54 protein-coding genes and 1 riboswitch (1 of these 55 only partly in view) are annotated in these 55809 nt (G+C 63.2%); of the genes, 25 read left to right on the top strand and 29 right to left on the bottom strand.

Features of this window, described 5'->3' with window-relative positions:
• Nucleotides 1-94: 94 nt before the first annotated feature.
• The gene (locus NKI70_RS23545) at nucleotides 95-1288 is read right to left on the bottom strand and encodes an aromatic ring-hydroxylating oxygenase subunit alpha (protein ID WP_352577106.1); all 1194 of its coding nucleotides are present in this window, start codon (nucleotides 1286-1288) and stop codon (nucleotides 95-97) included.
• Nucleotides 1289-1429: 141 nt separating this feature from the next.
• A riboswitch (cobalamin riboswitch) is annotated at nucleotides 1430-1626 on the top strand.
• 36 nt (nucleotides 1627-1662) lie between these two features.
• On the opposite strand from NKI70_RS23545, the gene NKI70_RS23540 reads away from it, so the two are divergent.
• From NKI70_RS23540 to cobO, 4 genes are read left to right on the top strand one after another with little or no spacing between them, the layout of a single operon-like run.
• A complete protein-coding gene (locus NKI70_RS23540; RefSeq protein ID WP_023676561.1) occupies nucleotides 1663-1842 on the top strand; it encodes a CbtB domain-containing protein in 180 nt (59 codons plus the stop codon).
• 15 nt (nucleotides 1843-1857) lie between these two features.
• Complete coding sequence (locus tag NKI70_RS23535; RefSeq protein ID WP_352624778.1) at nucleotides 1858-2640, top strand: CbtA family protein; 783 nt, start codon at nucleotides 1858-1860, stop codon at nucleotides 2638-2640.
• Entirely contained in the window at nucleotides 2633-3154 is a 522-nt protein-coding gene (cobU, locus tag NKI70_RS23530) for a bifunctional adenosylcobinamide kinase/adenosylcobinamide-phosphate guanylyltransferase (protein WP_352724946.1), read from the top strand. The genes NKI70_RS23535 and cobU overlap by 8 nt, the downstream gene beginning before the upstream one ends.
• Before the next feature lies 1 nt (nucleotide 3155).
• The gene (gene cobO, locus NKI70_RS23525) at nucleotides 3156-3773 is read left to right on the top strand and encodes a cob(I)yrinic acid a,c-diamide adenosyltransferase (RefSeq protein ID WP_352724945.1); all 618 of its coding nucleotides are present in this window, start codon (nucleotides 3156-3158) and stop codon (nucleotides 3771-3773) included.
• Between the two features lie 365 nt (nucleotides 3774-4138).
• Here cobO and cbiB read toward each other — a convergent pair whose 3' ends face one another.
• Nucleotides 4139-5110, bottom strand: a complete 972-nt coding sequence (gene cbiB, locus NKI70_RS23520; RefSeq protein WP_352724944.1) for an adenosylcobinamide-phosphate synthase CbiB — start codon at nucleotides 5108-5110, stop codon at nucleotides 4139-4141.
• On the opposite strand from cbiB, the gene cobD reads away from it, so the two are divergent.
• The 3 genes from cobD to NKI70_RS23505 are packed head-to-tail and all read left to right on the top strand — an operon-like array spanning nucleotide 5109 to nucleotide 7941.
• Entirely contained in the window at nucleotides 5109-6167 is a 1059-nt protein-coding gene (cobD, locus tag NKI70_RS23515) for a threonine-phosphate decarboxylase CobD (protein WP_352724943.1), read from the top strand. The two genes, cbiB and cobD, sit on opposite strands and share 2 nt — an antisense overlap.
• Nucleotides 6164-6667 carry a tyrosine phosphatase family protein gene (locus tag NKI70_RS23510; protein WP_352617536.1) on the top strand — a complete coding sequence of 168 codons (504 nt, stop codon included), beginning with the start codon at nucleotides 6164-6166 and terminating at the stop codon, nucleotides 6665-6667. Before cobD ends, NKI70_RS23510 begins: the two co-directional genes overlap by 4 nt.
• A 59-nt stretch (nucleotides 6668-6726) precedes the next feature.
• Nucleotides 6727-7941 (top strand): serine hydrolase domain-containing protein, encoded by a 1215-nt coding sequence (locus NKI70_RS23505; protein ID WP_352724941.1) that lies wholly within the window; start codon nucleotides 6727-6729, stop codon nucleotides 7939-7941.
• 64 nt (nucleotides 7942-8005) lie between these two features.
• Here the strand turns inward: NKI70_RS23505 and NKI70_RS23500 are convergent, their stop codons facing one another.
• Nucleotides 8006-8809: a creatininase family protein gene (locus NKI70_RS23500; RefSeq protein ID WP_352724940.1), complete on the bottom strand. Its 804-nt coding sequence runs from the start codon at nucleotides 8807-8809 to the stop codon at nucleotides 8006-8008.
• Nucleotides 8810-8866: 57 nt separating this feature from the next.
• Nucleotides 8867-9250 carry a RidA family protein gene (locus tag NKI70_RS23495; RefSeq protein ID WP_352617542.1) on the bottom strand — a complete coding sequence of 128 codons (384 nt, stop codon included), beginning with the start codon at nucleotides 9248-9250 and terminating at the stop codon, nucleotides 8867-8869.
• Nucleotides 9251-9526: 276 nt separating this feature from the next.
• Here NKI70_RS23495 and NKI70_RS23490 point away from each other — a divergent pair, with 276 nt between their 5' ends.
• The 6 genes from NKI70_RS23490 to NKI70_RS23465 all read left to right on the top strand — a co-directional run bounded on the left by NKI70_RS23490 (nucleotide 9527) and on the right by NKI70_RS23465 (nucleotide 15717).
• Nucleotides 9527-10531, top strand: a complete 1005-nt coding sequence (locus NKI70_RS23490) for an ABC transporter substrate-binding protein (RefSeq protein WP_352692730.1) — start codon at nucleotides 9527-9529, stop codon at nucleotides 10529-10531.
• A gap of 3 nt (nucleotides 10532-10534) precedes the next feature.
• A complete protein-coding gene (locus NKI70_RS23485) occupies nucleotides 10535-11377 on the top strand; it encodes an ABC transporter ATP-binding protein (protein ID WP_352617546.1) in 843 nt (280 codons plus the stop codon).
• Nucleotides 11364-12215, top strand: coding sequence for an ABC transporter permease (locus tag NKI70_RS23480; protein ID WP_352644799.1), 852 nt, complete (start codon nucleotides 11364-11366; stop codon nucleotides 12213-12215). The genes NKI70_RS23485 and NKI70_RS23480 overlap by 14 nt, the downstream gene beginning before the upstream one ends.
• Nucleotides 12216-12232: 17 nt before the next feature.
• Nucleotides 12233-13531: a cytosine deaminase gene (locus tag NKI70_RS23475; RefSeq protein WP_023676546.1), complete on the top strand. Its 1299-nt coding sequence runs from the start codon at nucleotides 12233-12235 to the stop codon at nucleotides 13529-13531.
• Nucleotides 13531-14928 (top strand): FAD-binding oxidoreductase, encoded by a 1398-nt coding sequence (locus tag NKI70_RS23470; RefSeq protein ID WP_352617684.1) that lies wholly within the window; start codon nucleotides 13531-13533, stop codon nucleotides 14926-14928. Before NKI70_RS23475 ends, NKI70_RS23470 begins: the two co-directional genes overlap by 1 nt.
• 207 nt (nucleotides 14929-15135) lie before the next feature.
• Nucleotides 15136-15717, top strand: coding sequence for an NAD(P)H-dependent oxidoreductase (locus NKI70_RS23465; RefSeq protein WP_352587613.1), 582 nt, complete (start codon nucleotides 15136-15138; stop codon nucleotides 15715-15717).
• 216 nt (nucleotides 15718-15933) lie between these two features.
• On the opposite strand, the gene NKI70_RS23460 is transcribed toward NKI70_RS23465, so the two are convergent.
• The 5 genes from NKI70_RS23460 to NKI70_RS23440 all read right to left on the bottom strand — a co-directional run bounded on the left by NKI70_RS23460 (nucleotide 15934) and on the right by NKI70_RS23440 (nucleotide 23606).
• Nucleotides 15934-18408: a GcvT family protein gene (locus tag NKI70_RS23460; protein ID WP_352724939.1), complete on the bottom strand. Its 2475-nt coding sequence runs from the start codon at nucleotides 18406-18408 to the stop codon at nucleotides 15934-15936.
• Complete coding sequence (locus NKI70_RS23455) at nucleotides 18405-19586, bottom strand: pyridoxal phosphate-dependent aminotransferase (RefSeq protein ID WP_352724938.1); 1182 nt, start codon at nucleotides 19584-19586, stop codon at nucleotides 18405-18407. Before NKI70_RS23455 ends, NKI70_RS23460 begins: the two co-directional genes overlap by 4 nt.
• A complete protein-coding gene (locus NKI70_RS23450) occupies nucleotides 19586-20485 on the bottom strand; it encodes a homocysteine S-methyltransferase family protein (protein WP_023676541.1) in 900 nt (299 codons plus the stop codon). The genes NKI70_RS23455 and NKI70_RS23450 overlap by 1 nt, the downstream gene beginning before the upstream one ends.
• Nucleotides 20482-22935: a GcvT family protein gene (locus NKI70_RS23445; protein ID WP_352568960.1), complete on the bottom strand. Its 2454-nt coding sequence runs from the start codon at nucleotides 22933-22935 to the stop codon at nucleotides 20482-20484. The genes NKI70_RS23450 and NKI70_RS23445 overlap by 4 nt, the downstream gene beginning before the upstream one ends.
• 77 nt (nucleotides 22936-23012) lie before the next feature.
• Entirely contained in the window at nucleotides 23013-23606 is a 594-nt protein-coding gene (locus NKI70_RS23440; protein WP_031211731.1) for a helix-turn-helix domain-containing protein, read from the bottom strand.
• A gap of 269 nt (nucleotides 23607-23875) precedes the next feature.
• On the opposite strand from NKI70_RS23440, the gene NKI70_RS23435 reads away from it, so the two are divergent.
• Nucleotides 23876-24574: a nitroreductase gene (locus tag NKI70_RS23435; protein ID WP_352623286.1), complete on the top strand. Its 699-nt coding sequence runs from the start codon at nucleotides 23876-23878 to the stop codon at nucleotides 24572-24574.
• A gap of 19 nt (nucleotides 24575-24593) precedes the next feature.
• Here the strand turns inward: NKI70_RS23435 and NKI70_RS23430 are convergent, their stop codons facing one another.
• From NKI70_RS23430 to NKI70_RS23415, 4 genes are read right to left on the bottom strand one after another with little or no spacing between them, the layout of a single operon-like run.
• Nucleotides 24594-25181: a sarcosine oxidase subunit gamma gene (locus NKI70_RS23430; protein ID WP_023676538.1), complete on the bottom strand. Its 588-nt coding sequence runs from the start codon at nucleotides 25179-25181 to the stop codon at nucleotides 24594-24596.
• Nucleotides 25174-28170, bottom strand: coding sequence for a sarcosine oxidase subunit alpha (locus NKI70_RS23425; RefSeq protein WP_352568958.1), 2997 nt, complete (start codon nucleotides 28168-28170; stop codon nucleotides 25174-25176). The genes NKI70_RS23430 and NKI70_RS23425 overlap by 8 nt, the downstream gene beginning before the upstream one ends.
• Nucleotides 28167-28463, bottom strand: coding sequence for a sarcosine oxidase subunit delta (locus tag NKI70_RS23420; protein WP_023676536.1), 297 nt, complete (start codon nucleotides 28461-28463; stop codon nucleotides 28167-28169). Before NKI70_RS23420 ends, NKI70_RS23425 begins: the two co-directional genes overlap by 4 nt.
• An 11-nt stretch (nucleotides 28464-28474) precedes the next feature.
• Nucleotides 28475-29734: a sarcosine oxidase subunit beta gene (locus tag NKI70_RS23415; RefSeq protein ID WP_352568999.1), complete on the bottom strand. Its 1260-nt coding sequence runs from the start codon at nucleotides 29732-29734 to the stop codon at nucleotides 28475-28477.
• A gap of 250 nt (nucleotides 29735-29984) precedes the next feature.
• Between NKI70_RS23415 and NKI70_RS23410 the strand changes: the two genes are divergently transcribed.
• The 8 genes from NKI70_RS23410 (at nucleotide 29985) to NKI70_RS23375 (ending at nucleotide 40329) form a co-directional block, all read left to right on the top strand.
• Nucleotides 29985-32474 (top strand): mechanosensitive ion channel family protein, encoded by a 2490-nt coding sequence (locus NKI70_RS23410; protein WP_352568957.1) that lies wholly within the window; start codon nucleotides 29985-29987, stop codon nucleotides 32472-32474.
• Between the two features lie 156 nt (nucleotides 32475-32630).
• Nucleotides 32631-32894: a hypothetical protein gene (locus tag NKI70_RS23405; RefSeq protein ID WP_023676533.1), complete on the top strand. Its 264-nt coding sequence runs from the start codon at nucleotides 32631-32633 to the stop codon at nucleotides 32892-32894.
• A 268-nt stretch (nucleotides 32895-33162) separates the two neighbouring features.
• Entirely contained in the window at nucleotides 33163-35724 is a 2562-nt protein-coding gene (locus NKI70_RS23400; protein WP_352635645.1) for a GcvT family protein, read from the top strand.
• 7 nt (nucleotides 35725-35731) lie between these two features.
• Nucleotides 35732-36688, top strand: a complete 957-nt coding sequence (locus NKI70_RS23395) for a site-2 protease family protein (RefSeq protein ID WP_352700446.1) — start codon at nucleotides 35732-35734, stop codon at nucleotides 36686-36688.
• Nucleotides 36689-36788: 100 nt separating this feature from the next.
• The gene (locus NKI70_RS23390) at nucleotides 36789-37637 is read left to right on the top strand and encodes a DUF1194 domain-containing protein (protein WP_023676529.1); all 849 of its coding nucleotides are present in this window, start codon (nucleotides 36789-36791) and stop codon (nucleotides 37635-37637) included.
• Nucleotides 37638-37751: 114 nt separating this feature from the next.
• Nucleotides 37752-38702: an ABC transporter substrate-binding protein gene (locus NKI70_RS23385; RefSeq protein WP_352452114.1), complete on the top strand. Its 951-nt coding sequence runs from the start codon at nucleotides 37752-37754 to the stop codon at nucleotides 38700-38702.
• A gap of 71 nt (nucleotides 38703-38773) precedes the next feature.
• On the top strand, nucleotides 38774-39550 hold the full coding sequence (locus NKI70_RS23380; protein ID WP_023676527.1) for an ABC transporter permease: 777 nt from the start codon (nucleotides 38774-38776) through the stop codon (nucleotides 39548-39550).
• Nucleotides 39547-40329 carry an ABC transporter ATP-binding protein gene (locus tag NKI70_RS23375; RefSeq protein WP_352452112.1) on the top strand — a complete coding sequence of 261 codons (783 nt, stop codon included), beginning with the start codon at nucleotides 39547-39549 and terminating at the stop codon, nucleotides 40327-40329. Before NKI70_RS23380 ends, NKI70_RS23375 begins: the two co-directional genes overlap by 4 nt.
• A 26-nt stretch (nucleotides 40330-40355) precedes the next feature.
• Here NKI70_RS23375 and NKI70_RS23370 read toward each other — a convergent pair whose 3' ends face one another.
• The 5 genes from NKI70_RS23370 to NKI70_RS23350 form a co-directional block, all read right to left on the bottom strand.
• A complete protein-coding gene (locus tag NKI70_RS23370) occupies nucleotides 40356-40847 on the bottom strand; it encodes a GNAT family N-acetyltransferase (protein WP_352635640.1) in 492 nt (163 codons plus the stop codon).
• Nucleotides 40844-41173, bottom strand: a complete 330-nt coding sequence (locus NKI70_RS23365; RefSeq protein ID WP_352700445.1) for a type II toxin-antitoxin system TacA family antitoxin — start codon at nucleotides 41171-41173, stop codon at nucleotides 40844-40846. The genes NKI70_RS23370 and NKI70_RS23365 overlap by 4 nt, the downstream gene beginning before the upstream one ends.
• A 33-nt stretch (nucleotides 41174-41206) precedes the next feature.
• Nucleotides 41207-42145, bottom strand: coding sequence for a GlxA family transcriptional regulator (locus NKI70_RS23360; protein WP_348625928.1), 939 nt, complete (start codon nucleotides 42143-42145; stop codon nucleotides 41207-41209).
• A 350-nt stretch (nucleotides 42146-42495) separates the two neighbouring features.
• Nucleotides 42496-42630, bottom strand: coding sequence for a hypothetical protein (locus NKI70_RS23355; RefSeq protein WP_013894968.1), 135 nt, complete (start codon nucleotides 42628-42630; stop codon nucleotides 42496-42498).
• A gap of 335 nt (nucleotides 42631-42965) precedes the next feature.
• Nucleotides 42966-43151, bottom strand: a complete 186-nt coding sequence (locus NKI70_RS23350; RefSeq protein ID WP_352452109.1) for a hypothetical protein — start codon at nucleotides 43149-43151, stop codon at nucleotides 42966-42968.
• Nucleotides 43152-43380: 229 nt separating this feature from the next.
• Between NKI70_RS23350 and NKI70_RS23345 the strand changes: the two genes are divergently transcribed.
• Nucleotides 43381-44280, top strand: coding sequence for a LysR substrate-binding domain-containing protein (locus tag NKI70_RS23345; protein WP_023676521.1), 900 nt, complete (start codon nucleotides 43381-43383; stop codon nucleotides 44278-44280).
• Nucleotides 44281-44286: 6 nt separating this feature from the next.
• Here the strand turns inward: NKI70_RS23345 and NKI70_RS23340 are convergent, their stop codons facing one another.
• The 10 genes from NKI70_RS23340 to NKI70_RS23295 all read right to left on the bottom strand — a co-directional run bounded on the left by NKI70_RS23340 (nucleotide 44287) and on the right by NKI70_RS23295 (nucleotide 53781).
• Nucleotides 44287-45270: an alpha/beta hydrolase gene (locus tag NKI70_RS23340; protein ID WP_352700444.1), complete on the bottom strand. Its 984-nt coding sequence runs from the start codon at nucleotides 45268-45270 to the stop codon at nucleotides 44287-44289.
• A 286-nt stretch (nucleotides 45271-45556) separates the two neighbouring features.
• Entirely contained in the window at nucleotides 45557-45721 is a 165-nt protein-coding gene (locus NKI70_RS23335; RefSeq protein ID WP_352700443.1) for a hypothetical protein, read from the bottom strand.
• Between the two features lie 186 nt (nucleotides 45722-45907).
• On the bottom strand, nucleotides 45908-47977 hold the full coding sequence (locus tag NKI70_RS23330; RefSeq protein WP_352724937.1) for an ASKHA domain-containing protein: 2070 nt from the start codon (nucleotides 47975-47977) through the stop codon (nucleotides 45908-45910).
• Nucleotides 47978-48090: 113 nt separating this feature from the next.
• Entirely contained in the window at nucleotides 48091-49065 is a 975-nt protein-coding gene (locus tag NKI70_RS23325) for a methyltetrahydrofolate cobalamin methyltransferase (RefSeq protein WP_023676516.1), read from the bottom strand.
• Between the two features lie 80 nt (nucleotides 49066-49145).
• A complete protein-coding gene (locus NKI70_RS23320) occupies nucleotides 49146-50237 on the bottom strand; it encodes a methylenetetrahydrofolate reductase (protein ID WP_023676515.1) in 1092 nt (363 codons plus the stop codon).
• Nucleotides 50234-50857 carry a methylenetetrahydrofolate reductase C-terminal domain-containing protein gene (locus NKI70_RS23315; protein ID WP_352454616.1) on the bottom strand — a complete coding sequence of 208 codons (624 nt, stop codon included), beginning with the start codon at nucleotides 50855-50857 and terminating at the stop codon, nucleotides 50234-50236. The genes NKI70_RS23320 and NKI70_RS23315 overlap by 4 nt, the downstream gene beginning before the upstream one ends.
• Nucleotides 50850-51152 (bottom strand): virulence factor, encoded by a 303-nt coding sequence (locus NKI70_RS23310; protein WP_352452105.1) that lies wholly within the window; start codon nucleotides 51150-51152, stop codon nucleotides 50850-50852. Before NKI70_RS23310 ends, NKI70_RS23315 begins: the two co-directional genes overlap by 8 nt.
• 235 nt (nucleotides 51153-51387) lie before the next feature.
• On the bottom strand, nucleotides 51388-52299 hold the full coding sequence (locus NKI70_RS23305) for a fatty acid desaturase (protein ID WP_352587653.1): 912 nt from the start codon (nucleotides 52297-52299) through the stop codon (nucleotides 51388-51390).
• 43 nt (nucleotides 52300-52342) lie between these two features.
• Nucleotides 52343-53125, bottom strand: a complete 783-nt coding sequence (locus NKI70_RS23300) for a formyl transferase (RefSeq protein ID WP_352587656.1) — start codon at nucleotides 53123-53125, stop codon at nucleotides 52343-52345.
• Between the two features lie 80 nt (nucleotides 53126-53205).
• Nucleotides 53206-53781 (bottom strand): DUF4893 domain-containing protein, encoded by a 576-nt coding sequence (locus NKI70_RS23295; RefSeq protein ID WP_023676510.1) that lies wholly within the window; start codon nucleotides 53779-53781, stop codon nucleotides 53206-53208.
• 122 nt (nucleotides 53782-53903) lie between these two features.
• On the opposite strand from NKI70_RS23295, the gene NKI70_RS23290 reads away from it, so the two are divergent.
• Nucleotides 53904-54815 (top strand): NAD-dependent epimerase/dehydratase family protein, encoded by a 912-nt coding sequence (locus NKI70_RS23290; RefSeq protein WP_031211725.1) that lies wholly within the window; start codon nucleotides 53904-53906, stop codon nucleotides 54813-54815.
• 44 nt (nucleotides 54816-54859) lie between these two features.
• Entirely contained in the window at nucleotides 54860-55390 is a 531-nt protein-coding gene (locus tag NKI70_RS23285) for a hypothetical protein (RefSeq protein ID WP_156937334.1), read from the top strand.
• A gap of 15 nt (nucleotides 55391-55405) precedes the next feature.
• Here the strand turns inward: NKI70_RS23285 and NKI70_RS23280 are convergent, their stop codons facing one another.
• Nucleotides 55406-55809, bottom strand: partial view of a DUF1638 domain-containing protein gene (locus NKI70_RS23280; RefSeq protein ID WP_023676508.1) — the 3' portion only. It continues 238 nt past the right edge of the window; the window shows 404 of its 642 coding nt (coding positions 239-642); its start codon lies beyond the right edge, outside the window; its stop codon occupies nucleotides 55406-55408.

Here is a 55809-nt window from a genome sequence, read left to right as displayed (position 1 = left end):
AGCCTTTGGCCGGCGTGCTGGCGTTTTTCGGACTGGGCGCGGTTTTCGCGACACTCGGCCTGCTGGCGGCGGCCTGAGGCTTCGTCACCTGGCGCTATCTGCCCAAATCGCTTTGATGTTCGAGCGCCGCATGGCGCTCGCGCACCCAGTTGTGGAAGCGGTGCAAGTCGTATTCCTCGGGCATCAGTACGCCGGCCTTGTGGCGCATCGAGCGCAGGCCCATCTGGTTGACCTCGCAGATATCAGCATCCTCCTCCAGCACCTGGGTACCGAAGGCGACGATGTTGTCGATATCCGCGGCCGGATCGGCGAGCGCTTCGGGCGAAAAAAGCCATTCGGCGGTAAGTTCGGTCTGCTCCGGCCCAAGCGGCACCAGCCGCACGGTCCTGACATAGTCGACATGGCCGACGACGAACATCGACGGCATGCTGGTGGCATAGGTCTGCCCGGCGGCACGCTCGCCCGGCGTCAGGCCGGAAAAGACCGAGCCGTGGACGCGCCCGTCGCGCGACCAGGTTTCGGCCCCGGCCCGCAAGCCGCCTGCAAATTCCGGCGCGTCATTGTCGGCGTGGCGCGCCCATTCGGGGTCGTCGTGCCGGCCCATCAGGCCGCGGCCATAGATCGGCACCAGCCGCGACAGGTCCTTGTGGACGCCGGGGCAGTGCAGGCACTCGTTGAAATTTTCCCAAAATACCTTCCAGTTGCAGTTTATCACCTTGCGCAGCACATGGCCGCTCAGCAGCGTTTCCAGCGGCCAGTTGGCGAGGTTACCGGATGCCGGATCGAAGGATGTTTCAGCCGAGCCGGCAGCGTCTTCCGCCAGATTGACGAAGACGAAACCGCGCCACACCGAAAGCGCGACCCGGTAGAGCGGATGATCGGCCTTGTCGAAGCCGTCCGGCAGCGATTTCGACGGCACGCGCACCAGATCGCCGTGCAGCGAATAGGACCAGGCATGGTATGGGCAGGTGATGAGCCGCGCCTTCAGCCGTCCTTCGCTCTGCTGGCAAAGCTGCGAGCCGCGATGCCGGCAGGTGTTGTGGAAGGCGCGCAACTCGCCGGTCTCGTCGCGCAGCACGACGACCTCCTGCGTGCCTATGCGGAACGTCCTGAAAGCCAGCGGCTGGGCAAGGTCGGCCTCGCGGCAGACGAGCAGCCAGTTGCGATACCAGATGGCCTCGAGATCGCGCTGATAGGCCGCGATGTCCCAATAGGCTGATGACGGCAGCGTCGGCTCGGCCCGCGTCAGGCCGTTGTAGGGACCGCGCTCATTCGGGCTGGGTTGCATGCCGGCTTCCTCCCCATCCGCCAGCCGACACCCGGCTGCGAAAATTGTCAATCGCGGCGCCGGCCGACCGGGCTTGGCGAGGCGGCGCATTCGCCACACGATCCGGCGGAATTTGGTTTGCCGGGCGCGGCGATTCTGCCTATAGTCGCTGATGTCGTCGGTTCCGTTTGGAACCAAGAGGGAATGCGGTGAGGGCAAGTTGTTTGCCCAATGCCGTGGCTGCCCCCGCAACTGTGTGCGGTAGTCCTCTCCATATGCCACTGAAGGTTCGCCTTCGGGAAGGTGGGGAAGGGCGCTGATCCGCGAGCCAGGAGACCTGCCGGCGACAGGAAACTGACTTCTATGCCCTCGGGTGGAGGGCGAAAGGACAAGACATGAATACCGCTTCCGTCTCGCTCGGCGCTTCCGCCTCCTCGCAGTCGCGTCTCATGCAGCTGGCGCTTGCTGCATTCCTCGGCATTTTCGTCATGGGCTTTGTCGGCTTCTCGCATATCGATGCGGTCCACAATGCCGCGCACGACTATCGCCACTCGATGGGCTTTCCCTGCCACTGACAAGGGGCTGACATCATGACACTGTTTCGCAACGTCGTGTTCATCGCGGCGATCGCAGGGCTTGTGGCCGGCGTGGCTCTCGCCTGCATGCAAGCCTATGCCACGGTGCCGCTCATCCTGAAGGCGGAAGTCTATGAACAGGCCGGCGGCGGCCATGACCATGCCGCGGCACCTGCGACACCGGCCGAAAACGCCGCGGGCACGACGGCTATGAGCAGCGCCGCGCCGGCAGCGGCTGAAGCGATGGCTCCGGCGGAAGACGAAGGCTGGGCGCCGGCCGACGGTTTCGAACGCTTCGGCTTCAGCGTCGTTGCCAATATCGTCACCGGCATCGGCTTTGCGCTGGTCCTGGTTGCGGTTTCGGAATTCGCCGGCGGCATCGGCAATTGGCGCCAGGGCCTGTTCTGGGGGCTTGCCGGCTTTGCCGTGTTCACGCTGGCGCCGGGCCTCGGCCTGCCGCCGGAACTGCCAGCGATGCCGGCGGCCGACCTTGTCCAACGCCAGATATGGTGGTGGGCAACAGTGGTGGCGACAGCGGCCGGTCTCGGCCTTATCGTCTTCCGCAGATCGCTGCCGCTGGTGGCTCTTGCCGTGGCGTTGATCGTTGCGCCGCATATCGTCGGCGCGCCGCAGCCCGATAGCTTCGAGACGGCGATCCCGGAAGGCCTGCACCACCAGTTCGTGGTGGCGGTGACGCTGACCAATCTGGTGTTCTGGCTGGTGCTCGGCGCGGTCGTCGGCGTGGTGCGCGGACGCTTCACGGGCACGGCGACCAGCCTGCGCGACAGCTTTGCCTGACCGCGCTGCCGGGGCACTGACCCTGGTCATCGGCGGTGCGCGCACCGGCAAGAGCGCGCATGCCGAGAGCCTGGTGACGGTCGGCCCGCCGCCTTGGAGCTATATCGCCACGGCGCAAGCCTATGACGACGAGATGCGCCAGCGCATCGCGCTGCACCGCTCGCGCCGCGGCGCCGGCTGGACGACCATCGATGCGCCGCTCGACCTTGCCGGCGCGATCGGAGCGCTGCCTGACGGCCAGCCGGTGCTGATCGACTGCCTGACGCTGTGGCTGACCAACCATATGCTGGCCGACCATGATGTCGAGGCCGAATGCCGGAGGCTGGCCGATGTGCTGTCGCGGCCGCGTGGGCCGTGGTTCGTGGTGTCCAACGAGGTCGGCCAGGGCATCGTGCCGGACAATGCGCTGGCAAGACGGTTTCGCGACGCCGCCGGCCGGCTGAACCAGGACGTCGCGGCTGTTGCCGGCACCGTGCTTTTGATGGTGGCGGGGCTGCCGCTCAAGGTGAAATGACATGGCTGATACTATCGATCCCAAGGACGAGGAACGCCACCGCGCCAAGATGGCCAAGCGCAAGGCGGTGCAGGATGCCGAGGTCGCGGCCAAGACGCTCGAGAAGGGGCTGCTGATCGTCAACACCGGATCGGGCAAGGGCAAGACCACGGCCGCCTTCGGGCTGGCGCTCAGGATGCTCGGCTATGGCAAGCGCGTCGGCGTCGTCCAGTTCATCAAGGGCAAGTGGCACACCGGCGAGAAAGACGCCTTTGCCGCCTTCGGTGACCGTGTCGTCTGGCACGCCATGGGCGAGGGCTTTACCTGGGAGACACAGGACCTGAAGCGCGACATCGCGGCGGCCGAGGCTGCCTGGGCGAAAGCGCTGGAGCTGATGGCCGAGCCGTCGATCAGCCTCGTGGTGCTCGACGAGCTGAACATCGCGCTGCGCTACGACTACCTCGATCTCGAAAAGGTGGTCGCGGCGCTGAAGGCGCGTCGCGAAGGCCTGCATGTCGTCGTCACCGGCCGCAACGCCAAACCGGTATTGGTCGAGGCGGCCGATCTGGTCACCGAGATGGGCGTGACCAAGCACCACTTCTCCGCCGGCGTGAAGGCGCAGCAAGGGATCGAGTTCTGAGGGGTGTTGCTGGCGCCTCTTCTTCCTTCTCCCCTTGTGGGAGAAGGTGGATTGGCGCGCAGCGCCAAGACGGTTGAGGGGTGCTGGCCGGGGCGCTGTTGGTGCCAAGCTGGAACACCCCTCATCCGGCCGCTTCGCGGCCACCTTCTCCCACAAAGGGAGAAGGGAAAGCCGCACGAAGCGGCTCGCCCCTGGAATGGTAAGGGTGAAGGGCGGCGCCGACCTGACGCGATTATTTGAGGCGTAGCCCTATTTTGTTCTTGCTTTGTGCCGGCATCTATGCTACTAATTTGGCTATGGTGCTAATTGGCTCCAACGACCCGCCGCATGGTGGGTTTTTTGTTTCGCCTGAGATCGGGCGAAGATCACGCCAAGATAACAACCACCGCGACCACGCCGAACAGCGCGATCAGCAGTAAGTCGGCGACGCGGTAGAGTTTCAGCGCCCGTCGGATGTCGGTGCTCTCGACATCATCGCGCCGGCCGCCTTCGCCCATCAATGCGTCTTCGACCATGACGCCGTCATAGGAACGGGGGCCGGCGAGCGCCAGGCCGAGCGCGCCGGCCATCGCTGCTTCCGGCCAGCCGGCATTGGGCGAGCGGTGCTTTTTCGCATCGCGCCGCACGGCATGCCAGGCGCCCTTGGCGTCGGCGCCCTTGACCAGAAAAGCGGCGAGTACGATCAGCAGCGCCGTCAGCCGCGACGCCGGCAGATTGATCCAATCGTCGAAGCGCGCAGCCGCCCAGCCGAAGGCTTCGTGGCGCGGGGTGCGATGGCCGATCATCGAATCGGCGGTGTTGGCGGCCTTGTAGGCGACGCCGCCGGCGAGCCCGCCGATACCGAGCCAGAAGGCCGGCGCGACGACGCCGTCGGAGAAATTCTCGGCCAGGCTTTCGATCGCGGCGCGGCAGACAGCGGCCCTGTCGAGCTTTTCCGGGTCGCGACCGACGATCCGCGAGACGGCAATGCGGCCCATATCCAGTCCGCCGCTGTCGAGTGCGTCGGCGACCGCTTCGACATGCTCGGCCAGGCTCTTCTGCGACAGCAGCGACGTCGCCAGGATTGCGGTGACCAACAAGCCGAGGGGAATGCTCCAAAGCAAGGTTTCGAGCCAGAGGGCGAGGGCGGCCGGCACCAGCACGATCACCAGCAGCGCGAAGACGCCCCAGCGGCGACGGTGGGCGTCGGAATCAGTGGCGCGGTTGAGCCTGCGGTCGAGAAAGGATATCAGCCTGCCGAACCAGGTGACGGGATGGCCAATGGCATCGAAGAGCCGGGCCGGGTAGCCGAGTACAAGTTCGATGGCCAGCGACAGGAAAGTGATCAGGATCGGCATGAAGTCTCTTGATGGAGTGACGGCGGCAGTGGACCACGGCGGAAGCCTTGGCCGGGCGAGGGCGCTTTTCCCTCACGCGCCGCTGCCTTTCGTCGACCTCTCGACCGGGATCAATCCGCACTCCTACCCGCTTTTCGATTTGCCCGCCACCGCCCTGTCGCGATTGCCGGAAACAGCGCGCAGCCGCGACTTGGCTGAACGCGCGGCAAGCGCCTATGGCGCCCCGTCGGCGGCGAATGTCGCAGCGGCGCCCGGCACGCAGATCCTGTTGCCGCGCGTCGCTTCGCTGGTCAGCCCGGGCACGGCGCTGGTGCTCGGGCCGACTTATGCCGAGCATCGGCGGGCAGCGGCGATCGCCGGCCATGCGGCGGCTGAAGTCGATGATTTCGAAGCCCTGGCGGCGGCCGACCTTGCCGTCGTCGTCAATCCCAACAACCCGGACGGGCGCGTCGTCGAGCGCGAAGGATTGCTTCGACTTGCCGGGACATTACGCGCCAGAGGTGGGCTGCTGGTGGTCGACGAGGCCTTCATGGATGTCGGCCCGCGCAGCGAAAGCCTGGCCGGCGACGTCGACCAGGGCGGCATCGTCGTGCTGCGTTCGTTCGGTAAGTTCTTCGGCCTGGCCGGCCTGCGGCTTGGCTTTGCACTGGCCGATGCGCTGACGGTCGAGCGGCTGGAGGCGCAATTCGGGCCATGGGCGGTTGCCGGGCCGTCGCTCGAATATGGCATAAGGGCGCTTGCCGATACCGGCTGGCAGGCCGGGATGCGGCGCCGTCTGGCCGAGGATGCCGCACGGCTCGATACGCTGTTCGGCCGCTTCGGCGTGCCTGTCGCCGGTGGCACCGCGTTGTTCCGCTATATCAGGCTGGCGGGCGCCGCCGGCCTGTTTTCGGTGCTCGGCCAGCGCGGCATCCTGCTTCGGCATTTCGCCGATCGTCCGGATGTGCTGCGCGCCGGCCTGCCGGGAGCCGACGAAGAATGGCGGCGGCTCGAATCGGCGCTTGCCGGCTGGGCCTCGCGGCGCGACGATGATGCCAAGGGAGAAACTACCCAATGATCCACGTCTGTTCGCTGTCCAAAGTCGAGGAAACGGTAACGAAGACCGGGGCCGGCCGGCTGCTTTCGCTGCTTGCCGCCGGAACGGAGGTGATGCGACCGGCCTCGATCACCAGGGAAAACCATCTGCATCTGGTCATGCATGACATTGCGGTGGCGCAGGAGGGCATGACCATGCCGGGCGAGGAGCATGTCCTGAACCTGCTCGATTTCGCCCGCCACTGGGATCGCTCGCGGCCGCTGGTGGTGCATTGCTATGCCGGCATCAGCCGCTCGACCGCCTCGGCCTACATCATCGCGGCAGCCTTGGCGCCGAAGCGCGACGAGGCCGAACTGGCCGAGACGCTGCGCAGGCTGTCGCCCACGGCGACACCCAATCCGCGGCTGATCGCGATCGCCGACACGCTGCTCGATCGCAGGGGCAGGATGATCGAAGCGATCCAGGCGATCGGGCGCGGCGCGGATGCTTTCGAAGGCACGCCGTTCGAATTGAAAATCTGAGCCTAAAAACAAATTCCAGGAAAAGTGCGCAGGAGTTCTAGGACACGGCCAAGGGGCGAATGATGATCGGGAGAATTTTGGCCATCGTTGTTGGCGTGGTCTGCGCGACAGGCAGCGCCATGGCCGCGTCCATGCCGGCTCTCAAGTCGATCGACCTGGCAGCGCTCCAAGCCACTGTCGAGGGTTTGGCCAAGGAACTTATGCTGCCCGGTGCCATGGTTTTGCTCAAGACTCCGCGGGGCAACCTCGTCTTCGGCTACGGTACGACTGAACTGGGTGCCACGAACCCGCCGCGCGCCGATACCCACTTCCGTGCGGCCTCGAACACCAAGACGATGACGGCCGCTGTCATCGTGCAACTGGTGCAGGAAGGGAAACTGAGCTTCGCCGATCTGATCTCGAAATACGTCCAGCGCGTTCCCAACGGCGACGAGATAACCATTCGGCAGCTCATAACAATGCGGAGCGGCCTCCCTAACTTCACCAATGCGCCGGAACTTGCCGAAAGCCTGGACAAGTATCCTTACAGGGTATGGACCGCTGATGAAGTACTCGGCATGGCGTTCAAACGGCCGCCGGACTTCGCGCCGGGTGCCGAATTCGAGTACAACAACACCAACTACTATCTGCTCGGCCTTGTTGCCGAGAAGATCGACGGCAAGCCGCTCTCGACCATCTTCCGGGACCGCCTGTTCGGGCCGCTCGGCATGAAGAACACGGCGTTGCCGCCGAGCACGTCGAACGCCATCCCCGAGCCATACTCAAACGGCTATCTCTACGGCAGTACTTCGTACGCCCTGGCTGATGCGCCCTATCCGGACGACCTCCAGGCTGCGGCCAGGGCGGGAACGCTCAAGCCCAACGACGACACATGGCAGAACCCGTCCGCCTACTTTGCGGCTGGCGGAGTCATCTCCACCGCGGATGACCTCGCTACCTGGATGCGCGCGCTGGTCGGGGGCAAGCTCTTCAATGCCGACTTCCAGCGCCAGTGGCTTGCAAGCCCTGAGGCGCCGGCGCCGGGCGAACCCGCCATGCAAAAATACGGCTATGGCATCCTAACGCTGACCTTCGGGCCTAACGAAATCTACTATCACGAAGGCGAGATGCCCGGTTACCAGTCCTTCATGGGCTACGATCCGGCCAATGACGTCACCCTGGTCATATGGACCAACCTGACTCTCGCGCTCCACGGCCAGGCGACCGCCAACACCTTGATGGTGAAGATACTGGACGAAATCTACACGGTGTCGCCGCTTCAAGAGGTGAAGTGAGGATCCTCGCGCGCGAATGGAATCGCCCCTCGTGAGCGAGGCCTGAGTTGGTGGGATCAAACACCTACGCCAGCCAATCCGCCAGCTTTGCCTTGCCCACGTCCCTCAGCAGGCCGATGAAGCCGTCGGCCTGATGCTCGGCGGTGAGCCGGCCTTTTTCAGCGGTGGCAATGCTGGCGTCGCCGACGACGCCATTCGGGTTGAGATCGCTGGCGATCCAGGCGAAGGCGTGCGTTCCGGTGTGGCGCAGCAGCGAAAATTCCTTTTCGGCGCGGGCGACCTTGGACACGAAATTGTCGGCCTTCCCCATATCGACGAGGTCGGGCCGGAAGTGCAGCATCAGCGAGGTCTCGACGTCGCCGCCATGGATGCCGTGGCGGTCTTCGAGCTCGGTGTACATGCCGGCCGGCCGGCCAAAGCGCTGCCAGCTGGTCTTTACCGCCAGCATCTTTGCCCGCACACGCAATTCGCGGGTGACGATGCCCATGATCTCCTCATTGCCGCCATGCGAGTTGACGACAATCAGTTTTCGGACGCCGGCGCGCGCGACCGACAGGCCAAGTTCGGTCCACGCCTCGACCAAGGTCGTCGCCGGCAAAGTGAGGGTGCCCGGCGCATGCAAATGCTCGTTCGACTTGCCTACCGCCTGGACCGGCAGGATGCGGATGTCGAGATCGCCGGGCAGGCGCGCGATCACCGTTTCCAGCATGCCGTTCATGATCGAGGTGTCGGTCGAGACCGGCAGATGCGGGCCGTGCTGCTCAATCGCCGCCAGCGGCAGAACGGCAATGGTCGCCTCAGGATCGACGGTCGCGTATTCGGTGGTCCGGTAGTCACCCCACCATACGCGCTTTTTTTCAGCGGTCATGTCATGCCCTCTTGAACCGACAAGCCCAGACCTAACGCGGGAACGATCGGCTGTCGATCATCCCGCCGCAATGACCTCGATCTCGACCTTGAATTCCGGCCGGGCAAAACCGGACACGATCATCAGCGTCGAGGCCGGCGCCGGGCTGGCGAACAGCCGGTCGCGAACCTCCATATAGGGGCGCAGGAAGGCGCGGTCGGTGACGTAGGTGTTGATGCGGACGATGTCGGACAGGCCGAGCCCGGCCTCGCCGAGAATCGCCGATATGTTCCGGAAACAAAGCTCGGCCTGTGCGCCGGCCTCCTCGGGGATCTGGTCGTCCGGGGTGATTGCGACCTGGCCCGAACACAGCACCAGCCGCTTGCCGGGCGGCAGTTCGACGCCATGGCTGTAGCGGGCGAAGGGCGGCTTGATCGACTTCGGCGTGAGAAATTTGAACATGGCAATCTCCGTTCACGGCAGCCTAAAGCGGGATCGATGCGGGCATCAAGATGGCGGTGCATGTCACGAGGGCGATTGTGGACAGGCGATCAAAAAATAGGCACGATGCCTTTCGTACAGCATGACCCGTCCGGCCTTCGCGCCGCCATTGCTCAGGCGGGCATTGCACAAGCGGGCGGTCCCGGCGCAACGCGCCGGTGGCATGTGTCTTGCTTCTTGAAACAATGGTGTCGAGCCCGGCGCGTGACGCGCCGGAGCGAACAAAGGGTGGTGTGGATGTACGGAAAACTCAAGATTTCGGCGGGCGTGATCGTGCTGCTTGGCGCAGGCACGCTTGCCGCGGCAGCGAACGAAAAAGTCACCTTCGGCACCAACTGGCTGGCTGAGCCGGAGCATGGCGGCTACTACCAGGCCGTGGTGGACGGCACCTATGCCGCCTGCGGCATCGACGTGACGATCATGCAGGGCGGCCCACAGGTCAGCGGCCGGCCGCTGCTGCTGGCCGGCAAGATCGATTTTTACATGGGCGGCAATCTGCTGTCGGCCTTCGATGCCGTGCAGCAAGGCATACCGATGCGCGTCGTGGCGGCCGACTTCCAGAAGGACCCGCAGGTCATCATGTCCCATCCCGGGCAGGGGCTGGACAAATGGGAAGACCTGAAGAACGCCGACCAGTACATCCTCGGCGACGAAGGTGCGCAGACCTTCTTCCAGTGGATGGTCACCGACCTCGGCTTCGACGCCGCCAAGCGCGCGCCCTACACCTTCAACCCGGCGCCGTTCATCGCCAACAAGAAGTCGATCCAGCAGGGTTACGTCACCTCGGAGCCATTCGCCGTCCAGAAGCAGGGCGGTTTCACGCCGAACCAGTTCCTGCTGGCCGACTATGGCTGGGACACATATGCAACGACGGTCGAGACCATGCAGGAGACGGTCGACAAGCGGCCCGAGGTGGTCCAGTGCTTCGTCGATGGCTCGGCCAAGGGCTGGTACAATTATCTCTACGGCGACAACAAGGCCGCCAACGAGATGATCAAGAAGGAAAATCCGGACATGACGGATGAGCAGATCGCCTTCTCGATCGAGCAGCTGAAGAAGTTCGGCGTGGTCGATTCCGGCGACAGCGAAAAGCTCGGCATCGGCGCCATGACCGATGCGCGCATCCAGAGTTTTTACGACAAGATGGTCAAGGCCAAGGTCACACCGGCGGGCATCGACATCAAGAAGGCCTACACGCTGGCCTTCGTCAACAAGAGCGTCGGGCTCGACCTGAAGAAGTAGGCCGTGAAGCTGGAGAAAGTGGCGCAACAGCCAGGAAGCGTATCGGGGCCGACGCTGTTGGCGCTGCGTGGCGTCGGCAAGGTTTTTTCCAACGGCGTCACCGCGCTCAGCAATGTCGAGCTGACGATCCGGGAGGGCGATTTCCTCAGCCTGCTCGGGCCGTCGGGCTGCGGCAAATCGACGGCGCTGCGGCTGATTGCGGGCCTGTCGACGCCGACCTCGGGCGTGCTCGACTGGCGCGGCAGCGGCGCCCTCGAGCGTTCGACTATCGGCGACCGTTCAAATATCGGCTTCGTCTTCCAGGAGCCGACGCTGCTGCCCTGGGCCGACGTCTTCGACAATGTCTGGCTGCCGCTGCGGCTGAAGGGCGTGTCGCGTGCCAAGGCGGCGCCGGCGGTGATGGAGATGCTGGCGCGGGTTCACCTGACCGGCTTCGAGAATGCCGTGCCGCGCGAACTGTCCGGCGGCATGAAGATGCGCGTCTCTATCGCCCGCGCCATGGTAACCAAGCCGCGCATTCTGTTGATGGACGAGCCGTTCGCCGCACTCGACGAGATCACCCGCTTCAAGCTCAACAACGACCTTCTCGAGCTATGGCAGGATGAGCGTTTTACCGTCGTTTTCGTCACCCACAGCGTCTTCGAAAGCGTATTCCTCTCCAACCGCATCGTCGTCATGGCGGCGCGGCCGGGCCGGGTGTTTGCCGAGCTTGCCGTCGATGCATCCTATCCGCGCGACGAGGCGTTTCGCACCTCGCCCGACTATGCCGCGCTCTGCCGCCAGGCATCCGACGTGCTGATCGGCGCCATCAACTCAACTGCCGGACCGCATCATGACGGCCATTGAAGAACCAGTCCTGGCGCTCGACCCGGAGGAGGCGCGCCGCGTCCGCCAGGAGCGCTTCGAGCGCATCGGCAGATGGCTGCTGCCGCTGGCGATCATGATCCTGGCCATCTGGCTGTGGGACCGCGTCTGTGTCTGGAACGACATTCCGAAATACATCCTGCCGCGCCCCGGCGTGGTGTTGCAGACGCTGCACGACGATGCCGGGCTGCTGTTCTCCTCGCTGCTGGTGACACTCAGGATCACCTTCTTGAGCCTGCTTCTCGCCGTGGTCGGCGGTGTCGGGCTGGCAGTGCTGTTCGCTCAGTCGAAATGGGTGGAGATGTCGTTCTTTCCGTTCGCCATCGTGCTGCAGGTGACGCCGATCGTCGCGATCTTTCCGCTGATCAATATCTATGTCGACAACCAGACGACGAAGCTTTTGCTTTGCGCCTGGATCGTCGCCTTCTTTCCGATCCTCTCCAACACCACGCTCGGCCTCAATTCCGTCGATCGCAATTTGCGCGACATGTTCAAGCTCAACGGCGCGACCCGCTGGCAGCAATTGCGCTATCTGCGGCTGCCGGCGGCGATGCCTTATTTCCTCGGCGGGCTGAAGATCGCCGGCGGCCTGTCGCTGATCGGCTCGGTGGTGGCCGAGTTCGTCGCCGGCGCCACCGGCCAGTCGTCCGGCCTCGCCTCGCGCATCATCGAGGCCGGCTACCGGCTCAACGCACCAAGACTGTTCGCGGCGCTGATCCTGATCTCGCTAACCGGCATCCTGATCTTCCTGGTGCTGTCGCTGATTTCGCATCTCATTTTGCGGCGCTGGCACGAGAGCGCGCTGAGGCAGGAGCGGTGATGGTGAGCAGCGCCGCCTTGATACCAGCTTCTGGTTCCTACCATCTTTCCAACGTCCGGCTTCACGCGTCGCTGACGCCGGGGCTTGCGGCTGCCTTTGGCGCCGACGGATTTGCGCTCGCGGACGTTGCCGTCGCCGATGGCAAGATCTCCGGGATTACGGCGCATCGATCCAACGCACCGGCGGACGCCACCGATCTCGGCGGCCGCATCGTGCTGCCGTGCTTTGTCGACTGCCACACCCATATCGACAAGGGCCATATCTGGCCCCGAAAGCCCAACCCGGACGGCACCTTCATGGCCGCTTTGAACGCCACCGGCGCCGACCGCGCGGCGCGCTGGAGCGCCGACGACGTTGCCCGCCGCATGGATTTTTCGCTGCGCTGCGCCTACGCGCACGGCACCAGGGCGCTGCGCACGCATCTCGACAGCGTCGCGCCGCAGGAAGAGATCTCCTGGCCGGTGTTCGAGACGATGCGGGAGAAATGGCGCGGCCGCATCGAGCTGCAGGCGGCCTGCCTGCTCGGCATCGAAGGCGTGCGCGACAGGAAATGGTTCGAGAGGCTGGCCAAACGGGTGGCTGCCGCCAAGGGTGTCCTCGGCGTCGTCACCTATATGGTGCCGGATCTCGAAGAACTGCTCGACCAGGTGTTTGCGCAGGCGATCAAGCATGGCCTCGACCTCGATTTCCACGCCGACGAGACCGACGATGTCTCGGCGATCTCGCTGAAGAAAATCGCCGAAGCAGCCCTTTGGAACGGTTTTGACGGGAACATCCTGGTCGGCCATTGCTGCTCGCTGGCACGCCAGCCCGACCTCGACGTGCTCGACACGCTGGATAAGGTCGCCAAGGCCGGCTTGGCGGTGGTGTCGCTGCCGATGTGCAATCTCTATCTGCAGGACCGGCGAGGCGACAGGACAACGCCGCGCTGGCGCGGGGTGACGCTGCTGCACGAGATGAAGGCGCGCGGCATTGCCGTCGCCGTCGCCTCCGACAATACGCGCGACCCGTTCTACGCCTATGGCGATCTCGACATGCTGGAGGTCTATCGCATGGCGACGCGCGTCCTGCATCTCGACCATCCCGTCGCGGACTGGCCGCAAGCTGTCACCGCAACGCCGGCCAAGGTGATGCGGCTCGATAATTTCGGCACGCTTGCCGCCGGAGCGCCGGCCGATTTCGTCGTCTTCAGGGGGCGAAGCTGGACGGAATTGCTGTCGCGGCCCGAATCGGATCGCATCGTCGTGCGCGACGGGCATGCGATCGAGCGCCAGCTGCCCGATTATGCCGAACTCGATGATCTGATGGTGGAATGATGGATATTGCGGCGCTCAAGCGCGACCTGGACGGCCTCAAGGTCGATGACCATCCGGCCATCGTCCAGCAGAAGAGCCGCGACTTCTACTGGTACAGCCCGGTGCTGAAGCAGCAGCTCGAGCACGTCACCGGTGACCTGATCGTGACGCCGAAAACCGAAGACGAGGTCGTCCGCATTCTCGCCGCCTGCCACCGGCACGGCGTCCCGGTGACGCCGCGCGGCAGTGGCACCGGCAATTACGGGCAGGCGATGCCACTGTCCGGCGGCGTGGTGCTCAATCTCGCCGAGATGAACGCGGTCAAGATGATCGCGCCGGGCCGTGTCGTCACCGGCCCCGGCGCCGTGCTCGCCGACATCGACAGAGCGACGCGGGCGCATTCCGGCCAGGAGCTCCGCATGTCGCCGTCGACCTACAACACCGCATCGATCGGCGGCTTCGTCGCCGGCGGCTCCGGCGGCATCGGTTCGATCCGCTGGGGCGGACTGCGCGACCTCGGCAACGTCATCCGGCTGAGGACCGTGACGATGGAGGCTGAGCCGCGGGTCATGGAGCTCACCGGCGAGGACGTGCTGAAGGTGATGCACGCCTACGGCACCAACGGCATCATCACCGAAGTCGAGATGCCTCTGACCGCCAGCTATGACTGGATCGACGTCATCGTCGGCTTCGACGATTTCATGGATGCGGCTGGCTTCGGCAACGATCTCGCCATCCAGGACGGCATATTGGCGAAACTGATCACGCCGATCGCAGCACCCATCCCCTACGATTACTTCAAGCGCCACCAGCGGTTTTTCCGGCGCGGCCAAAGCATCGTCGTCTTGATGATCGCGCCGCATGCGATGGATGCCTTCCTCGCCTTCACGGCGCGCAGCAAGGGCGAGATCGTCTTTCGCGCCGACAAGGAGGCCGATCTCAAAGGGCTGCCGCCGGCCTATGAGCTGACCTGGAACCACACGACGCTGCGTGCCATCCGGGTCGATCCGACGATCACCTATCTGCAGACCCGCTATCCGTCGCCGGACCACCTCGGCCACGTCAAGGCGATGGTCGACCGCTTCGGCGACGAGGTGCCGGCGCATCTCGAGTTCATCCGCTTCGACGGCGCCATCGGCATCGCCGGGCTGCCGCTGGTCCGCTTCACCACGGCGGAGCGGCTCGACGAGATCATCCGCATCCACGAGGACAATGGCTGCTGGATCTTCAACCCGCACCGCTACACGCTGGAAGAAGGCGGCATGAAGCGCACCGACGAGGTGCAGCTCGCCTTCAAGCGCGAAACCGACCCGCAAGGGCTGCTCAATCCAGGCAAGATGATCGCCTGGGAAAACCCGGACTATGATTATCGCTCCGGCAAGTCGTTCCTGTTCAAGGGGCTGGAGAAGGCGGGTTGAGACGATGACGGGCGAGTGGCGCTGTACCCCCCTCTGGCCTGCCGGCCATCTCCTCAAGGGGGGAGATTGGCAGTTCCATCGTCTCGACCATCTTCCAACGTCGTCAACTGGCGAAAGCGATACTGACAGCCGATCTCCCCACTTGGGGGGGAGATGCCCGGCAGGGCAGAGGGGGGTGCTTGGTGCCGACTTGCGAGATGTTCTCCTGTGAACGTCTTCGTCCTCTACGCTCATCCTGTGGAGACCAGCTTCAACGCCGATCTGCACCGGACGATCATCGAGCGGCTGAAGGCCGCCGGCCATGTCGTCGACGACTGCGATCTCTATGCGGAGGGTTTCGATCCCAGGCTGACGCGGGCCGAACGGCTGTCCTACCACGACGAACGCAGCGACGGCGATCCGGCGTCAGCCTATGTCGAGCGCTTACTGCGGGCCGAGGCGCTGGTGCTGTCGTTTCCGGTGTGGAACTTCGGCTATCCGGCCATTTTGAAAGGCTTTTTCGATCGCGTCTTCCTGCCCGGCGTGTCGTTCAAGCTGGTCAACGGCAAGGTGCAGCCGTCGCTGCACAACATTCACAAGGTCGCGGCGGTCACCACCTATGGCGGCAGCCGGTTCCGCGCCATGCTGATGGGCGACCCGCCGCGCAAGCTGGTCAATCGGGTGCTGCGCGCCACCATCAAGCCTGGCGGGTCGGTCTCCTATCTCGCGCATTACTCGATGAACCTGTCGACGGACGAGACGCGGACGAGGTTCATCGCGAAGGTCGCGGCCAGGATGGACGCGTTCTGACGCGGGAGGGGACTTTTCCTTCTCCCCTTGTGGGAGAAGGTGGATCGGCGCGTAGCGCCGAGCCGGATGAGGGGTGCTGGCAGAAACGCGGCGTGGGAAGATTGGGACGGGAGCGCTAAACGCTAATCCGTTGAGGTAGCGATCCTTCCAACACCCCTCATCCGACCGAGCTTCGCTCGGCCACCTTCTTCCACAAGAAGGGGAGAAGGAAAAGAGTTACATCCGCACCCGTTCCGATTTTGGATCGTACATCGGCTTGAGCGAGGCCTCGGCGGCAAAGCGCTCGCCGGCGATCTCGATCTCGTAGGACGACGACAGCACATCCGCCTCGCTCTCGCCCTTGCAAGGCACGTAACCCAGCCCGACGGCGCCGCCGAGATGATGGCCGTAATTGCCCGAGGTGATCGGGCCGACGATCTTGCCGTCGCGCAGGATCGCCTCATTGTGGAAGAGCAAGGGTTGCGTGTCTTTCAGACGGAACTGCACCAGCCGCCGGTTCAATCCGCTTTCTTTCTTCCTCAGCACGGCATCGCGGCCGATGAAGTTGCCCTTGGCGGTCTTCACCGCGAAGCCGAGGCCGGCCTCCAGCACATTGTCTTCGTCGGTGATGTCGTGGCCAAAATGCCTGAAGGCCTTTTCGATGCGGCAGGAGTCCAGCGTGTGCAGGCCGCAGAGCTTCAGGCCGGCGTCGGTGCCGGCTTCCGCGATCGCCTCGAAGACATGGGCGGCCTGATCGGTCGAGACGTAAAGCTCCCAACCGAGCTCGCCGACATAGGTGACGCGGTGGGCGCGGGCCAGCCCCATGCCGATTTCGATCTCCTGAAACGTCCCGAACGGGTTGTTCTCGTTGGAGAAATCGTTCGGGCTCAGCTTTTGGATCAGCTTTCTCGAATCCGGGCCCATCAGGCAAAGCACGGCTTCGGCCGCCGTCACATCGGTGATGACGACGAACTCGTCGGCAAGGTGTTTTCTCAGCCAGGCCAGGTCGCGTTGCAGCGTGGCGCCGGGCACGACGAGGAAGAAGGCGGTTTCGGACAATCGCGAGACGGTGAGGTCGCTCTCGATGCCGCCGCGCTGGTTGAGCATCTGGGTGTAGACGATCTTGCCCGGCGCCACGTCGATGTCGTTGGCGCAGAGCCTTTGCAGGAAAGCGCAGGCGTCGCGGCCCTCGACGCGGATCTTGCCGAACGAGGTCATGTCGAACAGGCCGACGCCGTTTCGGACCGCCAGATGCTCCTCGCGCTGGTTATCGAACCAGTTCTGCCGTTTCCAGGAATAGCGGTATTCGCGCTCCTGGCCCTCCCGCGCAAACCAGTTGGCGCGCTCCCAGCCGGCGACCTCGCCGAACACGGCGCCGCGCGCCTTCAGATGTTCGTGCAGCGGCGAGCGCCTTATGTTCCGCGAGGTCGCCATCTGGCGGTAGGGGAAATGATCGGCGTAGAGCAGGCCGAGCGTTTCGGAGACGCGCTCTTTGAGATAGCGGCGGTTCTTCTGGAACGGCTGGGCGCGGCGGATGTCGACCTCCCAGAGGTCGAAAGGCGCCTCGCCGTCATTGATCCATTGCGCCAGCGCCATGCCGGCGCCGCCGGAGGAGACGATGCCGATCGAATTGTAGCCGGTCGCCATCCAGTAGCCGGAAAGCTCCGGCGCCTCGCCGAGATAATAGCGATCGTCGGGGGTAAAACTCTCGGGGCCGTTGAAGAAGGTGTGGATGCCGGCGGTGGCCAGCATCGGCATGCGGTTGACGCCCATTTCCAGGATCGGCTCGAAATGATCCATATCCTGCGGCAACTGGTCGAAGCAGAACTCCTCGCTTATGCCGTTCATGCCCCAGGGCTTGGCCACCGGCTCGAAAGCGCCGAGCATCATTTTGCCGGCATCTTCCTTGTAGTAGGCGCACTCGTCCGGCACGCGCAGCACCGGCAAGCGGGAAAGCCCGGGGATCGGTTCGGTAACGAGATAGAAATGTTCGCAGGCGTGCAGCGGGATGGTGACGCCGTTCCGGGCGCCAAGCTCGCGTGCCCACATGCCGGCGCAGTTGACGACGATATCGGCTTCGATCGCGCCTTGCTCGTCGCCCTGCGCCCAGGAGACGCCGGTGACCCGGCCATTTTTGGTATGAACCTTGGTGACCTTCACGTTCTCGACGATCGTTGCACCGCGCTGGCGCGCGCCCTTGGCCAACGCCATGGCGATATTGGCCGGGTCGCACTGACCGTCGAGCGGCAGATGCACGGCGCCGACCACATCGGAAACATTGAGATGCGGGTACATCTGCTTGACTTCGTTGGGCGAAATCTCGCGCACATCGACATCGAAGGCGCGGGCGAGAGATGCCTGCCGATAGATCTCGTGCTTGCGCTCCTCGGTCAGCGCCACCGTGATCGAGCCGACCTGGCGCATGCCGGTGCCGACATCGGTCTCGGCCTCCAGCTTGACGTAGAGGTCGGCCGAGTACTTCGCCAGCCGCGTCATGTTCTGCGAGCCGCGCAATTGGCCGATCAGGCCGGCGGCGTGCCATGTCGTGCCCGAGGTCAGCTGCTTGCGCTCGAGCAGGACGATGTCGGTCCAGCCGAGCTTGGCCAGATGATAGGCGACCGAGCAGCCGGAGACGCCGCCGCCGATGATGACCGCCCTCGCTTTGGGAGGAATGGCCTTGGTCGGAATGGTTTTGGTGGGCGAGGCGCTCATGCGGCCTCACAGCGATAGAAGGAGGCGAAGCGGCGCAGGCGTGTGGCAGCCTCCATCAGCACCGGCTCAGGCTGGCAGAGGCTGAAGCGGATGTGGCCGGCTGCAGCCTCGCCGAAGCTCGAGCCGGGCATGACGCCGACCTTCTCCTGGTCGAGGAAAGCCCAGGCGAATTTTTCGTCGTCCGGCTCGATCGCCGATATGTCGAGCATGACGTACATGCCGCCTTCGGAGCCGCGCACGGTGATGTTGTTCATACCGCGCATGGCATCGAGGACGACGGCGCGCCTTGCGGCATAGCGCTCGGCGATCTCCTTGACGCCGTAACCATTTTCGAGCGCCTCAGCGCAGGCGAGGCTGATGAAGGCCGGTAGGCCGTAGGTCATCACCAGATTGAGGTCGGTCAGCAGCGAGACCATCTCCTCGGGCCCGGTCAGCCAGCCCATGCGCCAGCCGGTCATGCCGTGGCTCTTCGACATCGAATTGATGACCAGCGTGCGTTCCGCCATGCCGGGCAGCGAGCGTGGTGAGACGTGCTCGCCGCCGCCCAGCGTCCAGTAGACCTCGTCCGACAGCAGCCATAGGTCATGCTCGCGGCAGATCTGCGCCAGATCCTCCAGGCGCTCTCGCGAATAGACGGCGCCCGTGGGGTTGTTGGGCGTGTTGATCAGGATGGCGCGGGTGTTCGGCCGAAGGGCGGCGCGAATGTCGGCGGCGCGCGGCTGAAAGCCATCCTCGGCGGGGGTCTCGACGACGCTGAACTCGGCGCCCGCCGCACTGAAGGTGTTGGGATAGGTGGCGTAATACGGCGCGACGACGATAGCATGGTCGCCCTGGTCGAGAACCGCTTGAATGGCCGCGTAAAGCGCGGCCTGCCCGCCCGGCGTGGCGATGACCTGGTCGGGATTTGTCGCAACGCCGGTGCACCGCATCGAGGCCGCCGCCATCGCCTTGCGCAGGCGTGGAACGCCGGCAAGCGGCGTGTAGTGGTGATTGCTGGCGCGAACCGCCGTCACGCAGGCTTCGATCGTCTCGCTCGGCGTGTCGAAATCGTGGTCGCCGACCGACAGCATGATGATGTCCTCGCCGGCCTGCTTGCGCGCCCAGGCAGCGGAATGAACCTCCCAGCCATCCTTGCCCGAAGGCACGATGCCGGAAATGCGCGATGATGGCCTGGGCATTATGCTGCTCCCGAAATTTCATAACCGGCCTGTTCGAGCCGGTCGCGCAGCGCGGCGATGTGGGCCGGTCCGACTTCGCAGCAGCCGCCGACGATGCCGGCGCCGGCCTCGACCCAACCGACCGCCTGGCCGGCATAGGCATCCGGATCAAGGTCGTGGCGGGCGTGCAGCACTTCCACGGTACCGCCATGCTTGAGCGCCTCAATCGAGGTGAAGCCGTTGGCATAAGCGCCGACCGGACCGCCGAGAGCGATCAGTTCGGGCAGCGCTGCAGCGATCGCTTCGGGCCGGCAGCAATTGATCAGCCGGGCCGCGACGGGCAGGCCGGCAAGAGCGCCCGACGCCGCCGCAATGGCTTCGCCGCTGCGCAGGCGCGGCGTGCCGTGGTCGGCAAGCGTCCACGACACCCATAGGGGCTTGCCGCTTTCCGACGCCGCGGTGACGGCGGCGCGCGCCTCTTCGGCCGACGCCATGGTTTCGCACAGAAACAGATCGACGCCGTCCGCCTGCTCGGCAACGATACGGCGATAGATGTCGAGCGTATCCTGGAAGGATATCGTCAGCGCCGGCGCATAGCTGCCGAACAGCGGCGACAGGCAGCCGGCGATCGCCGCGTCGCCGGCCTGGTCGCGGGCTTGCCTTGCCAGTTCGATGCCGCGCTTCTGCAGCGGCTTGAACAGCTCTTCCGCGCCTTCGCGTGCCAGCCGCTCCGGCGTGGCTGAATAGGTGTTGATGGTGATGACGCGGGCGCCGGCGCGGATGAATTCCGCATGCAGGTCGCGCACCAGATCCGGTTCGTCGATCAGCACCCTGGCCGACCACAGCGGCGTCGGCTCGGAACTGCTACGGCGGACCAGCTCCTGGCCCATGCCGCCATCGGTGAGGATCACTTTCTTCATGCTCTGAGCCTCTCGTTCTTTGGATCCCATAACGGCTCATCCTTCTGCACGACCGCCCGAAAACGTTCGCCGAAGATCTCGATCTCGACCGCGGTTCCCGGCTCGGTGAGGTCGGCGCGCAGCATGCCGAGCGCGATCGACCTGTCGATGCGATGACCCCAGCCGCCGGATGTCGTCTCGCCGACGATCCGGCCGTCATGCCACAGCGTCGACATGGTGGGCGCATCGCAGTCGCCGGGGTTTTCGACAACCAGCGTGACGAAGCGCTTCTTGATGCCCTGCTGCTTCTCGTTTTGCAGCGCCGTCTTGCCGCGGAAGTCGGGCTTATCCCATCTGACGAATCGCTCCAGCCCGCCCTGCAGGATCGAGTAGTCGGTCGACAGGTCGCCCTTCCAGGTACGGTAGCCTTTTTCGAGCCGCAGCGAATCCAGCGCGTACATGCCGAACGGTTTTAGTCTATGCCTCTTCCCGGCCGCCCAGACGGCGTCGAAGATGGCTGCGGTATCGTCGACCTTGCTGTGGATTTCCCAGCCGAGCTCGCCGGCGAAGGACACGCGCACCAGCTTTGCCCAACGTCCGGCGATACTGGTTTCCTGATGCGTCAGCCAGGGCAGGGTGAGGTCGGCTGCGCAGAGTTCGGCGAGGATTTTTCGCGAGTTGGGGCCGGCGAGGATCTGGGTGGAGTATTCCTCCGTCCTGTCGATCAGCTTGAATGTGGCGTCCTTCGGGATGCGCGACTTCAGCCATTCGAAATCATGCCACTGAGCCACAGCGGCGGTGATCAGCGTCATCAGGTTCTCGTCGTGGCGGACCACCGACATTTCGGTGACGATGCGGCCCTTGTCGTCGGCAAAATAGACGAGGCCGATGCGGCCGGGTTTCGGCACCAGGCCGGTCACCTGGAGGCTCAGCCATTCGGCGGCACCCGGACCGTCGAGATTGAAACGGGAGAACCCCGGCAGGTCCAGAATGCCGGCGGCATCGCGGACGGCGAGGCATTCCTCGCGCACACGATGCTGCCACGGCCCGTCGCGGCGGAAGGTCAGCGTGGATTCTTCGGAGATGTCGTCGCCTGCGTTCGTATACCAGGTGGCGCGTTCCCAGCCATTATAAGCATCGAACCGGGCGCCGAGTGCCTTGATGCGGTCGTGGAGCGGCGACAGCTTGCGGTCGCGCCCGGCCGGCCAGGCATGGCGCGGGAACTGGATGGCATATTCGTTGCCGTAGATCTCCATGCCCTTGGCGACGCAATAATCCGGGGCCGAGGCAAAGGCGGTGAAACGGCGTGGATCGCAGGACCACATGTCCCATTCGGTCTGGCCTTCGGTCACCCACTCGGCCAGCACCTTGCCGGCGCCGCCGCCCTGGGCGATGCCGAAGGTGAAGACGCAGGCCTCGAAGGCGTTGGGCACGCCGGGCATCGGCCCGATCAGAGGGTTGCCGTCCGGCGCATAGGGGATCGGCCCGTTGATGACCTTTGAAAGGCCGGCGGTGCCGAGGATCGGCACGCGGGCGACAGCATCGGCCAGGTAATGTTCCAGCCGATCGAGATCGTCGGGAAACAGCTGGAAGGAAAAGTCGTCGGGCATCGGGTCGTTGTGGCCGACCCAGTGGGCGCGGCAATTGCGCTCATAGGGGCCGAGATTCATGCCGTTCTTTTCCTGGCGCAGATAATAGGACGTATCGACGTCGCGCAGCAGCGGCAGCTTCTTGCCCTGTTCCTTCGACCACGCCGCCAGTTCGGGGATTTCCTCGAACAGGATATATTGATGGCTCATCACCATCATCGGCACCTCGCGGCCGAACATCCTGCCGACTTCGGCGGCGCGGTAGCCGGCGGCGTTGACGACGATCTCGCAGCGGATCTCGCCTTGCGCCGTCTCGACCACCCACTCGTGATTGTCTCGGCTCACGCCGGTGACCGGACAGAAGCGGATGATCTTCGCGCCCATGTCGCGCGCGCCCTTGGCCAGTGCCTGGGTCAGCTGCGCGGGGTCGATATCGCCATCATTCGGATCGTAGAGCGCGCCTTTCAGCTCATGCGTCTCGATGAAGGGGTAACGGCGCTTAATCTCGTCGAGCCCGACCACGTCGATATCCATGCCCTGGTAGCGGCCCATGCCCTTGGCGCGCTGGAATTCCTGCATGCGCTCCGCGCTATGGGCCAGCCTGAGCGAGCCGGTGACGTGGTAGTTCATGGGATAGCGGACCTCGTCGGCCAGCCGGCGATAGAGCTCGGTCGAATAACGCTGCATGTTCATCAGCGACCATGACGAGGAGAAAGTCGGCACGTTGCCGGCGGCATGCCAGGTCGAGCCGGAGGTCAGCTCGTTCTTCTCCAGAAGCACGCAGTCGGTCCAGCCCGCCTTGGCGAGATGGTAGAGCGAGGAGGCGCCGACGGCACCACCTCCGATGATCACAACGCGTGCCGTGGTCGGCAAACCGGCCATGTTCTTCTCCGACTATTTGTTTTGATGCATGTCGTTGTCCCAAAACCGCCACGCACTTTTGGGCGACATGCATTCGTTCAATAGACAGGCGGCGAAACCACCCAGATGACGACAGCCGGCTCGGCTCCAGGATTGCGCCATCGGAACGGCTTGCCGTCGAAGCGGAAGGAGTCGCCTTCGCCAAGCCGGTGCCAGATGCCAGCAATTTCGATGTCGAAACTGCCCGAAGCGACGTAGCCGGCTTCCTCGGTCGGCCGGCGCGCCTCGGCCTTCATCTCGGCACCCGGAGCGAAGACCGAACGCAGCATCTCGAAGCTACCGCCGAGATCGGGCGACAGAAGCTCCTCCACCAGGCCGGAATCGCTTGTGCCAAGCGTGCGCCGGTTGCCGGCGCGCACGACCACGCCGCGCTCGGTCTCGACAGGCACGTCATGGCTGAAGAACAGGCTGACCGGCACGCCGAACAATTCGGCGAAGGCCCTGAGATCGCCGAGCGACGGGACCGACAGACCGCGCTCGACCTGGCTGACCCAGCCGACGGAACGGCCGAGCTTCAGTGCGATTTCAGCAAGCGTCAAGCCGCGCGCCTTGCGCAACGCGCGAATGTCGCCGGCCAGCAGCCGTTCGCCGCTGTCCTGTTCCGATCTGGCGGCGGTTGAGGGCAAAGCCATCCCTGTCTTGGTGAAAAATTCTCAGCAAATTTCATTTGATGGCGGGTTCATGAAAAAATCAAGAGGATTTTCACGCAACCACAAGATTTACTTGCGCCATTTTGACGGTTCGGGCAAAGGCTCGGCGCACGAGCGGCGAGTGGGGCGTCCGGTCGAGGCGGGTAGGCTATCGGGCGTTCAAAAAGACGCGCAAGGATGCTCCATCACTTCTAGTCGGCGCATGATCCTTCCGGAAAATCGGTTCGGGATCATACGCAAAAGGACGGCCCATGCTGGAAAACAACTCCCGGATTGCGGCGGCGATCGTCGATGACGCGATCACCTCGCGGCGGTCGGTACGCGCCTTCTTGCCCGATATGGTCGACGACGAGATCATCCGCGATATTCTCGCCGTTGCCGCGCGCGCGCCCTCAGGCACCAATATGCAACCCTGGAAAGTCTATGTGACCAAGGGCGAGGTCAAGCAGCGCATCACCGACGCCATCCTCAGCTCGGGCATCCGCGCCGAAAAGGCCGAGTGGGACGAGTATCGCTACTATCCCGACCAGTTCTTCGAACCCTATCTGACGCGACGGCGGGCCAACGGTTTCGGCCTCTACGGCGTGCTCGGCATCGGCCGGCGCGAGGTCGACAGGATGCGTGCGCAGCACGACCGCAACTTCGTCTTCTTCGACGCGCCGGTCGGCATGATCTTCACCGTCGACCGGCGGCTGAACAAGGGGTCGTGGATCGACTACGGCATGTTCCTGCAAAACATCATGGTCGCCGCGCGGGGCAGGAGCCTGCACACCTGTCCGCAAGCCGCCTTCGCGCCCTATCACCGGCAGATCAGGCCGGTGCTCAACATTCCCGACGAGGAGATCATCGTCTGCGGCATGGCGCTCGGCCACGAGGATACGTCCAAGCCCGAAAATGCCTTCCGCACCGACCGCGCGCCGCTGGAAGAGTGGGTGACGTTCGCGGAGTGACGTGAAGCGCCGTCCGGCTCTACTGCACTTCGTAGCCGACTTCCTCGCTCGCATGGCAGAGCGCTTTCCAGAACGAGCGGGCAAACGAGCGGAACACATAGATGTCGAACTGATCGGCGCCGGTGCGCTGGATCTGCGCGAAGATGTCGTGATGCATGGTCGAGCGGCCGGCGCCGATCGGGAAGGCCGGCAGCGCGAAGTCGATGGCGAAGAATTTCGCCAGCACCCACTCGGCCTTCGGCCCGGCGATACGGATCGCGGTGCGGCCGTGCGAAAGGTCGGTCACCGTACCGATGGCCGAAGTGACGACACTGGCAAAGGCCGGCGCCAATCCCTCGGCTTCATCGACCACAGTGAACTTTCCCGGCGCAAAGCCGAACACCGACCTGGCGCCGTTCGTCACACCGCCACCGGCGCCGTCGGGCAAAGCCAGGCCGGTGACCGCATGGATGCCGGCCATCAACTTCTTCTCCTCGCCGGGCCAGGCGGCGAGCTGCAGGATCGAACCCGGCCTGGTTTCGGAGAGGATGATTTCGACACCATGCTCGAAATTGCCATGCGAGCCCGGATGCAGCACCGGCTCAAGCGGCGATTGGCGTTCAACCATGCATGCGGCTCCCGTCCGGATCGAAGAAATGGTTGGAGACGATCTCGACCGGCCCGAACCGGTTGCGCAGCGGGTCGGAGACATAAGCGCGCGTGCCGCGCCGCGCCTTGCCGCCCTTGACCAGGGCAAGCGCGATATATTTACCCAGCGCCGGCGAATAGCAGCAAGCGGTGATGTGGCCAAGCGAGCCGTGCGGATTGGCTTCGTCAAGCTCCTCGACGATGTGTGCGCCGCCATTGAGCGGCTGGTTGTCGAGCGAAACAATACCGACGAGTTCCAGGCGGTCGGGCGCGATCAGCCCCTCGCGGTCCATCATCGCCGAACCGATGAACGGCTTCTTCTTCGACAGCATCCAGTCGAGATGCAGGTCGCGTGCCGTGGTACGGCCGTCGATCTCGGCACCGGTGACGTGGCCTTTCTCGATGCGCATGGTGCCCAGCGCCTCCAGCCCGTAGGTCACCAGCCCGAACGGCTTGCCGGCTTCGATCAGCGCCTCCCAGACATGGGTGCCGTAGCCGGCGCCGGAATAGACCTCGAAGGCCATTTCGCCGGAGAAGGACAGCCGGCAGATCATCACCGGCACGCCGGCGATTTCGCCGTGGACGATGCCCATGAAGGGCAGGGCGGCATTGTCGACGGCAGTGCCGCTGACGCAAGCAGCCAGTATCTGCCTTGCCTTCGGCCCGCCGATGGCGGCACCGGCCCATTGGTCGGTCACCGAGGTGACGTGGACCTTCAGCGCCGGCCAGATCACGTCGAGGAAATATTCCAGATGCTGCATCACCTTGCCGGCATTGGCGGTGGTGGTGGTCATCAGGAAATCCTGCTCGCCGAGGCGCCACGTGGTGCCGTCGTCAAAGGCGAGACCGTCCTCGCGCAGCATCAGCCCGTAGCGCGCCTTGCCGACGGCCAGCGTCGAAAACATGTTGGTGTATAGGCGGTCGAGGAATTCCGCCGCGTCGGGGCCTTGCACCGCGATCTTGCCCAGTGTCGAGACATCGACGATGCCGGCGCTCTCGCGCGTGCCTCTCGCTTCGCGGACATAGGCCTGCTCGATCGTCTCGCCGGGATGGCCGTAGATCATCGGCCGATACCACAGGCCGGCGGAATACATGGTGGCGCCGTTGGCGACGTGCCAGTCATGCATCGGCGTCAGCCGCTCGGGCTTCAGATCGCCGAAGCGTTCGGCGGCTAGCGAGCCGATCGACACCGCCGAAAAGGGCGGGCGAAAGCGCGTCGTGCCGACCTGCGGGATCGGCTTGCCCAGCGCCTCGGCCATTATGGCCAGGCCGGGTATGTTGGAGCTCTTGCCCTGGTCGGTTGCCATGCCGAGCGTGGTGTAGCGCTTCAGATGCTCGACCGAGACGAAGCCTTCGCGATGCGCCAGCCGCACGTCATCCGCCGTCACGTCATGCTGGAAGTCGACGAAGCTTTTTCCTTCGGCCTTGATCTCGAACACCGGCGCCGGATCGGGATCGCCAGGTGCTGCTTCGACGGCAGGCAAGGCCGCCGGCGTGGCGGTTGCGCCCGCAGCGGAAAGACCGGCGGCGCGACCTTCGGCGATCGCCTCGGCGGTGGAGAAACTGCCGGTGAAGGCGCCGGCGCCGATCCATTGCTGTGTCGTCGGCTTGGGCGGCAGGAACGCTTGCAATGCTTCGTTCCATTCCGCTTTGGCTCCGGCCTGGCTGGCCAGATGAATGGTCGGCGACCAGCCGCCCGACATCAATAGGCAATCGGCGTGGATGCTGCGCGCATCGCCGGAAAGCGCGCCGTTGACCATGTCGAAGCGCTGCACCTTGAAGCCGGAAAGCGCCTTGCCGCCCTCGGTGGCGATCACCGCGTGGCCAGAAAGGATCTCGGCCTCGGTCTCGCCGGCCAGCTTGCGCATTTCGCTCGAAAGCTCAGGGCGCACGTCGATGATGGCGACGACCACGGCGCCGGCCTTCTTCAGCGCCAGGGCCGCGCGATAGGCGCTGTCATTGTTGGTGAACAGCCCGATCCTGTCGCCGGGCAGCACGCCATATTCAATGGCATAACGCTCGGCAGCATGCGCCAGCATTACGCCTGGCCGATCATTGCCTGGAAAGACCAGCGGACGCTCCAGGGATCCGGTGGCCAGCACCACCGACCTGGCGCGGATCGTCCAGTAGCGATGGCGCGATTCGCCCTTGCCGGGCGTTTCCTTGTGGTCGGTGACACGTTCGAGCGCGGCAAGCGTGTTGCCGTCATAATAGCCCCAGACGGTGGTGCGCGGCAGCAGGCGGATATTGTCACGGCCTTCGAGCTGGCCAGCGGCGCGCGCTGCCCAGTCGGCGGCCGGCATGCCATCGATCGTCTCGCCCGACCAATTGGCCGAGCCGCCGAAATGCGGCTCGAGCTCGGCCAGGATGACGCGTGCACCCTGATCGGCAGCCGCCCTGGCGGCCATCAGCCCCGCCGGGCCGGAGCCGACTACCAGCACATCGCAAAACGCGTTCATGCGTTCGTAGCGCGCCGTATCGGGAGCCGTGCCTGCCTTGCCCAGGCCGGCGGCACGGCGGATGAAATGCTCACAGAACATCCAGAAGCGAGTGCCCTTCAGCGGACCGATCACCGGTCCCATGAAGGTCTTGTAGTAGAAGCCGGCCGACAAAAGCTTGCCGCCGAGCTGGTTCACGGCACTGACGTCCCAGGCAAGCGAAGGGAAGCGGTTCTGGCTGATCGCGGCCAGCCCGTCATAAATCTCGACCATTGTGGCGGGGATGTTCGGCTCGCGAACCTCGCCCCTCAACACTGTGACCAGCGCGTTCGGTTCCTCGACGCTGGCGGTCAGCACGCCGCGCGGGCGGTGATATTTGAACGAACGCCCAAACAGGGTGATGCCGTTGGCCAGCAGCGCCGAAGCCAGCGTGTCGCCGGCATGGCCGGTATAAGGCGCGTCGTCGAAGGTGAAACGGATGGTCCGCAGCCGGTCGATGCGGCCCCCGGCCTCTGTACGGCGCGGGCTCATGGCTTGTCCTCGGCCCGGTGCCGCGCAACCGAGTTGTGGTCGCCGCGCGCGAACGCGGTGCTGGAGATCTCGTGCGTCAGCGTGTTGCGCACGACCCTGAGATGGGCGCGGCAGCCGCCGGAATGCTGCCAGATCTCATTGTGGTCGCCGGCTGGATTAAGCCGGTCGTAGACATAGGCGTTCCAGGCGTCGAGGTTCTGCGAGGCGGGCTGTGGGCGCTGGCGATTGCCGTCGCCCTGATAGGTGAATTCGATCACGTCGCGCGGGCCGCAATAGGGGCAGGTGATGAGCATGGATCTCTAACCTAATGCAGCCGGGGCGTGGCGCCCTGGCCCTTGTCGTCGATCACCAGGCCACGGTAGAAGCGGTCGAGCGTGAAGGCCGAGTTGAGACCGTGCGGCTCGTCCTTGGCAATGGTCCAGGCAAAGCACCAGCCGGAAGCCGGCGTCGCCTTGAAGCCGCCATAGCACCAGCCGCAGTTGAGATACATGCCCGGCAGCGGACCGGTGGTGATGATTGGCGAGCCGTCCATCGACATGTCGCAGACGCCGCCCCATGAGCGCAGCATGCGGACACGGGCCAGCCCAGGGAACAGCGCCAGCATCTCGCTCATCACCTCATCGACGATCGGCAGGCTGCCGCGTTGGGCGTAGCTGTTGTAGCCGTCGAGATCGCCGCCATAGACAAGGCCGCCCTTGTCCGATTGCGACATGTAGAAATGGCCCATGCCGAAGGTCAGGACCGTATCGATGAACGGTTTTAGCGATTCCGTGACGAAGGCCTGCAGCACGTGGCTCTCGATCGGCATCGTCTCGATGCCGGCAAGCCGCATGACCCGCCCGGTGCTGCCGGCAACCGCGACCGCTACCTTTTTTGCGCGGATTTCGCCGCGCGTTGTCGTGACGCCGGTGATGCGGTCGCCGTCGCGCAGGAAGCCGGTGACCTCGCAATTTTCGATGATGTCGACGCCGCGGCGATCTGCGCCGCGCGCATAGCCCCAGGCGACGGCGTCGTGGCGGGCGGTGCCGGCGCGCCGCTGCATCAGGCCGCCGACGATCGGGAAACGCGCGGTGGCTGAGACGTCGAGCGCCGGCACCAGGCGCGCGATTTCGGCCGTGGTCATCAGTTCGGCGTCAACGCCGAGATGGCGCATGGCGTTGCCGCGCCGGGCATAGTCGTCGAGCTGAGCAGGTGTGTGGGCGAGGTTCAGGCAGCCGCGCTGCGAGAACATGACGTTGTAGTTGAGGTCATGGGCCAGGTTCTCCCACAGCTTCATCGAATGCTCGTAAAAGCGCGTGTTGGCCGGCAGGAGATAGTTGGAACGGACCGCCGTGGTGTTGCGGCCGACATTGCCGGAACCGAGCCAGCCCTTCTCCAGCACCGCGACATTGGTGATGCCGTGCTCCTTGGCTAGGTAGTAGGCGGTCGACAGGCCATGGCCGCCGCCGCCGATGACGATCACGTCGTAGGACGCCTTCGGGTCGGGCTTGCGCCAGGCCGGCCTCCAGTCCTTGTTTCCGGTCAGCGCGTTCTTGAGAAGCGAAAAGGCCGAATATTCCGCCATTCTTATTGTCATCCATTTCAGGCTTTGCGGCAGACTATAGAGCAGGCCGCCAACGCAAAGCCAAGATTGCGCCATCGCTTTTCGACTCCCCGACTTCGACTGGATTGGCCGACTTCGATTGGATTGGCCGACTTCGATTGGCGGACTTCGAAAACGAGCCGCCTGGCATGACTTGCCCCGTGATATGAGCGTCTTTATCAAGGACGTGCTTCAAAACTGCCGCTGCCGTCCGCGAGTCGCCAGAAAAATCATGTTCTTTCGTTTACTCCGCCTGGTCCTGATCGTTGCGCTTGTTGTCTTGGCGCCGCCGTCGTTCGACGCGATGGCGCAGGCGCTCGGGCAGGGTGCCGCCGGGCTGGTTACAGACCAGCAGAAGGTCATCCAGAGCCTGACGGCCAAAACCGACGATCTCGAGAAGAAGATACAGCAGGACGGCCAAGACGATGCCACCCTGGTGGAAATCCGCCTGCAATTGGAGGATCTGTCGCGGGCGGCGCTCACCAGCGCGCTGGCGTTCCGCTCGCGTCTCGGCGATATCAACGATCGGATCGAGACGCTGGGACCTCCGCCGGCCGCGGGCCAGCCGGCCGAGCCCGACATCGTGACCGGTGAACGCCAGGCGCTGGCTTCCGAAAAAGCCGAGATTAACGCCGTCATTGCCAGCGCGCAGAACCTGTCGATCCGTGTCAGCGGGCTGATCGAGAAGATCGGCAACATGCGCAGCGAGCTGTTCCGCAATCAGCTCACCAAGCGCTACGTGCTGTCCGATGCATTGAGCCCGGAGGTCATTTCCAACGCCAATGACGAATTTACCAGTTTCTACAAAGCGGTGTCGTCCTGGCTGAGCTTCGCCTTCAAGTTCAAGTTCCAGGCAATTCTTGCCGCGACGTTGATGGCGCTTGCGCTGGCCGCCGTGCTTTTTGTCGGCGGGCGGCGCCTGTTCGGCCGCGTCTTCGAAGCCGATCCTTCCGTCGAGGATCCATCCTATCTCAGCCGCCTGTCGGTGGCGTTCTGGTCGACATTGCTGCCGTCGCTGGCGGTTGGCGCCTTCCTTATCTCGACGGTCTTCTTCTTCAATTATTACAATGTCTTGCGCGGCGACATCGGCATCTTCCTGAATTCGCTGGTTGCCGTTATCGCGGTGGTGTTCTGCGTCAACCGGCTGACCAATGCGGCGCTGGAACCGCGGTTGCCGAACTGGCGTCTGATCCCTGTCGAAACCGGCCCGGCGCGCTGGCTGGTGCGGCTGACGACTGCCATGGCCGTCGCCATCGGCATCAATTATTTCCTGTCGGTCGTCAACGACAAGATGGGCTCGCCGCTATCGCTGACCATCGCCAGAAGCTTTGTCGCCACCATCAGCGTCGGCGTCATCCTGATCCTGATGGGGCTGCTGAAGCCGTTCAAGGCTGCCGACGGGAGCTGGCGCCCGTGGCCGGCATGGCTGCGCTACACCGCCGTCGCGCTAGGGCTATTCACCATAGCGTCGGCGCTGCTCGGCTTTATCGGCCTTGCTATTTTCGTCTCGGTGCAGGTCGTGGTTACCGGCACTATCCTGGTCACCGCCTATATCGGCTTCCTGTCGGCGCGGGCGATCGGCGAGGAAGGTGGTTTCGCCAACACTTCGATCGGGCGCTGGCTAGCGGCCAATTCAAGCTACGAAGAGACCGCGCTCGACCAGCTCGGGCTTGTCGTCAGCGCCGCCATAAACATCATGATCGTGCTGGTGTTCCTGCCGCTGATCCTGTTGATGTGGGGCTTCCAGCCCGGCGACATCCAGGCCTGGGCCTACAAGCTGGCGACGGGCCTCACCATAGGCTCGGTGACGATCTCGGTCACCGGCATCCTCACTGGCGTCGTCGTCTTCATCATCGGCTATTTCCTGACGCGCTGGTTCCAGGGCTGGCTCGACGGTTCGGTGATGGCGCGCGGCCGGGTCGACACCGGTGTGCGCAATTCGATCCGGCTGGCGGTCGGCTATGCCGGCGTCGCGGTCGCGGCACTGGTCGGCATCTCGGCGGCCGGTATCGACCTCTCCAATCTCGCGTTGGTCGCCGGCGCCCTGTCTCTCGGCATCGGCTTTGGCCTGCAGAATGTCGTCTCCAACTTCGTCTCGGGCCTGATCCTTTTGGCCGAGCGGCCGTTCAAGGTCGGCGACTGGATCGTTGCCGGTGACATCAGCGGCACGGTCAAGAAGATCAGCGTGCGCGCCACCGAGATCGAAACGTTCCAGCGGCAGTCGGTGATCCTGCCCAATTCAAACCTGATCAACAATGCGGTCGGGAACTGGACGCACCGCAACAAGCTCGGCCGCATCGATATCAAGGTCGGCGTCGCCTATGGCAGCGACATCAAGCACGTGCATGGCGTCCTGTTGGAGATCGCGCGCAGTCATCCGCTGGTGCTGAAAAACCCCGAACCCTTTGTGCTGTTTTCCAATTTCGGCCCGGCCGCGCTCGAATTCGAGATCCGCGTATTCCTGGCAGACGTTCTTAGTGGCAATATCGTCCAGAACGACATCCGCTTTGCCATCTTCGATGTGTTCGCCGACCAGCATATCGAAATTCCGTCGACACCGCGCGCCGTCGTCGAGACCAAAAAGCACGAGGCGTGGCCGATCGACGACGACAAGATCGAAGTCGAATTCGCCGAGCGGGAACAAGCAAAAGCCCTAGCGGCGGTCGAGGCGAAACGTCTCGCCAAGTCGGGACGCAAGGTACGGAAGCCCGATCCTGACTAGCTGATTGGAGCTTGCCTTCAAGCCTTCGGAAACCAATTGCGGCATGAATGCGGCATTCAGTTGCCGTTCAGCTTGCATTGCATATAAGCTCACCTGCAAACGGCGAGAATGCCTTGCGAAATGCAACAGAGGCGGTGGCAACACCGATACTGCAAAATGTGGAAGTCTCTCGTCGCCGCCATCGCTTTTCTGGCCGTGGGCGGTTCGGCCCATGCCGCCAGCGCGGTCAACAAGGACGCCGAGACCCGCACGCTGATCGTGACGGAAGGCGGCGGCAAGACCGAGCTGGCGCTGGCCGCTGGCGAAACCGTGGAATTTTGCCCGAGCGGCTGTTTTGTTACCTTGCCGAATGGCGACCTCGAGGCGCTGACCGGTTCGGAGACGATTGAGATCTCGGGCGGCGTCGCGCGCATCAAGTAAAGTCGACGCCATGATTTTTGAAGGCCGGGCAAACGCCCGGCCTTTTATTTGCTTCCGGTAATCGGCGATGAAGGTATGCACTTTTCTTCGAAGCTGCGCAGGGCGGGCTCTAGCAGCGCCTTCGTACCGAGCAGGGCGAAGGCGTAGGTCTAACTGCATTCGACGGGCTGGTGGCGCGGGCTTTTTTGGCGATGTCGCAAACAGGCTGCAAGCGCGGCGCCGCGCCGCCCTATAGTCTGCTCGCAATAGCATCTTGGAGTCGCGGGCAATGGCAGGGTTTCCGGAAAAGGCGAAGGTCGTCATCGTCGGGCTGGGCGGCATCGTCGGCGCATCGGTCGCCCATCACCTGATCGAGCGCGGATGGGACGATATTGTCGGCATCGACAAATCGGGCATCCCGACGGATATCGGCTCGACGGCGCATGCCTCCGACTTCTGCTACACGACCAGCCATGATTTCCTGTCGTGCTGGACGACGCTCTATTCCATCGATTTCTACGAAAAGATGGGTCACTACGCGCGCATCGGCGGCCTCGAGGTCGCCCGCGTCGGCGACGACGCTCGCATGGCGGAGATCAAGCGCAAGATCGCCTCGGCGAAGGCCTTCGGCACACGCGCCCGCCTGATCGATCCCGCCGAGATCAAGGAAAAATTCCCGCTGATCGAAGAACAGATGGTACAGGGCGGCCTGTGGGATCCCGACGCCGGCCTCGTCATCCCGCGCTCGCAGACCGTCGCCGGCAAGCTTGTCGACCAGGCGGAAGCTTCCGGCAAACTCAGGGCGTTTGCCAATACGTCGGCCAGGTCGCTCGTCATCGAGAACGGCCGCATCAAGGGCGTGGTGACCGACCGCGGCACCATCGAAGCCGACTATGTCGTGGTCTGCACCGGCATCTGGGGACGGCTGATCGCGGAAATGGCGGGCGAGGACCTGCCGGTCATGCCGATTGACCATCCGCTTACCTTCTTCGGGCCGTACACTGAGTTCGCCGGCACCGGCAAGGAGATCGGCTGGCCGCTGCTGCGCGACCAGGGCAACTCGGCTTACATGCGCGATACTGGCGACCCTAAGACCGCCGAAGGCGGGCAGATCGAATGGGGTTATTACGAAGAGACCAATCCGCGCCTTTGCCATCCGCGCGATCTTCTCGAGAAAAACCGGGCACGGCTTTCGCCGTCGCAACGCGATCTCGACATGGAGCAGATCCTGGCGCCGCTCGAGCGCGCCATGGAACTGACGCCGATCCTGGGCGAGCTGGGCTACAATGAGAGCCATTCCTTCAACGGCCTGCTGCAGGTGACGGCGGACGGCGGCCCCTCGATGGGCGAAAGCCAGAAGGTGAGGGGCCTCTGGTATGCCGTGGCGATCTGGGTCAAGGACGGCCCCGGCATGGGCAAGCTCATCGCCGACTGGATGACGGACGGCCGCACGGCGATCGACCACCACGCCATCGACTATTCGCGTTTCTATCCGCACCAGACGAAAGAACAGTTCATCTGGGATCGCTGCACCGAAACCGCGATGAAGGTCTACAACCCGGCGGTCCATCCGCGCGAGCCCTTCTCCAAGGCTCGCAATGTCCGCCGCTCGCCCTTCTGGGAGCGCGAGAAGGAACTCGGCGGCTATTTCATGGAGCTCGGCGGCTGGGAGCGCGCCCATGGCTACGCCGCCAACGAGCATCTGCTCGAGAAATACGGCAACCGGGTGCCGGTGCGCCAAAACGAATGGGATAACCGCCACTTCTGGCGCGTCTCGAACGCCGAGCATCTCGCGATGAGCGAGGATTGCGGCATCGTCAACCTGTCGCATTTCGCCATGTACGACGTGGAAGGCCCGGACCATGTCGCGCTGATGGAATGGCTGTGCGCGGCAAAGATCGGCGGTGACGGCAATATCGGCAAGGGCATCTATACCCATTTCCTCGACGAGGAAGGCATGGTGCGCGCCGACCTGACCGTCATCCGCATGGCCGACCGCTGCCGCGTCATCGACGGCGCCGATGCCGGGCCGCGCGACTTCCAGTACATGCGCCGGACGGCAGAGGACAAAGGCTTCGACGTTACCGTCACCGATGTGACCGAGAGATATGTGACCGTCGGCATCTGGGGTCCGAATGCGCGGGCAACATTGGGCAAGGTCGTGGAAAACCCCGACGGACTGACGCTTGAGAATTTTCCCTTTGCCGCGATCAAGCCCGTCAGGATCGCCGGCAAGGACGTGACCGCCTTCCGCATCTCCTATGTCGGCGAGCAAGGCTGGGAACTGCATATGCGCTACGAGGACGGCCTGGCTGTCTGGGACGCGCTGCGGTCGACCGGCGTGATGGCCTTTGGCGTCGAGACCTATGCCAACAGCCGCCGCATGGAGAAGAGCCTGCGCCTGCAAAACGCGGACCTCTTGACCGAATACAATCTGCTGGAAGCCGACCTTGCCCGTCCGAAAGTCAAGGAGGCCGATTTCTGCGGCAAGGCAAAGCATCTGGAATATCGCGCCCGGGTGCATCAGCCGGCCATGCTTTGCACGCTTATCATGACGGACAATACAGATTCGAATGGTGTTCCCCGCTATCCGGTTGGCACGATGCCGGTGATGGACCCGCAAACCGGTGAGACGCTCGTCGACGAGCTCGGCCGCCGCTCCTTCACGACCTCGGTGGCCTATGGTCCGACCCTCGGCAAGAACATCGCGCTCGCCCACCTGCCCTGGGCGTATTGCCAGGAGGGCCGCAAGCTGAGCGTCGAATATTTCGGCGAGAAGTACCCGGTCGAAGTGGCCGCCGTCGGCTACAGGCCGCTCTACGACCCGGAGAACCTCAATCCGCGCAGCTAAGCGTTGCTTGCCTGCCGATTCTCCACACAGGCAAGCCGAGCAGTGCCAGCAGGACCTGAATGCAGAAGCCCGATTCATCGTCGGGCTTTTCGCTTTGTGGAGCGATGATTCTCGCTTACCGTCGCGCTGCGATTGGGGGGTGCCTTTGCGGCGGATCGGCTGGGACAGAAAAAACGATGCGCTTGTGTTTCAGCTGAACCGGAATATCCCGGTTCGCGTCAGCTGGACCTTCGCAATTCCCATTGTGCTGCCCTTCCTGAACGAGTGGGCGAGCCGACCCAAGGATGCACTGATCCATACCTCTATCTTTGCAGCGCTTCTGTTTGCGTCGATATTTCTGCACGAACTGGCACACGCCTGGATCGGACGCCGACAAGGCGTCGCCACCGACATGATAGAATTATATCTCTTCGGCGGGCTCACGCGTTTCAAACGCGCCGCAGCGCCATCGCCTGCCTGGGCGCGGATTGCGATAGCGGGTCCCCTGGCGAACGTCGCGCTCGCCGCGTTTTTCGATGCGGCCTATTATCTGGTTTTTGGAGAACTCATCCCACTTGCGCCCGAAAGGCCATTCGGGTGGCTGCCGTCAAGGTCGGCCGGTCCTCTGGAATGGACGCTTTGGATTGGCGCATTGTTGAACGTGTCACTTATCATTCTCAACATCCTGCCCGCCTTCGATCTGGATGGCGGCGTGATTGCAAGACATTTGTTCCTGAGACGCTTCGGCGTCCGCCGGGCCGCGCAGATCGTCGGCATCTGCGGCATCGTACTTTCAATTCTGCGTTTTGCGATCATCTTGCCTGCCGCGGGTATTCTGTTGTGGCTTCCGCCGTCATTCAAGCCGAACTGGAGGGCAGCGCGCGGGGTCGGTGCTAGAAAACCGAAGCCGGACCCATCCTCCGAGACGGATGTCGAGAAGGCCGTGGAGTGGTGGGGGCGGGGCGGGCACCGCATCCACAAATGAAATTCGTTTTCCGGCGGTTCGCAAAAATGTGACCGAATGAGACCGGCTCTCCACCGGGCTTTTCTCTTTGTCGATCGGCGATTTTCGCTTACCGTGCGGCATGTCTGGTTTTGCCCGTGCAAGACATCTCGTCTCGGGTGCCGCCGCGCTGGCGTCGGTGCTATGGCTGACTGCAAACTCCCGCGCCGCCGAGCCGGTCGACGTCGAACTGGTGCTGGCAGTCGACGTTTCGCTGTCCATGTCGCCGGACGAGCTCGAAATCCAGCGTCATGGCTATGCGGCGGCGCTGACGCATGACGATGTCCTGCAGGCAATCGGCGAAGGCGCTCATGGCAAGATTGCCGTCACCTATGTCGAATGGGCTGGCGCGACCTGGCAGCAGGTCGTCGTGCCGTGGACGGTGATCGCCAATCGTGCCGACGCCGAGCGGCTGGCAGCGCAGCTTTCCGCTCATCCGCCGGCCAGTGCCAGGCGCACCTCGATCTCCGGCGCGCTGGAATTCGCCAGCGATCTCTTTGCTGAAAGCGGCTTCCAGGGCGTCAAGCGGGTGATCGACATTTCGGGTGACGGCCCCAACAACCAGGGCGCACCTGTCGATATCACCCGCGACGCCGTGATCAAGCAAGGCATCACCGTCAACGGCCTGCCGCTGATGACCAGGGGCGGGTTCAGCAGCGCTTACGATGTCAACAATCTCGACCGCTACTACAGCGACTGCGTCATCGGCGGGCCGGGATCCTTCATGATCCCGGTCAATGACTGGACGCAGTTTCCGGAGGCCATCCGCCGCAAGCTGGTGCTGGAGCTTGCCGGTCCGGCCTCGCCGCAGCGAGCGGCGGAAGAGGCGGCGCATCCGCCATTGGTGCTGGCACAGGACATCCCCGTCACCGACTGCCTGGTCGGTGAAAAAATGTGGCGCGACCGCAGCTGGATGTACAACAGCCGCTGATGGCGGAGTTTGCTGTCGATGGTGACATACCGCAGTGCAGCATCTGCTTCATTGACAAGCCTGCGGGCGTCTGTGACACAATTCCCCATCCGAACACATAAAAGGGGAACCGACATGAACAGGATCGGAATTCTTGCCGCAAGCTTGACGCTTGCCGTCGGATTGTCCGCGCCGGCGATGGCCGCCACATCGGTCAGCATCGGCATCAGTGGATGGACCGGCTTTGCGCCGCTGACGCTCGCCAAGCAGGCCGGCATCTTCGAAAAGCACGGCCTCGACGTCACCTTGAAGAAGGTGCCGCAAGCCAGCCGGCCGCTCGCCATCGCCAGCGGCGACCTGCAATGCGCCGCCACCACGGTCGAGACCTGGCTGGTCTGGAACGCCAATGGCGTGACGACCAAGCAGATATTCCAGCTCGACAAATCCTACGGCGCCGACGGCATCGTCGCCCGCAACGACATCAAGACCGTCGCCGATCTCAAAGGTAAGTCGGTCGCGTCTTCGGCGCCGGGCACCTCGCCCTATTTCATGCTGGCCTGGGTGCTCAACAAGAACGGCATGTCGACCAAGGACGTGACGGTCGTCAACCTGGAGCCGGATGCGGCGGCGCAGGCGTTTCTCGCCGGCCAGAACGATGCGGCGGTCACCTATGAGCCGTTCATCTCGGCGGTGCGCGAAAAGTCCGACCAGGGCCATATCCTTGTGACCACTCTCGACTATCCGATGGTGCTCGATACGGTCGGCTGCACGCCGGAGTTCCTCAAGGCCAATCCGGATGCGGGCAAGGCGCTTGCCGACAGCTATTTCGAGGCACTCGACCTGATCAAGAGCGATCCGGCGAAATCCTATGAGACGATGGGTGCCGACGTGAAGCAGTCGGCCAAGGAATTCGAAGAATCGGCCAAATACCTGAAATGGGCCGACAAGGCTGAAAACAAGCAGTTCTTCACCAAGGAATTCCAGGACTTTTCCAAGACCGCCGGCGAGCTTCTGCTGCAGATGGGTTTGATCAAGGAAGCGCCTGACGTCTCGACATTGGCCGACACCAGCGCCGTCGCCGACTAACCGGCAGGATTGTCGCCCGGCGGCGGCGCGTGCGCCGCCGCTTTTTCATTCAGATCAGAGGACGGTCGAAGATGCCGCGCCCCTTGCATCCGGTCTCGCCGGGCATTCGAACCGTGCTCGGCATTTCGTTCTTCGTGCTGTTCGTGGCGTTCTGGGCGTGGATCACGCTTGGCGGCCACGTCAATCGCATTTTCCTTGCCGATCCGCTGTCGATGGTGAGAGACGGTTGGCGGCTGCTGGTCGAGGACCGCTTCTGGCTCGACATCCTTATCACCATCTGGCGCGTCTTCGGCGGGTTCCTGATGGCGGCCATCGTTGCCGTGCCGCTCGGCATCGTGATGGGTGCCTGGAAGCCCGTGGAGGCGTTCCTGGAGCCGTTCGTCTCCTTCGCCCGCTATCTGCCGGCATCGGCCTTCATCCCGCTGCTCATCCTGTGGGCGGGCGTTGGCGAGCTCGAAAAACTGCTGGTGATCTTCGTCGGCTCGGTGTTCCAGATCATCCTGATCATCGCGGTCAAGGTCGGCGGCACACGGCGCGACCTGGTCGAGGCGGCCTACACGCTTGGCTCGTCCGACAACGGCATCGTGCGGCGCGTGATCATGCCGGCCAATGCGCCGGAGATTGCCGAGACCCTGCGGCTGGTGCTCGGCTGGGCCTGGACCTATGTCATCGTCGCCGAGCTGATCGGCTCGTCGTCGGGCATCGGCTACATGATCATCAACAGCCAGTCGCGGCTGGCGACAGGGCAGATCATCTTCGGCATCATCGTCATCGGCCTGATCGGGCTGTTGTCCGATTTCGCATTCAAGGCGCTCAACCGTTGGCTGTTTCCATGGAGCCTGGCGTGAGCAAGCTGCTCATCGAAGGCGTCTCGCGCACCTTCGCCGGTGTCGGCGGTGGGCAGCCGGTCAAGGCGCTGATGCCGATCGATCTGGCGGTTGCCGCCAACGACTTCATCACCATCCTGGGGCCATCCGGCTGTGGAAAGTCGACGCTGCTCAGGATCGTCGCCGGCCTCGAAGCGCCGAGTGGGGGACGTGTTCTGCTCGACGGCAGGGTGGTGGACCGGCCCGGTCCAGACCGCGGCATGGTTTTCCAGTCCTATACGCTGTTTCCGTGGCTGACGGTTGCCGAGAACATCGCCTTCGGCCTGCGCGAACGTGGAATGGCCGAGCACGAGCGCAGCGAAATCGTCGCTTCTTACGTCGATCTCGTCGGGCTGAGAGGTTTTGAAAACCATTGGCCGAAGCAGCTTTCCGGCGGCATGCAGCAGCGCACCGCGATTGCCCGGGCACTGGCCAACGATCCGGAGATTCTGTTGCTCGACGAGCCGTTCGGCGCACTCGACAACCAGACCCGCGGGCTGATGCAGGAACTGCTTCTCGGCATCTGGGAGCGGCGGCAAAAAACGGTGCTGTTCGTCACCCACGACATCGAGGAGGCGATCTTCATGGCGTCGCGCGTGGTCGTGATGACGGCACGGCCGGGCCGCATCAAATCGGACGTTGCCGTCGACCTGCCGCATCCGCGCCACTACACGCTGAAGACCAGCCCGGAGTTTTCGGCACTGAAGGCGCGGCTGACGGAAGATATCCGCGTCGAGGCGATGCGCACGGCGCAGATATAGTCGGGTCAGCAAGGCGCCTGAACGGCTCAGAGACTTCGTAAGTCCTTGATAAGCACGTAAAGATGCAGCGGGTCCGTCGGCGATTGCGCGAATCCGTAGCGCTCGTAAAACGTGCGGGCGCCGTCGTTCTTGGCGTGGACGACGACCGCGCGGATACCTGCAATATCCGCCGCCTGCAAACTGCGCAGGACGGCATCGCGCAACAGTCCGCCGCCGACGCCTTTGCCTTGCCAGTCCAGACTGACCGCAAGACGCGCCAGCAGCATTACAGGCACCGGATGGCGTGCGAGACCTTTCGTCAATCGCTCGGGCGCACCCTCATATTTAACTTCACCAACGACCAGGGTATAAAAGCCGATCACATCTTCGCCAGAGAGACCAATGTAGGTCTGCGAAGCATTGGCTTGCTGGTTTTGGAATGCATAGCGTACGAGAAAGCGATTGAGCGGTTCTTCACCGCAGTCGAACATGTCCACCAAATGCGTGCGGGCCAGTTTCTCGATCTGGAATTCGCTCACGCTGGATCGCGACCGGAAAAGATGCTTGGTTCGTTCAATAGGTGCTTGAGGCGGGGGAGATCACGCGTTGGCGCGTCGAGCGCTGCCATGAACGCGACCCATTTTTCGGCGTCGAGATGGAAGCTGCGCCGGTCGGCTAATGTTTCTTCGGCTCGCGCAAGCGCGCTTTCAAGCACGAAATCGCTGAGCGAACGGCGTTCAGTCGCGGCGGCGGTTGCGAGTGTACGCTTTGCCTGGGGGGTAAGGCGCAAGTCCAGTTTTTCCGATCTGGTGGTTCTGGTCATTGGTACCTCTCGATTGAAGGATACCACGCCAGACAATGTCATGACAATGCGGCCGCGCCCGCGAAACGTGCTGGATCAAGCCGCTAGAAGCTGCTTGCGGTCGACGCGTTCCTGTTGCGGCGAGCGGGCGTACAACTCGCGATAGCATTTGGAGAAATGCGAGGCGGAAACAAAGCCGCAGGCGACCGCCACTTCGACCACCGGCAACGACGACTGGATCAGCAGGTGCCGGGCGCGGTCGAGGCGGATCTCCAGATAGTAACGGGCAGGGGAGCGCCCCATCTCGGTGCGGAACAGGCGCTCAATCTGCCGGCGCGACAGGTCGACATGGTCAGCGACCTCGATCAGCGAGAGCGGCTCGGAGAGATTGGCTTCCATCAGCTCGATAATGGTCAGAACCTTGGAATTCTGCACGCCAAGGCGGGCGCGCAGCGGCAGGCGCTGGCGGTCGGTCGGGCTGCGCACGCGATCAGTCAGCACCTGCTCGCAGACGCGGTTGACGAGGCTTTCGTCGAAATCGTCGCCGATCAGCTTCAGCATCATGTCGAGCGCGGCGGTGCCGCCGGCGCAGGTGTAGATGTTCTGGTCGATCTCGAAGAGGTCGGCGAAGACATTGGCCTTGGGGAACGCCTCGGAAAAGCCCGGCAGGTTCTCCCAATGGATGGCGCAGCGCTTGTTGGACAGCAGGCCTGCGGCGGCCAGGATATGCGCGCCGGTGCACAGGCCGCCGACGGCAACGCCGCGATTGTACTCCTCGCGCAACCAGGCAAAGGCCGATTTGTTCTGGTAGCGCTCGACATTGATGCCGCTGCAGACGATGGCCATGTTCGGCCGGTCCGGTCCGGACATTTTCTTGCGCTCTTCCTCCAGCGAGGTGTTGACGGCGCATTCGACGCCGTTCGAGGCGCGCACCGGCTTGCCGTCGATGCTGGCGAGCCGCCAGCGATAGGCTTCATAGCCGAGCATGCGGTTGGCCGAACGCAACGGATCGAGCGCCGTCGCGAAGGCGATCATGGTGAAATCGGGGACCAGGAAGAATACGAACGATCGCCGAATCGGGTGCTTTACGACGTTCACGGGTAGATCCTCACGCTGCAATGGCGCGAACAGGATGTCGCGATTAGCATAGCGACATCAGGAAAGACGTTTCCTGTCAATTGGCTAGATGGCAACGGAGCGACTTTATTTGCGACACGGGTCGCAAATGGGCAATCGCTATGCGGCGAAGGACGCGACATGCCGCCGGATCGAGCAAACGAGCCTACGCAGTCTGCGCACACGAAAACGCCGCGTCGGCAAAACCGAAGCGGCGCTGGATCGATTTCGAAGCAGCGCTAGGCTGCTTCCGCCGGGATTGCCGCGTCTCAGGCGACGAAGCCGAGGCGCGCGGCAGCCATGGCACCGGTCTGGCCAGGCATGGTGTTGGCCAGGCGCTGGCGCTCGAGCGCAGTCGTCAGGTTCATTTCGCGACGGGCAAAGAGGCGGGCAAAAAGCTTCATGATCATCTCCATTCGGTTGCTCAGACGGGTCGCCTTCGCTTGATGGAGTGGGGCAGCTCGTTTGTTGATGATGATATAGGCTTACGTGAGGGGAAACTAAATCGCAAAAGCGAAGCACTTGATATGAAAAGCGACACGGAATGCGACAAATTTGGGCATTCTGCCCAGGATTTTCGATTATTTACAATGTGTTGATTGCCAGTGCGGGCTGCTATGCGACTTGCTTATATGCGGCATGCGACGGCGACATGGCTCGGGAAAATCATTGGAGTACAAACAAAAAGGCCTGCCGGGCTGATCTGCGCGGCAGGCCTTCAGCTGTTGATACACACGGTTTACTTTGCTCCAGCCCAGGATCCCACACCATGGCGAGTGCCGGCCTTGGCATCGGCAGCTTCGGGCCAGCCGATATCCTTCTGCAGTTCAATCGGCAGCGCGCGGATGGCGCGTTCCGTCTGGTAGCGGGCACGGGCCTCGCTGAACTCGGTCGCGATCCGACCGATGGATGACAGGATAGACATCTCAGTCTCCTTCGCGTTGGGCCGGGTTGTCCCGGCGCTTGCAGCGTCAGGCGGTACACCGGGTTTGTTTCAGCCTCATTTCGTGTCGATTGCAGGTCCGTGTCATGGTTGTTTCGGGACCACTTCGATGCGTCCTGCCTTCGATGGAGTTGACTATCCTCCCAAACTGATGTTCAATCAAACGAAATGGAATGATGGTTTGCATCAGAAAAATTGAAGGTCGCTTGCCATGAACGCCCCACTCAATCATCCGCTGCCGCTGCTCGATCTCGATGTTCTGCGCACTTTCGTCGCAATCGCCGAGACCGGCAGCTTCACCACTGCGGCCAATGCGGTCTTCCGCACGCCGTCGGCCGTGTCGATGCAGATCAAGAAGCTGGAGGACATTCTCGGCCGCTCGGTGTTCGCGCGCGACGCCCGTTCGGTGACGCTGACCACCGATGGCGAGATGCTGCTCGGCTATGCGCGCCGGCTGCTGTCGATCAATCGCGAGGTGGTGTCGAAGTTCATCATTCCAGACATTGTCGGGGTGGTGCGGCTCGGCTCGCCGGACGATTACGGCGAACGTGTGCTGCCGCATGTGCTGAAGCGGTTCGCACAGTCGCATCCATCGATCGCGGTCGACGTCACCATCGACCAGAGCGTCAATCTGCGCCGGCGCATGGACGACCGGGCGCTCGACATCACGCTGCTCACCAACTCCTACAAGACCAGCGCGATTGGCGCCGAAGTGCTGCTCACCGAGCCGATCGTCTGGGCCGGTGCCAAGGGCGGTTGCGCGCATCTGCGTGAGCCGCTGCCGGTCTCATTGTGGGAAGAGGGGTGTGCCTGGCGGGCAGGGGCATTGGAGGCGCTTGGCCGCGAGGGCCGCAACTACCGTATCGCCTATATGAGCGCACACACGGCCGGCCAGCGCGCCGCGATCATGGCGGATCTTGCAGTCGCGCCGCTGCCGAAATCGTTCCTCGGCAGCGACATGGTCGAGCTGTGCCCGAAGGACGGCATGCCTGACATCGGCACCTACAATCTGGCCATGGTGGTGACGCCGGACGCCAGCGCGCCGGTGAAGGCAGTCGCCGATCATATCCGCGCGACGTTTGAGATGTTCAGGGAAACTGGGAAGTTCTGACCCAAACTACGACCTGAGCGGCGCAACCAGATCGCGAGGGGTTCCGTCGCGGTCTGTCCTCTGCAGCGACAACTCTCCTGCCTTGGCATGGTAACTGTCAGTTTCGTTGGTCAAGAAGGCCACTATACTGTCCCGCGCGCGTCGCGCCTCCGGCATGTCGATCAACGGCCAGACATGGAACATGCCTTGCTCGTGGACGATCTCAATTTCGACGCCGGCCGCGCGCGCCTTTTCCGCGAAGATCAGATTGTCGGGGGTGAGCAGATCGCGTGAACCGGTCAGCAGCAGCGTTTTGGGCAGCACCGACAGGTCGCCGTAAACCGGGCTGATGCGCCAGTCGGTGGGATCTATGCCGGCGCTGTAAAGTCGGATCGCCTCGCGGCCGCCGGCAATGCCCAGCCACGGATCGTTGCGTTCGGCCTCATACATTTCTGGGTTGGCGAGCGACACGTCGAGACCGGGCGAAATCAGCACGTGGCGTGATGGCAAGGGCAGGCCATTTTGCGCAGCCATCATCGTCAGCACGACGGCCATGTTTCCGCCGGCGGAATCGCCCATGAAGATGATATCAGTCGCCCTGGTTTCGCCGAACATCTGGCGGTAGACGGCGCCGACCATGCCGAACATGGCGTGAAAGTCGTGTTCGGGAGCAATGGGATAGATCGGCACGGTGATACCGAACCCGAGGCGGTCGGCCATGTCGGCGATCAGCCGCCAATGATAGGGTGTGATTTCAAAGACATAAGCGCCGCCGTGCAGGTAGAGAATCCGCCTCCGCTCACCAGCCTGGGGAGCGATCTCGTAGACGGGAAAGCCGTTGATCGTGCGGGTTGTGATCTCCAGGCGTGACCGCAGCGACGCAGGCGGCTGATGGTTTTCCGTCTTGCGCGCATAGGCGATCCAGCGCTGCAGGTTCTCGGGGCTGGAAAACGCCTTCTTGCGGCTGTACCTGAGGACGAACGACACGACGTGGCTTTTGAGACTGGGCATGCAGATACACGGACTTCGGCTGAGCCGACTAAGAGAACCCCCGACTATTTCGAAGATTGTGTCGCCACCAAAAAAGTCAAGATTGATGCAATCTCAACACGGTCGTTTGATCCCAGCTGTCGACAAAGCGTCCGGCCATGAAGTCTCTGGCCTACCGGCGCAGCTCAACGCCGCGGCAGCAACGCGGCGCGCAGCCAATTGCTGGGTGCAGCCGGAGCCGCATTGCGGCTCCGGCGAATACCGAGCAGCTTGCATTTGTCGATGAATTTCATCCGCGCTGCATGCCTCATCCGACCGAAAGCTGCCTTTCGCTCGAACGCGGCGACACCGGCCAGCCAATGTCCTTTTGGATCTCAGGCGGCAAGCTGTTGAGGATGCGCAGCGACTTGCGCGCTTCGCGTGTTTTCTTGAAGGCCGCACCATAGCGGCCGAGGCTTTCGAACATCGACATCTTGATCTCCTTGAAGCGTTGCGGTGGCCGAAAACTGTTTCCGCCTGCCGTTCGATGCCGGTTAAATGCTCCGCCTATGTATCTGGCGGATTTCACGAAAACGCGTTTTCGTTTCCAGATCGGCGCGATCTGGAAACATTTGCATACAAATGAAAATGGAAGGTCTGACCGCCTAGCGGAGGCGAGTCATCCCCGCCCGCGCCGCGCGGCGTGGCCTTCGCGCGAACGCCGCCGCGGGGCAGCGTCGCCGGCAATGCCGTCTTCGCTCACCGTCTTGCGCGGCGGCAGTTTCACCGCCGCCGACAGCTTGGGAAACGGGTCGATCTTGTTCGGGAGCGCCATGGCATAAACGAAATGTTCCTGGAATTTCGGCTCTAGCGCCGTCTCGATCTTCTCGATCTTGCTAACGGTTTCCTCGATCTCGCGGCGATAGCCACGGTTCAACAGCGCCATGCGGGCGCCGGCGCCGGCCGCATTGCCAACGGCCGAGACCTTGTCGAGGTCGCAATCCGGAATCAGGCCCAGCACCATTGCGTATTTCGGGTCGATGAACGAGCCGAATGCGCCGGCGAAGTGGATGCGGTCGACATGATCGGTGTGCTGCTTTTCCATCAAAAGCTTGGCGCCGGCATAAAGGGCGGCCTTGGCAAGCTGGATAGCGCGCACATCAGTCTGGGTGATGGTGATCTTGGGCTCGCCTTCCTTCAGCACATAGGAGAAGGTGCGGCCATTGGCGACGACGCGAGGCGAGTGGCCGCTCAGCGATCCATCGACGACGCCGTCCTCGGAGATGATGCCGGCGAGATACATCTCGGCGACCACCTCGATGATGCCGGAGCCGCAAATACCGGTGACGCCGGTCGCCTGCACGCTGTCGAGGAAGCCCGGCTCGTCGGACCAGAGTTCCGAGCCGATGACGCGGTATTTCGGTTCCAGCGTTTCAGGATCGATGCGGACGCGCTCGATGGCACCCGGTGCGGCGCGCTGGCCACCGGAGATTTCCGCACCTTCGAAGGCCGGGCCAGTTGGCGATGAGGCCGCCACGACCCGGTGGCGATTGCCGAGCACGATCTCGGCATTGGTGCCGACATCGACGATCAGCATCATCTCGTCCTGGCGGTGCGGCCCTTCCGACAGCGTCACTGCGGCAGCGTCCGCGCCGACATGGCCGGCAATGCAAGGAAGCATATAGAGCCTGGCGCCCTGGTTGAGCTTCAAACCGATATCCGATGCCTTGATGTGCACGGCGCCGGAGACGGCTAGCGCGAAGGGGGCGCCGCCGAGCTCGGTCGGATCGATGCCGAGGAACAGATGGTGCATGATCGGATTGCCGACGAACACGGAATCCAGGATGTCGTTGCGTTGGACGTTGCCTTCGGTGCAGACTTTGTCCACAAGCCCCGAAATGGCCTCGCGCACGGCGACCGTCATACCTTCACGGCCGTCCGGGTTCATCATCACGTACGAGACACGGCTCATCAGATCCTCGCCGAAGCGGATCTGCGGATTGGATGTGCCCGACGAGGCGGCGACGCGGCCCGACAGCAACGACACCAGATGCATGGCGATCGTGGTCGAGCCGATATCGCAGGCAAGTCCGTACGCCTCGTTCTTGAGGCCGGGCCACAAAGCGATGACCCGTGCGGTCTCGCTGTCGGTGTCCTTGTGGATGGCGGCGGTCGCGGTCCAGTTGCCTTTGCGCAAAATACCTTGCACCTGCGGCAACAGATGGAAGTCGAAATCGAGGCTCTTGAGGCCCCAGTCCTTCATCAGCGCGATCTTCAGACGGTCGAGGTCGCCGAGCGGCTTGTGCATGTCGGGTTCTTCGATCTCGACATAGCACATGCGGATTGCCGCATCGCGGGCGATGACCCTGGTGTCGGCGTCCTTGCGGATGGTCTGCGCGTTGATGACGGTGTCCTGCGGCACGTCGACGACGAGATCGCCGAGAATCTGCGCCGAGCAGGACAGCCGGCGGCGCTCGGGCAGGCCGCGTACGCGCTCGTAGCGCTCTTCCTTGGCGCCCTTGGGCGAGAGGTGATCGTTGGAGGAAACGATCTTGTGCTTGGCGAAATTGCCTTCCTGCACCTCGATCTGGCAACGCCCGCAAGTGGCACGCCCGCCGCACACGCTCTCGACATAGACACCGAGCTGGCGCGCGGCATCCAGAACCGGCGTGCCGACCGGAAACCGCCCGCGCTTGCCCGACGGCATGAACAGCACGAGCGGATCGGTGATGTTGACGGGAGAGTTCATACGTTCCAGACTTTACTTTCTACGCAGCTCGGGTCTTGGCCACGGCAGCGATGCCGCTATGTCTCGGTTCCTCCCCAGTCCTAGGCCCCATATCGTGTCGGCCAAGACCTGGCTCAACCCCGCGCCATACGCGCTTCGCGGCCGCCGCGCCTGCGTCCGCCATTGCCATTGCCATCGCCCGGCGCGTTGACCTGCGTCCGGGCGGCAACGGCCTGGCCGCCTTCAGCAGGCTTGTAGTCCTTGTAGGTCCTGATCCAGTTGGTGCAGTTCTCGTCGGTGCCGTTCAGCACGTTGGCGCCGCGCACCGCTTCCATTTCCTGCGGCCGCACCGGGTTCATGATCGCCGAGGTCATGCCGGCGCCGATCACCATCGGGATGAAGGCGGCGTTGATGCCATGACGGTGCGGCAGGCCGAACGAGATGTTGGAGAGGCCGCAGGTGGTGTTGACCTTGAGCTCCTCGCGCAGCCGGCGTAGCAGGGCAAATACCTGGCGGCCGGCATCGCCCAGCGCGCCGATCGGCATGACCAGCGGGTCGACGACCACATCATGCGCCGGAATGCCGAAGTCGGCACAGCGCTGAACGATCTTCTTGGCGACGGCGAAGCGCACATCGGGGTCCATCGAAATACCGGTCTCGTCGTTGGAAATGGCGACGACGGGAACGTTGTATTTCTTGATCAACGGCAGGATGGCTTCGAGCTTTTCCTCCTCGCCGGTGACGGAATTGACCAGCGGCCGGCCCTTGGCGACCTTCAGCGCCGCTTCGATTGCCGCAGTCACGGAGGAGTCGATCGACAACGGCAGGTCGACCAGGCCTTGCACGATCTCCAGCGTCTGCACCAGCAGCGCCGGCTCGGTGGCGTTGGGATCGACTGCAGTGACGCCGGCATTGACGTCGAGCATGGTCGCCCCACAGGCGGCCTGCTCCAGCGCATCCTTGATGACGGTCTCAAAATTGCCGGCGATCATTTCGGCGGCCAGTTTCTTACGGCCGGTCGGGTTGATGCGCTCGCCGATCACGCAGAAGGGCTGATCGAAGCCGATGATGATTTCTCGTGTCGCCGAGGCGACGATGGTCCGGGTCATGAAATCTCTCCATCGTGATATAAAGAGTTCTTTATATCGTTATCTGTTTCTGATCAAGCGAATGCTGACGATTCGCGCTGTCAATGCGCGGTCTTGACCATGTCGACCTGGGTTTCAGTGAGGTCGTCATGCAGTATGTGGTCGAGCCGGTCGGCAACGAGCTGGTCGTCGCGGCGGATTTCGCGTTTCCACGGCCGGCGACCCTTCAGCACGCCGGATTCGTCGACGATCTCGGCGACGTATTCTTCCTGGCGGTAGGCCATCACATGGACGCCGGATACACCGGGAATTTCCTTCACCTCATTGATGATGTCGATGCAGAGCTGCTTGCCTTCCTTCTTCTGATCCTGGGCGCCTTCCAGGCGCTTGACGATCTGATCGGGAATGTGAATGCCCGGTACGTTGGAGCGGATCCATTTGGCCGTCTTGGCCGAGGCCAGCGGCCCGACGCCGCACAGGATGAAACATTTCTCGGTATAGCCGAGATCGCGGACCTTCTGCATGTAGGTGCGGAACATCGGTACGTCGAAGCAGTACTGGCTCTGCACGAACTGTGCCCCGGCGGCGATCTTCTTGCCCAGCCGATAGGGCCGGAAATCGATCGGCGGCGCGAACGGGTTGATGGCCGCGCCAAGGAAAAGCTGCGGCGGCGTCGTGAGTTTTCGGCCGGACAGGAATTTGCCGTTATCGCGCATAACGCGGCAGGTTTCGAGCAGCGACATGCAGTCGAGATCGAACACCGGCTTGGCGCCGGGCTGGTCGCCGGCCTGCACGCCGTCGCCGGTCAGGCACAGCATGTTGGCGACGCCCATCGCAGCACCCCCAAGCACGTCGCCCTGGATGGCGATGCGGTTCCGGTCGCGGCAGGCGATCTGCATGATCGGGGCATAGCCCATGCGGGTCAGCAGCGCGCAGATGCCGACCGACGACATGTGGCAGTTGGCGCCGGAAGCGTCGACGGCATTGATGGCGTCGACCCAACCGTCGAAAATCCTGGCGCGGTTGTAGACGTCTTCCGGATCGGCGCTGTCAGGCGGATTGAGCTCGGTCGTCACTGCGAACTCGCCGCGCCTGAGGACGCGTTCCAGCCGGCCACGCGAGGTGTGGCCGGGCAGGGGATCGAGCGGCAAATGGATGCCGGCCGGATTCTCGTCTGGCTGACGGCCGATCATGCCGACGCTCCGGTCTTCGTAGTATTCCGGGCCGCATTGCGGGCGGCCGCGGCCTGCGCGGTGACCCGCAGCCACGCGGAGGTTTCGCGCAAGGACTGATCCACCGGCTTCTGCACTTCCAAAATCTTGTCGCCATGCACCATGTTCCGCGAACCTTCCCAAGCTTTGACCCAGACGCAAGGCATGTCAGGCTCGACCTCGCAATTGCCGTTGGCGCGGACACCGCCGCAAGGGCCGTTGCGCAATTGCTTGGGGCAGTTCATTGGGCACGACATGCCGGTCGAGGAAAGGATGCACTGGCCGCACATGCGGCAGTCGAACATGAAACCCTTGACGCGCTTTTCGACGAATTTCACAGGCCCTTCGACACGGCTGTAGCCGATGCCCTTCCACAGCGGATGGAGGAGCAGGAACATGTCGGCGAATTTGCCATAGAACCATTCGAGCAGCCGCGAATGCCGCACAGACCAAAGGCGCACCGCGAAAGAGCGCTGCACACGCCGCTGTGGCGACACGTCGGCCGGCTTGTAGTCGGATTTCGGCGCCGCCTTCTTGACGATGGTCGCCTGGGTCACGCCGGCTTGAGCCGTCGTCGCCGGCATTGATTGGGGATCAGACATTTTCTTTGCCCCCCGCCTTGACCAGAGCGACCAGCCGCTCACGGTCGTATTTCGCATCAAGTTCCTGAAGAGCCTTCTCGGCCTCGGCTTCAAGATCGTCACTGACCGGGAGGGGTTCTGCCTTGCGCCATTCGGCAAGATAGTCGTCGGTGCCGCCAGCGCCGGTGCGCATGGCGCACATGTCGATCGCCTCGGTGAAGCGCAGCGGCAGTTCGCGCTTGGCGTTCTGCCGGCCCTTCTTGACGATGACCTGGGCGGGGATGTCGCGCCAGTAGACGACGATCAGATCGGCCATAATTTCCTGCTCCTGCAGAGCGCCGTGCGTCCAATCGGACGCACAAACGATGCTCTACCATTTAACTCCGCTGCATCGTGCTCTCCGAAGATCGATTCCGATCTTTTGGCCAATGCAGTGGTTTCGAGCATTGCCGGAAGCGCTGTTGGGCTGCTTGTTATGGGACGACGCGGGGGCCTTCAAAAGCGACGCAATCGACGGCCGCGGTTGAAAGCGGAGTTTCTTCCAGCACTGGTCAGCCGGCGCGGCCATCGTAGCTGCCGACCAGCTTCCTGTGGAAGCGCACGTAACCTCGTTCGGTCGTGCGTAAATGCTCCGCGACGATGTCATGGAAGCGCGGCAGGCGGTGGAAGGGAACGGCCGGATAGGAATGGTGCTCGGAATGGTACGGCATGTTCCAAGCCACGAAGCGCACCAGCCTTGTGGTGAAGGTGGTGCGGGTGTTCTCGAGCATGTTGGCGACATGCGGGCACAACGCGTGCTCGGCCAGCAGGTAGGCACGCAAAAACGGCTGTCCGACCAGCACCGGCAAGATCCAGACCCACAACAGCAGCGCCGACTGCGCGGCGAGCGATGCGGCCAGCAATGCCGCATGGCCGATCAGGAACAGCCGTGCTTCGGCAACCACCTTGCCGCGGCCCTTTTCCGGCACAAAGCCGTCGCGGTTGCGGCCCGCCGCATTGGTTGCGATCACACGGCCCATGGCGATCCAATAGGGGCCGCCTGACAGATAGCGCAGATATTGGCTGATGGTCTCCGGCTTCGGGGCCATCAGTTCGGGGTCGTTGTCCGGGTCGTGCGTATGGCGGTGATGGGCGAAATGGAAATAGCGGAACCATTCCGGCGGCAGCAGGATCAGGAAGCCGGCCACGGCGGCAACAGCGCGATTGAGCCACGCCGTCCTGAACGCCGTTTCATGGATGGTCTCGTGCAACAGCGTGAAGAAGAAGACGATCAGGATTCCCTGCGGCAAGACGAGCAGCGGCCAGAACGGGATGCGGGCGGCGATCAGCGCGCCTAGCAGGATAACCAGCCCGGCATGGACCGCCAGCCGGACAATGCCTGGCCGGTCAACCCTGGCGGTGAGGTCGCGACGGTCCTCGACCGAAAGGCCGGCAATGATGGTGCGGTGGTCGATGTCGCTCATGATGCAATGTTAGTGGCGGGTGGCTGTCCGGTAAATCGGCGCGTCACCAGACGCCGTTCCTTATCCCCGTCCAGAGATAAAACCATACCGTCGGATGATACCATTGTTTCGAAGGCAGGCCGGGATCCACCGTGCCGACCTTGCCGGCCAGCGCATCCCTGACCGCTTCGACGCAGATGTCGCGCGAGAAGGCCGCCTGCCGCAACGCGTAGCTTGAAATTGTGTCGCCCGGCTGCGGTTTGCCACGCGTCTGCCGCAGCACGCCGCCAGTGTCGACGCCGGCGTCGACCAGATGTACGGTGGTGCCGAAGTTCTCCGCATCGCCTGAAGCCAGCGCCCAGTAGCCGCCGTTCATGCCGCGATATTTCGGGGCGATGCCGGCGTGGTAGTTGAGGACCGGGCAAGGGATTTTCGCCAGCGTCTGCCGCGACAGCAAGCGGCAGCCGGCGAGCAGCACCACACCCGGCTGGATTTCCGCGATCGCCTGCAGGCACTCCGGCGCGTTGGCCGACGAGACATAAATGATCTTTTGCCCAGGCTTCGGTTCGGTTTGCAGCTTCTGCCCGGCGGCAAGCCGTGCTGCGTGGCCGGCGAAGAAGCGCTTGCCGAGGCGCGTCAGCACCATCGTGCCGAGTTGACCGATGGCCGAGGTCCAGCCTTGCCGCCGCGCCCGCGCGAGAAGCAATTGCTTTTTGGATTCAGGAGCTTCGAGGATGACGCTGACCGGGCCGAGTTGATCGGCGACGGCGTTGACGATCGCCCAGATATGCGGGCCGCCTTCGGTGACGACGACGATCGGCCGTTGGTTTGTTTTCGACAGTGCCATGCTCTGCGACCCCCCCGCAAAGAACCTGTTCTTTGCGCGCGAATGCTAGGCTGACCGGGTTAACCCCTGGTGATCGGGGCTCAGCGCTTGAATTCGAGGATATCGAGCTTCGATTCGTAATAGGGCGCCGGGAACTCGATGCGCCATTCACTGGCGCTGTTGCGGAAGGCATAGCCGACCTGATCGCTTTCCGGGCCGCTGCCGTAGGGCTTTGCCGGATCGTCGTTGACGTGGAAGGAACCGAGATAGATCGCGCGTTTCTCGCCATCGTCGAAGAAGCGGCCCTTGGTGCGCTGCGAGCCGGTGATCTTTTCCAGTCTCCAGCCGGAGCCGTCGTCACTCACCTTGCATTTGAACCAGCCATAGATGACGAGCGGGCTCAATCCGCCGGCCTTGATGGTGCGGCATTGCCATTTGCCGGTCAGGTCCCTGTCAGAGAAGGGAACCAGCGGCTTTGCCAGCAAAGCGTCGAGCTGCTTGACCTCGGCGGGATCGCCGGCCTTCGCCTCGTCAAGCGCTGCCTTGCGCGTCTCGCCATATTTGTTGAGCCGCGCCTTGTCGGCAGCCGTTATCAGCTTCTGCACCTCGCCATCGGCCAACGCGGGCATGGTCAAGCAGAGGACAGTTGCTGCGGCAAACATGAGGCGAGCGATCATCGGTGGCGTTTCCCTTTTGTTGGCTGGAGCAGGCTGTTTTCTTGTCTGGCGCATACCTTAATGTTTCGCCGCGTTCTGTCATCCGTGCCTGAGCATCGACAGCAGAAACGAGGTGCAAAAGAATGCGGATCTTGCTGACGGGATCGTCCGGTTGGCTGGGCAGCGCCTTGGCGCCGCGCCTGCGGGCTCTTGGTCATGACGTCACCGGCCTCGATCCCGTCCCATCCTCGGAAACGCGAATCGTCGGCTCAGTCGCCGATCGCGACCTGGTCATGAGGGCGGTCGAGGAGAACCGCATCGAGGCCATCATCCATAGCGGCGCGCTGCACAAGCCTGACATCGAACGTCATCGCAACGAGGATTTCGTCGAGACGAATGTGCGCGGCACGCTCAACCTGCTCGATGCGGCAGCAGCTTTTGGCGTTCAGCGCTTCGTGTTTACGTCGACGACATCGCTGATGATTTCCGAGTCCATACGCACCGGCTTCACCGGCGGGGCGCGCAAGGCGGCATGGCTGACGGAAGACATGTCGCCTGAACCGCGCAACATCTATGGCGTCACCAAGCTTTCAGCCGAACAGCTCTGCCGGCTCTATCATTTGCAGTTCGGCCTGCCGGTGATCGTGTTGCGCACCGCCCGGTTTTTTCCCGAGGCGGACGACATGGCGCACGTGATCGAACAGTCGGATGCCAACACCAAGGCCAATGAGCTGTTGTTCCGCCGGCTGACGGTGGAGGACGCAGCCGACGCCCACATCGCTGCCCTGGAGAAAGCGCCGCAATTGGGCTTCGACACTTTCATCATCTCGGCACCGACGCCTTTCCAGCCCGAAGATTGCGCGGCCTTGATCGCCGACGCGCCGTCGGTCGTCGCGCGCTATTTTCCGGATTATCCGGCACTCTACACGAAGAAAGGCTGGACGATGTTTTCGTCGATCGACCGGGTCTACGATGCGTCGCGGGCGAGGAAGCGGCTGGGTTTCGTCTGCAAGACGAGCTTTGCCGATGTGCTTGCCGCCCTGGCGATCGAATAGAAGCGCGGCTATCATCGCAAAACGTTTGCGCGGGGAGGTGCATGTTGGGGGTGACGATCCATTTTGAGGGACAGCTGCGCGAAGACGAGCACTACGCTGTGCTATTGCGGGAAGTGGAGGCGTTTGCTGTCACTCGAGGCTGGCCGTTTCGGAAAATAGACGAAGCCGAAATGGTTCTCCATCGGGTCGTTGATGAACGCAGCGTGGACTATCTCGGCCCGGTTATAGGAATAGAGCTTCTGCCGCATCCCAAGTCGGAGCCCCTTCGGTTCGAGTTCGACAGGCACCTCTTCATGCAGCAATTTTGTAAGACCCAGTTTGCCGGGTCGGACGCGCATATCGAAATCATCGAGCTGCTCCGCAAAGTTGCTCCTCTTTTCGACAAGCTCGATGTCTTTGATGAAGGCGAGTACTGGGAACTGGGCGACTCCTCAATTCTGCAAGTCAACCTCGACACCGTCGAAGCCCTGATTGCAGAGGCGTTGCGCAAGGATCCAACTGCAAGGGGACCGATCCGGTTAGAAAACGGCCGCGTTGTCGATTTCGTGTCGGATCCGCAACCGGCGAGCAAATAATCCGAAGCGGGGCGTCTAACGGACGTCCTCCGGATGTGAGGCCACCCGCTTAAGTTCGCCCGTCAGGTCACCATAGCCGGTCGAGCGCCGCTCATAAGCGAGGCCGAGCATTTTCGCCGCCTTTTCGGCGACCTTGTCGAGTTCCGGGTCGTCGGTCTGGGCGATATAGATCAGCTTCTCGTAATTGCCGAAATAGTCCTTGATCAGCTCCGGGTGCTTGTCCAGACCGAGCGGCTTCATGAAGAAGGCATCGAATTGCCGGCAGAGGAAATCGGTCATGTAGAACGACATCATGTCGTCATCGGCGACCTTCGCATAGGCATCCATGCCCTGGTAGAAGGCAAAGCAATGCGGCCCGGCCATACGCTCGACGCCGTGCTTCTCGCAGATCCGGTCGAGCAGGCCACCCGTGCCGCAAT

It is taken from the genome of Mesorhizobium sp. M0500 (assembly GCF_040321165.1).
Lineage (GTDB): Bacteria > Pseudomonadota > Alphaproteobacteria > Rhizobiales > Rhizobiaceae > Mesorhizobium.
The sequence above is the reverse complement of the archived record's forward strand: the minus strand, read 5'-3'. Positions and strand labels throughout refer to the sequence as shown.

Excerpts from the sequence above, each read along its gene's own strand:
- NKI70_RS23420 (WP_023676536.1), bottom strand. The coding sequence starts at position 28,463 with ATGCTCATCACCTGCCCCTATTGCGGCCCGCGCGACGTGATCGAATTC.
- NKI70_RS23300 (WP_352587656.1), bottom strand. The coding sequence starts at position 53,125 with ATGGCACTGTCGAAAACAAACCAACGGCCGATCGTCGTCGTCACCGAA.
- NKI70_RS23490 (WP_352692730.1), top strand. The coding sequence starts at position 9,527 with ATGTACGGAAAACTCAAGATTTCGGCGGGCGTGATCGTGCTGCTTGGC.
- NKI70_RS23415 (WP_352568999.1), bottom strand. The coding sequence starts at position 29,734 with ATGGCGGAATATTCGGCCTTTTCGCTTCTCAAGAACGCGCTGACCGGA.
- NKI70_RS23310 (WP_352452105.1), bottom strand. The coding sequence starts at position 51,152 with ATGGCCGATCTGATCGTCGTCTACTGGCGCGACATCCCCGCCCAGGTC.
- NKI70_RS23320 (WP_023676515.1), bottom strand. The coding sequence starts at position 50,237 with ATGATCGGCCGTCAGCCAGACGAGAATCCGGCCGGCATCCATTTGCCG.
- NKI70_RS23355 (WP_013894968.1), bottom strand. The coding sequence starts at position 42,630 with ATGAAGCTTTTTGCCCGCCTCTTTGCCCGTCGCGAAATGAACCTGACG.
- NKI70_RS23295 (WP_023676510.1), bottom strand. The coding sequence starts at position 53,781 with ATGATCGCTCGCCTCATGTTTGCCGCAGCAACTGTCCTCTGCTTGACC.
- NKI70_RS23505 (WP_352724941.1), top strand. The coding sequence starts at position 6,727 with ATGATGATCGGGAGAATTTTGGCCATCGTTGTTGGCGTGGTCTGCGCG.
- NKI70_RS23305 (WP_352587653.1), bottom strand. The coding sequence starts at position 52,299 with ATGAGCGACATCGACCACCGCACCATCATTGCCGGCCTTTCGGTCGAG.
- cobD (WP_352724943.1), top strand. The coding sequence starts at position 5,109 with ATGAAGTCTCTTGATGGAGTGACGGCGGCAGTGGACCACGGCGGAAGC.
- NKI70_RS23545 (WP_352577106.1), bottom strand. The coding sequence starts at position 1,288 with ATGCAACCCAGCCCGAATGAGCGCGGTCCCTACAACGGCCTGACGCGG.
- NKI70_RS23380 (WP_023676527.1), top strand. The coding sequence starts at position 38,774 with ATGCCGCGCCCCTTGCATCCGGTCTCGCCGGGCATTCGAACCGTGCTC.
- NKI70_RS23500 (WP_352724940.1), bottom strand. The coding sequence starts at position 8,809 with ATGACCGCTGAAAAAAAGCGCGTATGGTGGGGTGACTACCGGACCACC.
- NKI70_RS23345 (WP_023676521.1), top strand. The coding sequence starts at position 43,381 with ATGAACGCCCCACTCAATCATCCGCTGCCGCTGCTCGATCTCGATGTT.
- NKI70_RS23405 (WP_023676533.1), top strand. The coding sequence starts at position 32,631 with ATGTGGAAGTCTCTCGTCGCCGCCATCGCTTTTCTGGCCGTGGGCGGT.
- NKI70_RS23540 (WP_023676561.1), top strand. The coding sequence starts at position 1,663 with ATGAATACCGCTTCCGTCTCGCTCGGCGCTTCCGCCTCCTCGCAGTCG.
- NKI70_RS23335 (WP_352700443.1), bottom strand. The coding sequence starts at position 45,721 with ATGTCGATGTTCGAAAGCCTCGGCCGCTATGGTGCGGCCTTCAAGAAA.
- NKI70_RS23360 (WP_348625928.1), bottom strand. The coding sequence starts at position 42,145 with ATGATCGCCTTCGCGACGGCGCTCGATCCGTTGCGTTCGGCCAACCGC.
- NKI70_RS23400 (WP_352635645.1), top strand. The coding sequence starts at position 33,163 with ATGGCAGGGTTTCCGGAAAAGGCGAAGGTCGTCATCGTCGGGCTGGGC.
- NKI70_RS23480 (WP_352644799.1), top strand. The coding sequence starts at position 11,364 with ATGACGGCCATTGAAGAACCAGTCCTGGCGCTCGACCCGGAGGAGGCG.
- NKI70_RS23510 (WP_352617536.1), top strand. The coding sequence starts at position 6,164 with ATGATCCACGTCTGTTCGCTGTCCAAAGTCGAGGAAACGGTAACGAAG.
- NKI70_RS23365 (WP_352700445.1), bottom strand. The coding sequence starts at position 41,173 with ATGACATTGTCTGGCGTGGTATCCTTCAATCGAGAGGTACCAATGACC.
- NKI70_RS23290 (WP_031211725.1), top strand. The coding sequence starts at position 53,904 with ATGCGGATCTTGCTGACGGGATCGTCCGGTTGGCTGGGCAGCGCCTTG.
- NKI70_RS23495 (WP_352617542.1), bottom strand. The coding sequence starts at position 9,250 with ATGTTCAAATTTCTCACGCCGAAGTCGATCAAGCCGCCCTTCGCCCGC.
- NKI70_RS23315 (WP_352454616.1), bottom strand. The coding sequence starts at position 50,857 with ATGTCTGATCCCCAATCAATGCCGGCGACGACGGCTCAAGCCGGCGTG.
- NKI70_RS23460 (WP_352724939.1), bottom strand. The coding sequence starts at position 18,408 with ATGAGCGCCTCGCCCACCAAAACCATTCCGACCAAGGCCATTCCTCCC.
- NKI70_RS23385 (WP_352452114.1), top strand. The coding sequence starts at position 37,752 with ATGAACAGGATCGGAATTCTTGCCGCAAGCTTGACGCTTGCCGTCGGA.
- NKI70_RS23435 (WP_352623286.1), top strand. The coding sequence starts at position 23,876 with ATGCTGGAAAACAACTCCCGGATTGCGGCGGCGATCGTCGATGACGCG.
- NKI70_RS23450 (WP_023676541.1), bottom strand. The coding sequence starts at position 20,485 with ATGAAGAAAGTGATCCTCACCGATGGCGGCATGGGCCAGGAGCTGGTC.
- NKI70_RS23330 (WP_352724937.1), bottom strand. The coding sequence starts at position 47,977 with ATGAACTCTCCCGTCAACATCACCGATCCGCTCGTGCTGTTCATGCCG.
- NKI70_RS23455 (WP_352724938.1), bottom strand. The coding sequence starts at position 19,586 with ATGCCCAGGCCATCATCGCGCATTTCCGGCATCGTGCCTTCGGGCAAG.
- NKI70_RS23325 (WP_023676516.1), bottom strand. The coding sequence starts at position 49,065 with ATGACCCGGACCATCGTCGCCTCGGCGACACGAGAAATCATCATCGGC.
- NKI70_RS23430 (WP_023676538.1), bottom strand. The coding sequence starts at position 25,181 with ATGGTTGAACGCCAATCGCCGCTTGAGCCGGTGCTGCATCCGGGCTCG.
- cbiB (WP_352724944.1), bottom strand. The coding sequence starts at position 5,110 with ATGCCGATCCTGATCACTTTCCTGTCGCTGGCCATCGAACTTGTACTC.
- NKI70_RS23410 (WP_352568957.1), top strand. The coding sequence starts at position 29,985 with ATGTTCTTTCGTTTACTCCGCCTGGTCCTGATCGTTGCGCTTGTTGTC.
- NKI70_RS23470 (WP_352617684.1), top strand. The coding sequence starts at position 13,531 with ATGGATATTGCGGCGCTCAAGCGCGACCTGGACGGCCTCAAGGTCGAT.
- NKI70_RS23350 (WP_352452109.1), bottom strand. The coding sequence starts at position 43,151 with ATGTCTATCCTGTCATCCATCGGTCGGATCGCGACCGAGTTCAGCGAG.
- NKI70_RS23390 (WP_023676529.1), top strand. The coding sequence starts at position 36,789 with ATGTCTGGTTTTGCCCGTGCAAGACATCTCGTCTCGGGTGCCGCCGCG.
- NKI70_RS23535 (WP_352624778.1), top strand. The coding sequence starts at position 1,858 with ATGACACTGTTTCGCAACGTCGTGTTCATCGCGGCGATCGCAGGGCTT.
- cobO (WP_352724945.1), top strand. The coding sequence starts at position 3,156 with ATGGCTGATACTATCGATCCCAAGGACGAGGAACGCCACCGCGCCAAG.
- NKI70_RS23425 (WP_352568958.1), bottom strand. The coding sequence starts at position 28,170 with ATGAGCCCGCGCCGTACAGAGGCCGGGGGCCGCATCGACCGGCTGCGG.
- NKI70_RS23440 (WP_031211731.1), bottom strand. The coding sequence starts at position 23,606 with ATGGCTTTGCCCTCAACCGCCGCCAGATCGGAACAGGACAGCGGCGAA.
- NKI70_RS23445 (WP_352568960.1), bottom strand. The coding sequence starts at position 22,935 with ATGGCCGGTTTGCCGACCACGGCACGCGTTGTGATCATCGGAGGTGGT.
- NKI70_RS23340 (WP_352700444.1), bottom strand. The coding sequence starts at position 45,270 with ATGCCCAGTCTCAAAAGCCACGTCGTGTCGTTCGTCCTCAGGTACAGC.